This is a genomic window from Novosphingobium sp. YAF33 (genome assembly GCF_052113265.1).
GTDB lineage: Bacteria > Pseudomonadota > Alphaproteobacteria > Sphingomonadales > Sphingomonadaceae > Novosphingobium.
The window spans coordinates 169,922-227,592 of the sequence record NZ_JBFRCW010000003.1 but is presented as its reverse complement, the minus strand read 5'-3'; the positions used below and the strand labels follow the sequence as shown (position 1 = coordinate 227,592).

At 64.9% G+C, this 57,671-nt stretch carries 49 protein-coding genes and 4 tRNA genes (2 of these 53 running past the window's edge); 25 read left to right on the top strand and 28 right to left on the bottom strand.

The features are described 5' to 3' along the window. The 7 genes in view from nuoL to AB4Z00_RS08195 are tightly spaced (at most 10 nt apart) and all read left to right on the top strand, a layout consistent with a single transcriptional unit that may run on beyond the window. A protein-coding gene (nuoL, locus tag AB4Z00_RS08225) for an NADH-quinone oxidoreductase subunit L (RefSeq protein ID WP_431566605.1) crosses the window boundary here: on the top strand, positions 1–1,340 show its 3' portion. 793 nt of this gene lie to the left of the window's left edge; only the last 1,340 of its 2,133 coding nucleotides appear in the window; its start codon lies beyond the left edge, outside the window; the stop codon is at positions 1,338–1,340. 4 nt (positions 1,341–1,344) lie between these two features. Beyond that, the gene (locus tag AB4Z00_RS08220) at positions 1,345–2,877 is read left to right on the top strand and encodes an NADH-quinone oxidoreductase subunit M (RefSeq protein WP_132262580.1); all 1,533 of its coding nucleotides are present in this window, start codon (positions 1,345–1,347) and stop codon (positions 2,875–2,877) included. Further along, on the top strand, positions 2,877–4,340 hold the full coding sequence (gene nuoN / locus AB4Z00_RS08215) for an NADH-quinone oxidoreductase subunit NuoN (RefSeq protein WP_442045587.1): 1,464 nt from the start codon (positions 2,877–2,879) through the stop codon (positions 4,338–4,340). Before AB4Z00_RS08220 ends, nuoN begins: the two co-directional genes overlap by 1 nt. Then, positions 4,337–5,053, top strand: coding sequence for a biotin--[acetyl-CoA-carboxylase] ligase (locus AB4Z00_RS08210; RefSeq protein ID WP_442045586.1), 717 nt, complete (start codon positions 4,337–4,339; stop codon positions 5,051–5,053). The genes nuoN and AB4Z00_RS08210 overlap by 4 nt, the downstream gene beginning before the upstream one ends. 10 nt (positions 5,054–5,063) lie before the next feature. Then, a complete protein-coding gene (locus tag AB4Z00_RS08205; protein ID WP_132262586.1) occupies positions 5,064–5,843 on the top strand; it encodes a type III pantothenate kinase in 780 nt (259 codons plus the stop codon). Beyond that, the gene (locus tag AB4Z00_RS08200) at positions 5,840–7,465 is read left to right on the top strand and encodes a ribonuclease J (RefSeq protein WP_442045585.1); all 1,626 of its coding nucleotides are present in this window, start codon (positions 5,840–5,842) and stop codon (positions 7,463–7,465) included. The genes AB4Z00_RS08205 and AB4Z00_RS08200 overlap by 4 nt, the downstream gene beginning before the upstream one ends. Positions 7,466–7,475: 10 nt before the next feature. After that, positions 7,476–7,766 carry a DUF1467 family protein gene (locus tag AB4Z00_RS08195; protein WP_134093244.1) on the top strand — a complete coding sequence of 97 codons (291 nt, stop codon included), beginning with the start codon at positions 7,476–7,478 and terminating at the stop codon, positions 7,764–7,766. A gap of 59 nt (positions 7,767–7,825) precedes the next feature. Here the strand turns inward: AB4Z00_RS08195 and AB4Z00_RS08190 are convergent, their stop codons facing one another. Beyond that, complete coding sequence (locus AB4Z00_RS08190) at positions 7,826–10,498, bottom strand: ATPase (RefSeq protein WP_442045584.1); 2,673 nt, start codon at positions 10,496–10,498, stop codon at positions 7,826–7,828. Positions 10,499–10,567: 69 nt separating this feature from the next. Between AB4Z00_RS08190 and AB4Z00_RS08185 the strand changes: the two genes are divergently transcribed. The 4 genes from AB4Z00_RS08185 (at position 10,568) to AB4Z00_RS08170 (ending at position 14,507) form a co-directional block, all read left to right on the top strand. Next, complete coding sequence (locus AB4Z00_RS08185; protein ID WP_134092837.1) at positions 10,568–10,870, top strand: Hpt domain-containing protein; 303 nt, start codon at positions 10,568–10,570, stop codon at positions 10,868–10,870. 105 nt (positions 10,871–10,975) lie between these two features. Continuing rightward, the gene (locus AB4Z00_RS08180; protein WP_442045583.1) at positions 10,976–12,142 is read left to right on the top strand and encodes a hypothetical protein; all 1,167 of its coding nucleotides are present in this window, start codon (positions 10,976–10,978) and stop codon (positions 12,140–12,142) included. A gap of 35 nt (positions 12,143–12,177) precedes the next feature. Further along, entirely contained in the window at positions 12,178–13,131 is a 954-nt protein-coding gene (locus AB4Z00_RS08175; RefSeq protein WP_442045582.1) for a hypothetical protein, read from the top strand. Further along, positions 13,131–14,507 (top strand): sensor histidine kinase, encoded by a 1,377-nt coding sequence (locus tag AB4Z00_RS08170; RefSeq protein WP_134092840.1) that lies wholly within the window; start codon positions 13,131–13,133, stop codon positions 14,505–14,507. Before AB4Z00_RS08175 ends, AB4Z00_RS08170 begins: the two co-directional genes overlap by 1 nt. A 44-nt stretch (positions 14,508–14,551) precedes the next feature. Here the strand turns inward: AB4Z00_RS08170 and AB4Z00_RS08165 are convergent, their stop codons facing one another. The 3 genes from AB4Z00_RS08165 to gltX form a co-directional block, all read right to left on the bottom strand. Continuing rightward, positions 14,552–14,773 (bottom strand): hypothetical protein, encoded by a 222-nt coding sequence (locus AB4Z00_RS08165; protein WP_314468875.1) that lies wholly within the window; start codon positions 14,771–14,773, stop codon positions 14,552–14,554. A 481-nt stretch (positions 14,774–15,254) separates the two neighbouring features. Further along, a complete protein-coding gene (locus AB4Z00_RS08160) occupies positions 15,255–16,538 on the bottom strand; it encodes a citrate synthase (RefSeq protein ID WP_134092841.1) in 1,284 nt (427 codons plus the stop codon). Between the two features lie 13 nt (positions 16,539–16,551). Beyond that, positions 16,552–18,006, bottom strand: a complete 1,455-nt coding sequence (gene gltX / locus AB4Z00_RS08155) for a glutamate--tRNA ligase (protein ID WP_442045581.1) — start codon at positions 18,004–18,006, stop codon at positions 16,552–16,554. A 20-nt stretch (positions 18,007–18,026) separates the two neighbouring features. Between gltX and AB4Z00_RS08150 the strand changes: the two genes are divergently transcribed. Then, the gene (locus AB4Z00_RS08150; RefSeq protein ID WP_442045580.1) at positions 18,027–20,249 is read left to right on the top strand and encodes a ComEC/Rec2 family competence protein; all 2,223 of its coding nucleotides are present in this window, start codon (positions 18,027–18,029) and stop codon (positions 20,247–20,249) included. Positions 20,250–20,296: 47 nt separating this feature from the next. Here AB4Z00_RS08150 and lexA read toward each other — a convergent pair whose 3' ends face one another. The 9 genes from lexA to AB4Z00_RS08105 form a co-directional block, all read right to left on the bottom strand. After that, on the bottom strand, positions 20,297–20,995 hold the full coding sequence (gene lexA / locus AB4Z00_RS08145; protein ID WP_442045579.1) for a transcriptional repressor LexA: 699 nt from the start codon (positions 20,993–20,995) through the stop codon (positions 20,297–20,299). A gap of 133 nt (positions 20,996–21,128) precedes the next feature. After that, positions 21,129–22,343, bottom strand: coding sequence for a molybdopterin molybdotransferase MoeA (locus tag AB4Z00_RS08140; protein WP_442045578.1), 1,215 nt, complete (start codon positions 22,341–22,343; stop codon positions 21,129–21,131). Continuing rightward, complete coding sequence (gene moaC, locus AB4Z00_RS08135) at positions 22,340–22,825, bottom strand: cyclic pyranopterin monophosphate synthase MoaC (protein ID WP_442045577.1); 486 nt, start codon at positions 22,823–22,825, stop codon at positions 22,340–22,342. Before moaC ends, AB4Z00_RS08140 begins: the two co-directional genes overlap by 4 nt. Positions 22,826–22,838: 13 nt before the next feature. Continuing rightward, positions 22,839–23,630, bottom strand: coding sequence for an indole-3-glycerol phosphate synthase TrpC (gene trpC / locus AB4Z00_RS08130; RefSeq protein ID WP_442045576.1), 792 nt, complete (start codon positions 23,628–23,630; stop codon positions 22,839–22,841). 26 nt (positions 23,631–23,656) lie between these two features. Then, the gene (trpD, locus tag AB4Z00_RS08125; RefSeq protein WP_132264077.1) at positions 23,657–24,649 is read right to left on the bottom strand and encodes an anthranilate phosphoribosyltransferase; all 993 of its coding nucleotides are present in this window, start codon (positions 24,647–24,649) and stop codon (positions 23,657–23,659) included. 8 nt (positions 24,650–24,657) lie between these two features. Beyond that, positions 24,658–25,254 (bottom strand): anthranilate synthase component II, encoded by a 597-nt coding sequence (locus tag AB4Z00_RS08120; RefSeq protein WP_442045575.1) that lies wholly within the window; start codon positions 25,252–25,254, stop codon positions 24,658–24,660. Next, on the bottom strand, positions 25,251–26,039 hold the full coding sequence (locus AB4Z00_RS08115; protein WP_134092847.1) for a phosphodiester glycosidase family protein: 789 nt from the start codon (positions 26,037–26,039) through the stop codon (positions 25,251–25,253). Before AB4Z00_RS08115 ends, AB4Z00_RS08120 begins: the two co-directional genes overlap by 4 nt. 85 nt (positions 26,040–26,124) lie before the next feature. Further along, positions 26,125–27,636 carry an anthranilate synthase component I family protein gene (locus AB4Z00_RS08110; protein ID WP_134092848.1) on the bottom strand — a complete coding sequence of 504 codons (1,512 nt, stop codon included), beginning with the start codon at positions 27,634–27,636 and terminating at the stop codon, positions 26,125–26,127. Positions 27,637–27,661: 25 nt separating this feature from the next. Continuing rightward, positions 27,662–29,629 carry a SurA N-terminal domain-containing protein gene (locus AB4Z00_RS08105; protein ID WP_442045574.1) on the bottom strand — a complete coding sequence of 656 codons (1,968 nt, stop codon included), beginning with the start codon at positions 29,627–29,629 and terminating at the stop codon, positions 27,662–27,664. A gap of 302 nt (positions 29,630–29,931) precedes the next feature. On the opposite strand from AB4Z00_RS08105, the gene tpiA reads away from it, so the two are divergent. The 3 genes from tpiA (at position 29,932) to AB4Z00_RS08090 (ending at position 33,045) form a co-directional block, all read left to right on the top strand. Continuing rightward, entirely contained in the window at positions 29,932–30,690 is a 759-nt protein-coding gene (gene tpiA, locus AB4Z00_RS08100) for a triose-phosphate isomerase (RefSeq protein WP_132262616.1), read from the top strand. 152 nt (positions 30,691–30,842) lie between these two features. After that, the gene (secG, locus tag AB4Z00_RS08095) at positions 30,843–31,265 is read left to right on the top strand and encodes a preprotein translocase subunit SecG (protein WP_132264079.1); all 423 of its coding nucleotides are present in this window, start codon (positions 30,843–30,845) and stop codon (positions 31,263–31,265) included. Positions 31,266–31,416: 151 nt separating this feature from the next. Then, positions 31,417–33,045 carry a CTP synthase gene (locus AB4Z00_RS08090; RefSeq protein WP_132262618.1) on the top strand — a complete coding sequence of 543 codons (1,629 nt, stop codon included), beginning with the start codon at positions 31,417–31,419 and terminating at the stop codon, positions 33,043–33,045. A 120-nt stretch (positions 33,046–33,165) separates the two neighbouring features. Here AB4Z00_RS08090 and AB4Z00_RS08085 read toward each other — a convergent pair whose 3' ends face one another. After that, positions 33,166–34,101, bottom strand: a complete 936-nt coding sequence (locus AB4Z00_RS08085) for an AEC family transporter (protein WP_442045573.1) — start codon at positions 34,099–34,101, stop codon at positions 33,166–33,168. Positions 34,102–34,263: 162 nt separating this feature from the next. Then, positions 34,264–34,734, bottom strand: coding sequence for an Hsp20 family protein (locus AB4Z00_RS08080; protein ID WP_132262622.1), 471 nt, complete (start codon positions 34,732–34,734; stop codon positions 34,264–34,266). Positions 34,735–34,944: 210 nt separating this feature from the next. Here AB4Z00_RS08080 and grxC point away from each other — a divergent pair, with 210 nt between their 5' ends. From grxC to AB4Z00_RS08060, 4 genes are all read left to right on the top strand, one after another. Further along, positions 34,945–35,208, top strand: coding sequence for a glutaredoxin 3 (gene grxC, locus AB4Z00_RS08075; protein WP_132262623.1), 264 nt, complete (start codon positions 34,945–34,947; stop codon positions 35,206–35,208). Between the two features lie 5 nt (positions 35,209–35,213). Next, the gene (locus tag AB4Z00_RS08070) at positions 35,214–36,041 is read left to right on the top strand and encodes a carbon-nitrogen hydrolase family protein (protein WP_442045572.1); all 828 of its coding nucleotides are present in this window, start codon (positions 35,214–35,216) and stop codon (positions 36,039–36,041) included. Positions 36,042–36,046: 5 nt separating this feature from the next. Further along, entirely contained in the window at positions 36,047–36,556 is a 510-nt protein-coding gene (locus tag AB4Z00_RS08065) for a DUF1178 family protein (protein WP_442045571.1), read from the top strand. Positions 36,557–36,613: 57 nt separating this feature from the next. Next, positions 36,614–36,690, top strand: a tRNA-Arg gene (locus AB4Z00_RS08060). Between the two features lie 67 nt (positions 36,691–36,757). Here the strand turns inward: AB4Z00_RS08060 and ribH are convergent. The 5 genes from ribH to AB4Z00_RS08035 form a co-directional block, all read right to left on the bottom strand. Continuing rightward, on the bottom strand, positions 36,758–37,177 hold the full coding sequence (ribH, locus tag AB4Z00_RS08055; protein ID WP_132262629.1) for a 6,7-dimethyl-8-ribityllumazine synthase: 420 nt from the start codon (positions 37,175–37,177) through the stop codon (positions 36,758–36,760). Between the two features lies 1 nt (position 37,178). Beyond that, entirely contained in the window at positions 37,179–38,486 is a 1,308-nt protein-coding gene (gene ribB, locus AB4Z00_RS08050; protein WP_132262630.1) for a 3,4-dihydroxy-2-butanone-4-phosphate synthase, read from the bottom strand. A 57-nt stretch (positions 38,487–38,543) separates the two neighbouring features. Continuing rightward, entirely contained in the window at positions 38,544–39,347 is an 804-nt protein-coding gene (locus tag AB4Z00_RS08045) for a crotonase/enoyl-CoA hydratase family protein (protein WP_134092852.1), read from the bottom strand. 112 nt (positions 39,348–39,459) lie between these two features. Further along, positions 39,460–40,302: a coniferyl-alcohol dehydrogenase gene (locus tag AB4Z00_RS08040; protein ID WP_442045570.1), complete on the bottom strand. Its 843-nt coding sequence runs from the start codon at positions 40,300–40,302 to the stop codon at positions 39,460–39,462. Between the two features lie 199 nt (positions 40,303–40,501). After that, a complete protein-coding gene (locus tag AB4Z00_RS08035) occupies positions 40,502–41,536 on the bottom strand; it encodes a YihY/virulence factor BrkB family protein (RefSeq protein ID WP_442045569.1) in 1,035 nt (344 codons plus the stop codon). Between the two features lie 152 nt (positions 41,537–41,688). On the opposite strand from AB4Z00_RS08035, the gene AB4Z00_RS08030 reads away from it, so the two are divergent. The 4 genes from AB4Z00_RS08030 (at position 41,689) to AB4Z00_RS08015 (ending at position 48,928) form a co-directional block, all read left to right on the top strand. Continuing rightward, positions 41,689–44,034: an autotransporter assembly complex protein TamA gene (locus tag AB4Z00_RS08030; RefSeq protein WP_442045568.1), complete on the top strand. Its 2,346-nt coding sequence runs from the start codon at positions 41,689–41,691 to the stop codon at positions 44,032–44,034. Continuing rightward, a complete protein-coding gene (locus tag AB4Z00_RS08025; RefSeq protein ID WP_442045567.1) occupies positions 44,034–48,302 on the top strand; it encodes a translocation/assembly module TamB domain-containing protein in 4,269 nt (1,422 codons plus the stop codon). Before AB4Z00_RS08030 ends, AB4Z00_RS08025 begins: the two co-directional genes overlap by 1 nt. Further along, positions 48,302–48,511, top strand: coding sequence for a hypothetical protein (locus AB4Z00_RS08020; protein ID WP_314468913.1), 210 nt, complete (start codon positions 48,302–48,304; stop codon positions 48,509–48,511). Before AB4Z00_RS08025 ends, AB4Z00_RS08020 begins: the two co-directional genes overlap by 1 nt. Positions 48,512–48,586: 75 nt before the next feature. After that, a complete protein-coding gene (locus AB4Z00_RS08015; RefSeq protein WP_132262642.1) occupies positions 48,587–48,928 on the top strand; it encodes a PilZ domain-containing protein in 342 nt (113 codons plus the stop codon). Positions 48,929–49,009: 81 nt separating this feature from the next. Here AB4Z00_RS08015 and AB4Z00_RS08010 read toward each other — a convergent pair. The 8 genes from AB4Z00_RS08010 to AB4Z00_RS07975 form a co-directional block, all read right to left on the bottom strand. Beyond that, positions 49,010–49,085 (bottom strand) — tRNA-Lys (locus tag AB4Z00_RS08010). A gap of 28 nt (positions 49,086–49,113) precedes the next feature. After that, positions 49,114–49,189 (bottom strand) — tRNA-Lys (locus AB4Z00_RS08005). A gap of 25 nt (positions 49,190–49,214) precedes the next feature. Then, positions 49,215–49,290: transfer RNA gene (locus AB4Z00_RS08000), tRNA-Lys, on the bottom strand. Between the two features lie 113 nt (positions 49,291–49,403). Next, on the bottom strand, positions 49,404–50,516 hold the full coding sequence (rodA, locus tag AB4Z00_RS07995; protein ID WP_442045724.1) for a rod shape-determining protein RodA: 1,113 nt from the start codon (positions 50,514–50,516) through the stop codon (positions 49,404–49,406). Then, positions 50,516–52,624 (bottom strand): penicillin-binding protein 2, encoded by a 2,109-nt coding sequence (mrdA, locus tag AB4Z00_RS07990; protein ID WP_132262644.1) that lies wholly within the window; start codon positions 52,622–52,624, stop codon positions 50,516–50,518. Before mrdA ends, rodA begins: the two co-directional genes overlap by 1 nt. After that, positions 52,621–53,169 (bottom strand): rod shape-determining protein MreD, encoded by a 549-nt coding sequence (locus AB4Z00_RS07985; protein ID WP_132262646.1) that lies wholly within the window; start codon positions 53,167–53,169, stop codon positions 52,621–52,623. Before AB4Z00_RS07985 ends, mrdA begins: the two co-directional genes overlap by 4 nt. Further along, positions 53,169–54,056, bottom strand: coding sequence for a rod shape-determining protein MreC (gene mreC / locus AB4Z00_RS07980; RefSeq protein ID WP_132262648.1), 888 nt, complete (start codon positions 54,054–54,056; stop codon positions 53,169–53,171). The genes AB4Z00_RS07985 and mreC overlap by 1 nt, the downstream gene beginning before the upstream one ends. 132 nt (positions 54,057–54,188) lie before the next feature. Then, the gene (locus AB4Z00_RS07975; RefSeq protein ID WP_132262650.1) at positions 54,189–55,235 is read right to left on the bottom strand and encodes a rod shape-determining protein; all 1,047 of its coding nucleotides are present in this window, start codon (positions 55,233–55,235) and stop codon (positions 54,189–54,191) included. A 307-nt stretch (positions 55,236–55,542) separates the two neighbouring features. Between AB4Z00_RS07975 and mutL the strand changes: the two genes are divergently transcribed. Further along, entirely contained in the window at positions 55,543–57,378 is a 1,836-nt protein-coding gene (gene mutL, locus AB4Z00_RS07970; protein WP_442045566.1) for a DNA mismatch repair endonuclease MutL, read from the top strand. Next, positions 57,378–57,671, top strand: the 5' portion of a protein-coding gene (locus AB4Z00_RS07965; protein ID WP_442045565.1) for a hypothetical protein. 198 nt of this gene lie beyond the right edge of the window; only the first 294 of its 492 coding nucleotides appear in the window; its start codon is at positions 57,378–57,380; the stop codon falls past the right edge of the window. Before mutL ends, AB4Z00_RS07965 begins: the two co-directional genes overlap by 1 nt.

The window sequence follows — 57,671 nt, the reverse complement described above, 5'->3', positions numbered from 1 at the left end:
TGGTCACCGCCGGTGTCTTCATGGTCTGCCGCCTGTCGCCGCTGTTCGAAACCAGCGAGACGGCGATGCACTTCATCGCATTCATCGGTGCCTGCACCTGCTTCTTCGCGGCCACCGTCGGCTGCACGCAGTGGGACATCAAGCGCGTCATCGCCTATTCGACCTGCTCGCAGCTCGGCTACATGTTCTTCGCAACCGGTGTTGGCGCTTATGGCGCGGCCATGTTCCACCTGTTCACGCACGCGTTCTTCAAAGCGCTGCTGTTCCTGGGGGCAGGGTCGGTCATCCACTCGATGCACCACGAACAGGACATGCGTTTCTACGGCGCGCTGCGTAAGCACATCCCGATCACCTTCTGGACGATGACCGCGGGTACGCTGGCTATCACCGGCGTCGGTATCGCGGGCTTCGTCGGCTTCGCAGGCTTCTATTCGAAGGATGCGATCCTCGAGGCGGCCTTCGGTTCGGGCACGGCAGTGGGCGGTTTCGCCTTCTGGATGGGTATCGCAGCCGCGCTCATGACGAGCTTCTATTCGTGGCGCCTGGTCTTCCTGACCTTCTTCGGCAAGCCGCGCTGGATCCAGTCGGAGCACATCCAGCACGCCGTTCACGATGCCCACGGCCATGGTCACGACGATCATGCGCATGACGCACACGGTCACGGTTCTGCCGCTGAAGAAGATGCAGGCGAGAGCACGGATCACCATGATGCCCATGCCCATGCCGCACCTGCGCTGGGCGTGAGCGGACCGAACTATGACACGCATGGCGACGGTACGGGTGGCTACCATCCGCACGAGAGCCCGCTGGTGATGCTTGTGCCGCTGATCGTCCTTGCGATCGGCGCCGTGGCTGCGGGCTTCGTCTTCCAGCACGCCTTCGTCTCCGAGGGGACCGGCGAGTTCTGGAAGGGCGCCCTGGTCTTCCACGAGCACCTGATCCACGCCATGCACGGCGTGCCGACCTGGGTGAAGTGGGCACCGTTCACGGTGATGGCGCTGGGCCTGCTGACGGCATGGTACGGCTACATCAAGAACCTCTCGTTCCCCAAGGCAGTCGCCGAACAGCTCGGGCCGGTCTACACCTTCGTGTACCGCAAGTGGATGTTCGACGAGCTTTACAACGCCATCTTCGTCCGTCCGGCTTTCTGGCTCGGCAAGGTGTTCTGGAAGGTCCTGGATATCGGCGTGATCGACAAGTTCGGTCCCGACGGTGCGGCCTGGGTCGTCGCCAGGGGTTCGACTTACGCGCAGAAGGTCCAGTCGGGCTATCTGTACAGCTACGCACTTGTCATGCTGCTGGGCCTCGTCGGCGCCATCAGCTGGGTGATCGCGGGATAAGATGATGAGTGGTTTTCCGATCCTCAGTCTGATGTTGCTGGTGCCGCTCGCGGCGGCACTGGCGTGTCTTTACCTTGATGCCAAATCGGCACGCATGGTGGCGCTTCTTGCCACCCTTGCGAACCTTGCCCTTGGCGTCGTCCTCTGGATGAACTTCGACGTCGGCGGCGCGCAGTGGCAGTTCCAGGAACGGCACGAGCTGTTCTCCGGCTTCTCCTACGCCCTCGGCATCGATGGTATCGCGTTGCTCCTGATCGAGCTTTCCGTCTTCCTCATGCCGATCTGCATCGGCGCGAGCTGGAATTCGATCGAGAAGCGCGTGGGCGAATACATGGCGGCCTTCCTGCTCGTCGAAACGCTGATGATCGGCGTGTTCACGGCCCAGGATATCTTCCTGTTCTACATGTTCTTCGAAGCTGGCCTCATCCCGATGTACCTGATCATCGGCATCTGGGGCGGCGCGGATCGCATCTACGCCTCGTACAAGTTCTTCCTCTATACGCTGCTCGGCTCGGTGCTGATGCTCGTGGCGATGTTGTGGATGGTCCACACCGCCGGCACGACGTTCGTTCCGACGTTGATGACTTACGACTTCGATCCGCAAGCCCAGACCTGGCTCTGGCTCGCCTTCTTCGCCAGCTTCGCGGTGAAGATGCCGATGTGGCCGGTCCACACCTGGCTTCCGGCGGCGCACGTTCAGGCGCCGACCGCAGGCTCGGTGATCCTGGCGGGCGTGCTGCTGAAGATGGGCGGCTACGGCTTCATCCGCTTCTCGCTGCCGATGTTCCCTGAAGCCTCGGCCTACTTCGCGCCGCTGGTCTGGGGCCTGTCGATGGCCGCCGTCGTCATCACCTCGCTCATCGCGCTGGTGCAGGACGACATGAAGAAGCTGATCGCCTATTCGTCGGTCGCGCATATGGCGATCGTGACCATCGGTCTCTTCGCCTTCAATCCGCAGGGGCTCGAAGGCTCGATGCTGGTCATGCTCAGCCACGGCCTCGTCTCGGGTGCCTTGTTCCTCTGCGTCGGCATCATCTACGACCGTCTGCACACCCGTGAGATCGCCCGTTACGGCGGCCTTGCCATCAACATGCCGCGTTACGCGCTGTTCTTCCTGCTCTTCACGATGGCCTCGATCGGCCTTCCGGGCACCAGCGGTTTCGTCGGCGAATTCCTGAGCCTCGGCGGTATCTACCAGGTTTCGAGCTGGACGGCGCTGATCTGCACCACCGGTATCATCCTGGGCGCTGCCTACATGCTCTACCTCTATCGCCGTGTCGTCTTTGGCGACCAGAAGAATGCCGATGCCGCCGCCATGGCCGATCTCGACTTGCGTGAATACCTGATGGTGATCCCGCTCGGTCTCGCGGTGCTGTGGATGGGCGTCTACCCCGAGAGCTTCATCGCTCCGATGCGCGCAGACATTGCCGCGCTCGACGCCCGGCTCGCTCGCGCAAAGCCGGAAGGAGACGCCAAGTTGGCCATGGGCAAGGAAAAGCCTGCGCACGAAGAAGCCGCGCATGAGGGGGCACACTGATGGACTGGTCACAGTCGCTGCGCCTGATCGCGCCGGAAGAAACGCTGAGCATCGCAAGCCTCGTCTTGCTCCTGATGGCCGCCTGGGGCGGTGACAAGGCCGCAAAGCTGATCTCCGTTCTCGCCGTGGCGGCGCTCGTCGCCGCCGGTGTCCTCGTTGCCCCCGCGCTTTGCGGCGGCCACATGGGCGCCGACACTTCGGCCTTCTTCGGCCAGTTCCGTGCCGACGCTTTCGCATCTTACGCCAAGATCCTGATCTACCTCTCGGCCGCCGTGTCGCTGGTAGTGGCCCCGGCCTACTTCGACCGCTTCAAGGCAATGCGGGCCGAGTATCCGGTGCTGGTCCTGCTCGCCTCGCTGGGCATGGGCATGATGGTGTCGGCCACCGACCTGCTGACGCTCTACATCGGCCTCGAGATGAACTCGCTCGCGGCTTATGTGCTGGCGGCCTTCCTGCGCACCGACGGCCGCTCGGCAGAAGCGGGCCTCAAGTACTTCGTGCTGGGCGCGCTCGCTTCGGGTATCATGCTCTTCGGCATGAGCCTGACCTACGGTTTCGCCGGAACCACCTCGTTCGCCGGTATCAGCGCCTCGATGGCGCAGGGCCTCTCGAACGGCGCGCTGTTCGGCATCGTCTTCGTCTTTGCAGGTCTTGCCTTCAAGATCAGCGCCGTGCCGTTCCACATGTGGACGCCCGACGTCTATGAAGGCGCACCGACTCCGGTGACCACGCTCTTCGCCACGGCCCCGAAGGTCGCCGCAATGGGCCTGACCATGCGCGTTGCCATCGAAGCCTTCGGCGACCAGGCAGCCGCCTGGCAGCAGATCGTGGTCTTCGCGGCGCTTGCCTCGATCGTCGTCGGTGCTCTTGGCGCCATCGGCCAGTCGAACATCAAGCGACTGATGGCCTATTCCTCGATCAACAACGTCGGCTTCATGCTCGTCGGTCTTGCCGTGGCAACCCAGCAGGGCGTTTCGGCCATGCTGTTCTACCTCGCGATCTACGTCGCGATGTCGGTAGGCGGCTTCGTTGTTATCCTGATGCTCAAGGATGCCGACGGCAACCCCGTTGAGGATCTCGGCAAGATGGCCGGTCTGTCGCGCACCCGTCCGGGCCTGGCCCTGGCGCTGGCGATGGTCATGTTCAGCCTCGCCGGTATCCCGCCGATGTTCGGCTTCTGGGGCAAGTTCCTGGTCTTCAAGGCCGCTGTCGACGGTGGCATGATTGCTCTGGCGGCCATCGGCTTTGCGGCTTCCGTCATTGGCGCCTTCTACTATCTGAAGGTCGTCAAGGTCGTCTATTTCGACGAACCGGCCGATGTGGTGAAGGGCGAGAGCGATGTCTGGCACAAGCTGGTCCTCGTGCTGGCCTGCATCTTCATCTCGCCGCTGGGCTATCTGGCCAGCAAGTGGCTGGGCGGGCTGGCTGACACGGCCGCAGCGGCCCTGTTCTCCGGCCTTTGATAGAGGTCGTAGAAGAGACCGCATCGACCAACGCGGACCTCGTCCGGCGCCTGGGCGCCGGCGAGGGCCTGGCGGAAGGTTTCTGGCTGCGTGCGGTGCGACAGAGCGCCGGACGCGGCCGCCGCGGCCGGGAGTGGTCCTCGCCCGAAGGCAATCTCTACGCCAGCACCGTCGTCGCGCTGAGAGCCGACGACCCCTGGGTTCACACCCTGGCTTTCGTCGCGGCGCTTTCGGTGCACGACCTCATGCTCTCGCAGCTTGGAGCTGGCGCGGATTGCCAGCTCAAGTGGCCGAACGACGTGCTGGTCGGCGGCGCCAAGATCTGCGGCATCCTGCTGGAGCGCAGGGGCGATCATGTGATCGTCGGGATCGGCGTCAACGTCGTCACGGCGCCGGAACTTGCCGACCGCGCGACAACGTCGGTCCGCAAGGCAAACCCTGATAATCACAGCGACGCACATACCGTTCTTGGCGATCTGGCAGACCGCTTCGCGGCGCGTCTTGCGCAGTGGCGTATGGAAGGGCTGGCCTCGACGCTGGCCGACTGGACGCGTCATGCTCATCCTCCGGGAACGCCGCTTTTGGTGACGCTGGACGAGGAAGGGCTGCTGCCAGGTGCCTTTGCCGGGCTTGACCCGGACGGAGCATTGCGCTTGCGTCTGGCCGACGGGTCCCTACGTGTCGTTCACGCCGGTGACGTTTCGCTCGCCTGAAGGAAATTCCATGCTGCTTGCCATCGATGCCGGCAACACCAATGTCGTCTTCGCGCTGTTCGAGGGACGCACTTTGCGCGGGCGCTGGCGCATTGCCACGGACCCCCGCCGCACGGGTGATGAATATGCGGTATGGCTCATGCAGCTACTCTCGATCCGCGGCGTAGCGGCGGAAGAGATCAAGAGCATCATCATCTCGACCGTGGTCCCGCGCGCGCTGCACAATCTCGAGATACTCTGCCGGCACTATTTCGATGTCGAACCGCTGGTGGCGGGCGTCGGCAAGGCGGACTACGCGATCGACATCGACGTCGATCAGCCCAAGTCGCTCGGTGCCGACCGTGCGGTCAACGCCATTGCCGCGCATGAACGACACGGGGGCGATCTCATCGTCGTCGATTTCGGCACTGCCACCACCTTCGACGTGGTAGATTACAACGGCGCCTACAAGGGCGGTATCATTTCGCCGGGCATCAACCTGTCGCTAGACGCGCTGGTGGGCAATACGGCCAAGCTGCCGCGCATCGCCATTGCCGTTCCCACGACGAAGAGCGTGATCGGTCGTAATACCGAGGACCAGATGCTGATCGGCGTGTTCTGGGGCTATGTGGCGATGATGGAGGGCCTGATCGCCCGCATGCGCAACGAGATTGGTCGCCCCGCCAAGGTCATCGCGACCGGCGGGCTGGCCGTACTGTTCGACGAGGCTTCCGATATTTTCGACGCGGTCGATCCCGACCTGACGCTCGAAGGCCTCGCCATTCTTGCCGAAAGGGCATCCAAGAAGTGATTCCAGGTAACGAACTGCTGTTTTGCGCGCTCGGTGGCTCGGGCGAGATTGGCATGAACGTCAATCTCTACGGCTGCCAGGGCAAATGGCTTATGGTCGACCTGGGGATGACATTCGGCATGAACGAATATCCCGGCGTGGACCTGGTTTTCGCGGACCTCGATTTCATCGAGGGGGAGCGCGAAAACCTGCTGGGGATCGTGCTCACTCACGCGCATGAGGATCACATCGGCGCGGTTCCGTATTTTGCCGAGGAACTGAACGTTCCGATCTACGCCACGCCCTTCACCGCGCGCCTGGTGGCGGCGAAGCTGGAGGAAGCGGGCATTCTTGACCGGGTCGAACTGATCGTCATCGATCACCTCGACCAGTTCCAGCTCGGACCGTTCGGTATCCGCTATGTGCCGCTTGCGCACTCGATTGCCGAAGGCAACGCGTTGCTGATCGACACGCCGTTCGGCCGCATCTTCCACACCGGTGACTGGAAGCTGGACGACGAGCCCCAGGTGGGCACGCCCGCGACCCAGGCCGAACTGACCGAAATCGGCGAGAACGGCGTGCTGGCGCTCGTCTGCGATTCGACCAACGTCTTCAATCCCGAGGCGTCCGGTTCCGAAGGCGAGGTCTATCGCGGCCTGCTGGAGGAAGTGAAGCGGCACCGCGGCCGCCGGGTTCTGGTGACCACCTTTGCTTCGAACGTGGCCCGTCTTCAGACGCTGGGCGAGGTGGCCCGCAAGACCAACCGCAAGCTCTGCGTTGCGGGTCGCTCGCTGGACCGGATCATCGAGACCGGGCAGGCCAGTGGCTATCTCAAGAAGCTGCCCGAGCTGGTCGATGTCGAAACCGCGATGGATCTGCCGCGCGGCGAAGTGCTGATCGTCGCAACGGGCGGGCAGGGCGAGCCGCGCGCGGCGCTTTCACGGATTTCCGAGGGCAATCATCCGATCAAGCTTGAGAAGGGCGATGTCGTCCTGTTCTCCAGCCGCCAGATTCCTGGAAACGAGATCCCGATCGGACGGATCCAGAACCGGCTCTCGGACGCTGGCATCGTCATCGTCACGGACCGTCAGAGCATGATCCACGTTTCGGGCCATCCCGGGCGGCCCGAACTGGTGGCGCTCTATGGTTGGCTCAAGCCCGAGATCCTGCTTCCGGTCCATGGCGAAATCCGCCACATGCGCGAACAGGCGCGGCTCGGCGTGGAAAGCGGCATTCCGCACGCGGTGTTCCAGAAGAACGGCGATCTCGTGCGCCTGGCGCCCGGTCGTCCGGGCAAGTTCGGCGAGGTCCATTCCGGGCGGCTGATCCTTGACGGCGATATCATCGCGCCCGCCGATGGCGACGCCATGGTCATGCGGCGCCGGATCGCCTTCAACGGTGTGGTTTCGGTCGCCGCGGATCGCCGCGGCAACGTTCAGGTCGCGGCGATCGGGCTCCCGCTCGACGAGGACTACGCCAAGTTCATCGACGAGGCGCAGCGCGATGTCGCCAATGCCCTGGGCAAGGCGAAGAAATCGGACCGCGAAGTTCGGGTCGAGGCGGCCCGCCTGGCCGCCCGCCGCGCAGCTACGCGCTGGTCGGGCAAGAAGCCGCAAGTGCAGGTCATGCTGCTGGAGGATTGAGGCGATGGCGATGCAATGGACTTCGATGGTGGCGATCTACGGCCTGTTCTGGGTCCTGAGCGCCTTTCTCGTCATGCCTTTCGGTCTTCGTACGCCCAACGAAGTGGAAGGTTTTCGCGTCGAAAAGGGCCATGCGGACAGCGCCCCGGTCAATTTCCGGCCGCGCCTGATCGCGAGGCGCGCCACGCTGCTCGCGGTCGTGCTTTTCGGGCTCTACTACGTGAATTATGCCCAGCAGTGGATCACGGTTGGCGATCTCAACTTCTTCGGGAAGCCGCCGGTTCAGGACCTCGGATACTGAGGGTCACAAAAAAGCCCGCCTGATGAAGGCGGTCTTTTTCATGTCGCATTGCCGAGCGATCAACTGCGCAGACGTTCGATTCCCTGAGCCAGTGCGACATAGAGCTTGCCCATGTCCGACGAGAGCAGGGTGACGCCCAGCGCATTGCCGTCGCGGGTCGAGAGGACCTGTCGCAGGATCGATTCGAAGTCGTGGATGTAGCGGCTGACGTGCTCGCGGAAGGCATCTTCGCGTTCGAACAGCTGCTGGATCGACTTGATTTCCCCGGCATCGAGCAGCGAAACAGCACGGCGCGTGAAGATCCCGCGATCGCCGCGGAGATAGGAGGCCCAGGCGGTGTCGGAAACATCGCTCGATAGCGCCGAGGCAATGTCGATGGCGTTGGAATTCAGGGACTCGGTGATCAGCGCCACGCGGCGGGCGAAATCGTTGTCGACCTGCTCCTCGGCCTGCTCGCGCGCCTGGGTGACGCGGCTTTCGAGATTGCCGACGAGGTCTTCGACCTTGGAGAGCTGTTCGCGAAGCTGGATGGTCGCTTCGCGGGCGGCGCCGGAAGCGTGGGCCACGGCCTGATCGAGTTGCCCGGTTACTTCCGCGACGCGCGTGCGCATGGAGCGATCGATGGCCTGGGCGCTTTCCGTCCCGAGGTTTTCCGCCACCTGGGCGATGCGCGCGGCGCTGCCGGTCTCGATCGCGCCGACGGAGTCCTCGATCGACTTGCCAAGCGCAGCAAGGGCGTCCTGCAGTTCGGTCTGGGCCCGGCCGGCAGCGGTTTGCGTTGCCGTGTCGATATCGGTGATGGACGTGTGCAGGACGCGCAGCAGGTCGGCGTGTGCGGCGCCGTGCTCCGAGAGATCCGAATGCATGGCGGAAAGCTCGTCCGCGAAATCCTTGAGGTTGGTGCCGGACTGCTCGACGCCGCCTGCGAGTTCCTCGCCGCTTCTGGCCGATTGGCGCAGAGCCTCCAGAACGCTGGCAATACCGGCATGAAGGCGGTTGAGGCGCTCCTCGGAGACGACCAGCGCCTCGGGAAGATCGTTATGGGCAAAGCGTGCGCTGCCCTGGATCAGCTCCAGCAGCCGTACGCTCGTCTCGGTGAGCTTTTCGACTTCGCCATCGGTCGCCGAGAGTGTCGCGCGGGCGGCCGTGAGGCGCTCGGTCAATTGCGCCAGGCTGCCGCGCAGACGGGTTTCGAGGGCTTCGCTGCTGCCGACGATGGCGCCGAAACGGGCTTCATATTCGCCAAGTTCGCCGCTTACGGCCACGGCGCGTTCGCTCAGAGCCGATGCCTGCAGGCGCTGATTTTCAAGGCGTTCGGCGATGGCATGGTCGAGATTGCCAAGCATCTGGTCGATGCGCGCAATAGCGTGGCGTTCCTGTTCGGCCTGGCGGGCCTGACGCTCACCGAGTTCGCTCGCAAGCCGTTCGCGGCGGGCCGAAATCTCGCGATCGAGGTTTTCGGCATCGTTGCCGATCGCCTCCAGGCTGCCCCGCAGCGCGGACAGAGCCGTGTCCTGAGCCCGGGTGATGCCGCGCGCCACTTCGCCCTGTTCCTCGTGCAGGTCGTCGAGCGCCTGCCGCCAGGCTTCTGCCGCGCGGCCTTCGCCATCGCGCAAGGCGCGCGAGACGACGTCGCTTTCCTCACGCAAGGCCACGAGCCGGGCGCGAAGCGAAGTGAGGCTTTCTTCCTCATGACGGTCGAGCTGTCCGCGGGTCTGCGCGATTTCTTCCTCGAGCGCTTCGGCCCGGGTTCGAATGGATTCGAGTGCAGCGACTTCGTGGCCGTCGAGCTCGCTGCGGAAGGCCGTCCCGCGTTCGGAAAGCAGGTCGAAGCGCCGGTCGGCCAGGGCGGCGACCTGTTCGCCGCGTGCATGGATTTCGGTCAGCGCCGCTTCCACGGATTCCCGCAGCCGGGCAACCTGCCGTTCGCTGGCGGAGCCGAACTCGTTCAGGCGATTGAAGCCGTTGATCATGTCTTCCAGCTGGACATGGGCGGCGCGGCCGGCGTTGCCGATATTGTTAGTGACGTCCTTGGCCGAACTGGCGATGACGGGGAGCTGGTTGCGCAGCTTCTCCATGTTGTCGAGAGCGGCCTGGCTGACCCCGCTGATCGATTCCACGCGCGAGCCGTTCTCGCGGATCAGGCCCTGCAAGCGCTCAGCGTTTGCGGAAAGCCGCTCGGTGGCAATGCGCCCCAGCGATTCCAGATCGCGCGACTGGGCTGCGATGAATTCCCGCGCCAGGCTGAGTTCGCGGTTGACCGTAGTCAGGCGCGTTTCAAGCTGCGCGGACTCGTTCGACAGGGCCCGGGCGACATTGCCGAAACGCCTGCTTTCGCGCGAGCTGTGGCGCAGGACCAACAGCCAGACCATGCCGACCAGCAAGAGCGGCACCGCCCACTGCACGACAAGGGCGGGGACGGTGTCGAGGCTCAGGGTCTCGAAATGCGGGGAGAGGGCGTAGAGAAAGAACGCCGTCCAGCCCAGGGTCGCGGCGCCGGCCAGCGAAGGGGCCAGCCAATCGCGCGAGGGGGCGGCAAGGGCCGGTTCATCGGTGGCGACCCAGGCGTTGCGCCAGGCATCTTCTGAAATCGCTTCTGCGGGTTCCGGCGGCGAAACGCCCACTGCCAAGGTTTCGTTCATGCGGTCTTCCGAGTTTCCGTCCGCAGTGCGGGCCGAATTGTCTTCGCTGCCATTCGCGCCGAGCGCGACGATCCTGTTTTCCCCAGCCATGGGATCAGGATACCACGCGGGAGGCACCTATAAAGCCCACTTTAACCCTTTGGGCATTAAGCTGGGGAAATGGCTTATGAAGCAGGTGCCCTCGAAGCGACCCTCGCCGCGGCAGCGGGCGGGGATCCCGCGCTTTTCGCGGAGTTGCGCGCGTCCTATCTGGAAAGCGTGGCGCGGCAGGCGGATCTGCTGTCCCGCTCCCGTTGCGATGGCAATTGGCACCTTGCGGCCATGCGCCTGAAGGGGCTGGCGGCCAGCTTCCATTCGGCCCAGCTCCTGGCACTGGCGGAGCAGGCGCTGGACGGCGCTCCCGGCGAACCCGGAGTTATACGGCGCCTCGATGCCTATCTTGCCGAGTTTTCCGCCAGCTGATGCAAGCGTCGCGCTTGGCACCGGGCTGCCCTTTGCCTAAGTGGCTAAGGGTCGCTGGAGGTTAACACACTGCGTATCGCATTGCTCGCCATGATGGAGCCTGCCGTGGCGGGTCAGTCCCTGCCGCGCGCCTTCCTGCGCGTGGGCGGCGCGACCCTGGCGCAGCATCAGCTCGGGCTCGCCCTTGCGCTCGATTGCCAGCGGGTGATCTGCCTCGCGAAGGGGCCCTCGCCGGAGATGATCGCCCTTCAGCACATGGCGGAGAACGCCGGCCTGCAATTCCATATCGCCACCGGCGCGAGGCAGCTTGCCGGGCTGGTGACGGCGAATGACGAACTGGTCGTGATCGGGGAAGGGCTCTTCGTCGAGCCCGCCGGCGTCGTGCCGCTGCTTGAGGGCAGGGCGCCAGCCGTGCTTGTCCAGCCGGTCGAAGGCGGGCTGGCCGCCGGGTTCGAGCGCATCGACATCAACCGGGCGAGCGCTGGATTGATGCGAATCCCGGGGCATCTGGTGGAAAACCTTCAGGAGCTTCCGGGCGATTGCGATGTGCATTCCGCGCTGACACGGATCGCGCTGCAAGCGGGCGTACCGATGCGCGAAGTTCCCGTGGCCGTGCGCAGCGGCGTCGATTGGCGGCTGATTCGCGATGAAGCCGAAGCTCACGCGGTAGAGCTGGAATGGTTGCGCGGGCGTTTCGCCGATGGCGACAGCGTCTCGCCGGGCCGGGCCGTCGCCCGTTACGGCGTGCTGACGTTCGGATCCTCGCTGCTCCATGCGGGCAATGCCAGCAACATGTTGAGCCTCGGCGTGCTCGTGGCGGTGGCGCTGGCAGGCGGCCTTGCTTGGTTCGGTTTCGTGACGATCGCCTTCCTCTCGCTGGTGGCAGCCGCGTTGCTGGTAGAGGCGAGCCGGCTTCTGCGCTCGGTAGAGCGGCAGGCGCTGGGGCAATTGCCGCCCGCGATCCCGCGCGCCGATGTGCTGCGCTGGCTGGTCGACACGCTTTTCGGGCTGTCGCTGCTGGCCGCCATTCCGCGGCTAGGGGGCGAATCGCTCATTTCGTGGATGTTCCCACCGGCCATGCTGATGATGCTTCTGGCCCTGATTCCCCGGTTCGTGACCGGCAAGGTGGCGTCGCTGGCGACAGACCGTGCCACATTGGGACTTGTGCTGGCTTTTGCCGCAGGATTCGGGCAAGTTGAGCCGTTGGTGGAAGTTCTGGCGATCACGCTCGTTGTGGTCGGCATGGCTCTTCCGCTACGTGGGAAGGACTAACCGGGGCTTAACCAGATACAGGGTATACGGGACGGATGATCGACAACGCTGTTCATCCGGCCGACGACCAGACCGCGGAGGCTTTGCTCCGTGCGGACCTGGCGCGCGGCGATGCCATGGCCGACAGCGTGCTGCCGATACTGCAGTACTTGCTCGCGGCCGAGGACAGTGCGCTTTTCAGCGACGAAATTCTTGCGCGCGTGCGCGGCGTGCTGGCAGATCTGGCGCGCCAGATCGTCGAGCCGCTTCACCTGGGCGGTGCGGATTCCGGCTCGCTTGTCGAAGACGTCGAAGACATGGCACGCCTCTTCATGGCGGATCCGCTGCTTTTGTCCCACGTCCACGCCATGGCCCTGGAATGGCAGATGACCGAGCGGTTGCAGACGCGCCTGGCGCTGGATCCTGTCGTTCCCCCGCTCGTCCAGGCAATGCTGGCCTCTGCCGAAGGTGCCACGCACGCCTTGGCCGTGACCTGGCTCGCGTCGCAGGCGCGTTGGTGCCAGGCGCAGCGGCGCATGAGCCTGCCCTTGTCCGAACTGCCGGGAGATCTGCTTCACCGCCTGATCCTCGCCGTGCGCAGCGCGATGGCGGCGCGGCCCATCATGGGCGAACGCCTCGTGCTGGTGGAAGCCGCTATCCGCCGCAGCTATGACGAAGGTGCCACCCGTCTGGGCCTGGCCTCGCGTTTGCTGACCGGGCTTGGGGGCGCCTTCCATATCGCCCTTTCCGTGAGTCACGCGGGCGCGGCGCTGTTCTTCACGGCAATTGCGGCGGGCTCCGGCCTGCGGCGTGAGGCGGCGGTGCTCGCGACCCATGAGGCGCAACTGGCCAGGCTGGCGCTGGCCCTGCGGGCAGCCGGGCTGAAGGCGGCGGACATCGAAAAGCAGTTCCTTGCCATTCATCCCGAAGCGATGCTGCCCGAGGGCTTCGAGAGGCTGGGCGCGGACGTGGCGGCTTCGATCCTGGCCAGCGGACGGCAGGGCGGCTGATGCTGATGGAAGGTACCATTCTTGCCCGCGCAGTCAGCGACGCGCAGGACAGGCTGCTCGAAGCGGACGAGCCGCTGGCGGGACTTCAGGAGCGCTGCGGCGGCGAACTGCCCGGCACCATCGCCATTCCCGAATTGCTCGAACTGGTCCGCAAGGCCCGGCGTTACGGCTTCCGCCTTGCGCGCGCCGTCACCGCCCATGATGGCGGGGACGTGATCACGGCCTGGGTCGAAGTGGAACCGCAAGGTCTGAACGAAGGATGTCAGATCGTCGTCCGCAACTGGCAGGCCGCTCCCGCGCCCGTCGAGGATGCGGCTTCGGTGGAGCGGCGGCGCACGATGATCGACCGGCACCTTGCCGAGTTGAGCGCCCAGCTCGATGCCGATCAGCGCGTACTCACGGTCCTGTCGGACAGCCCGGAACTGGCCGGGGTCGCGGCGGCGATGGAGGCCGGTTTCGGCGGCCACTGGACCGAGTTCCTGCCGCCCGAGAAAGTGACTCACAAGCAGCCGCTGCACTGGCGCCTGCTCGACGGATCGCGCGTGGTCGTTTCGGGATCGCGCCGGTCGTGGCGGGTTTCGCTCGTTCCGCACATGCGGCCCGGTTTCGATCCGGCGGGCTTCGAGCTTCTGCTGGTGTCGGACACGCCCGGCACTTCGGCCGCAGCCGTTCGCGAACCGATGGAGCCGATGCTTCGCCGCAGCCTCGTCGGACACGATCTGGCGCCGGTGCTGCGTCAGCCGATCTCGCGGATCATCGCCAATGCCGAGACGATTCGCACGCGGCTCGCCGGACCGCTGCCGGACGCCTACGCGGAGTATGCGGGCGAAATCGCCGGCGCTGGCAAACTGCTTTTGGGATTGCTGGAAGATCTCGCCGATCTCGAAGTGGTCGAGACGGAAGGCTTCAGCACGGCGCCGGACCGGGTAGACCTATCGGAGCTGGCCCGGCAGGCCGCCGGCATCCTGAATGTCCGCGCTCAGGAAAAAGGCATCGTCATAGAGGCGCCGCATGGCTCGGAAGTCTTGCCGGCGGTGGCGGAATATCGCCGCGTCCTGCAGGTTCTGCTGAACCTCATCGGCAATGCCATTCGCTACTCGCCGGAGCGCTCGCACATCTGGATCCGCCTCGAAGCGCTGGGCGATCGCGCCCGGATCATCGTGGCGGACCAGGGACCGGGGCTGTCGCAAGAGCAGCAGGGCAAGATCTTCGACAAGTTCGAACGGCTCGGTCGCAGCGGAGACGGCGGTTCCGGCCTCGGCCTCTACATTTCGCGCAGCCTGGCGCGGGCCATGGGCGGCGATCTGCTGGTGGACAGCGCACCAGGGCAGGGCGCGCGCTTCATTCTCGAAGTGCCCGCCGACCTTCCGGGCTGATCAACGGCGCCTGTTCACAGGCGTCTCCTTCACAGGCGCTCCCTTCACAAGCGGTGATCGTTGGCATCCTTGCCGCGACGCGCCAGCCACAGCAGGATGACGCCCACCGCCGCCATGACCGCGCCGCGCACGGCCCAGGAGCGATCATCCAGCATCATGCTGTCGCTCGGCCACGAGATGATCCCCGTCCCTTGGCCGACCCAGAGCAGGCCGACGGCGATGCCGAACAGTCCTATGACAAAGGCAAGAAGCCTGAGGAATGACATTACAATTCCTCCTGTTTTATCTTGTGAAAAGGCCGGGTTTGCGCGGCTATCTTAGGGCGTGAAACGGGAAAGCTCCGGTAACCGCGGTCACGTTCCTGGTGCCCGGCAAGTCGGTGGACCGGCATCGATCCGAGCTTCGGCCGGGGGCGAGCAGGCGTTTGACCCATGCCTTCGGCTTCTACAGCCCCGGTTCGTGGATCTCGAGCCGGGAAAACCCCCGCCAAGCTCAGGAAAAACATGGAATCCGGCCGGAAAGCACTGAGGATCATCTGCTAACGCCCCCGTAGCCAATGCTTTGTTGCTGCCCTGAAAGCTATCGCTTGGCCTCTCTCATATCAAGCACTTGTACATAGCGGGCCTTAACCAGGTGCCGCGCCGGCAGGCTGCCTGAATGCGCGCGCACAAAAAGAAAGGCCCCCGCTTGCGCGAGGGCCTTCCTGTTATCGGTGCATTGCCTTGGTCGCTCTTGCGAGCAACGGGCTCAGCGCTGGCCGATCGGCACGAAATCGCGCTGCGTCGGGCCGGTGTAGAGTTGACGCGGGCGGCCGATCTTCTGGCCGGGATCGGAGATCATTTCGTTCCATTGCGCCACCCAGCCCACGGTGCGGGCGAGGGCGAAGAGCGCCGTGAACATCGTGGTCGGGAAGCCGATGGCCGAGAGAATGATGCCCGAGTAGAAGTCGACGTTCGGGAACAGCTTCTTCTCGACGAAGTACGGATCGTTGAGCGCGATTTCTTCGAGGCGCAGGGCAGTCTCGAAGAGCGGGTCGGTGACCTTCAGCGCGTCGAACACCTCGCGAACGGTCTTCTGCATGACCGTGGCGCGGGGATCGTAGTTCTTGTAGACGCGGTGACCGAAGCCCATCAGGCGGAACGGATCGTTCTTGTCCTTCGCACGCTCGATGTAGTGCGGGATCTTGTCCGGCGTGCCGATTTCCTTGAGCATGTTGAGCGCGGCTTCGTTCGCGCCGCCATGCGCAGGACCCCAGAGGCAGGCGATACCGGCCGCGATGCATGCGAACGGGTTGGCGCCCGACGAACCGGCAAGGCGCACGGTCGAGGTCGAGGCGTTCTGCTCGTGGTCGGCGTGCAGGATGAAGATGCGGTCCATGGCCTTTTCGACGGCCGGGATCACTTCATACTCTTCCGCAGGCACGCCGAAGGTCATGCGCAGGAAGTTGCCGGTGTAGCTCAGCTTGTTGTCAGGATAGACGAAGGGCTGGCCGACCGAATACTTGTAGGCCGCTGCCGCAATGGTCGGCATCTTGGCGATCAGGCGGTGCGAGCTGATCTTGCGGTGCTCGGGGTCCGAGATGTCGGTCGAGTCGTGATAGAACGCCGAGAGCGCGCCGACGACGCCGCACATGATCGCCATCGGGTGGGCGTCACGGCGGAAGCCGCGGTAGAAGTTCGCCAGCTGCTCGTGGAGCATCGTGTGGCGCGTGATGGTGTTTTCGAAGGTTGCCAGCTCGTCGGCGCTCGGCAGTTCGCCATTGAGCAGCAAATAGCTGGTTTCCATGAACGACGAATTTTCAGCCAGCTGGCCGATCGGGTAGCCGCGATGGAGCAGCACGCCTTCGTCGCCGTCGATATAGGTCAGCGCGCTTTCGCAGCTGGCCGTCGACGTGAAGCCGGGATCGTACGTGAACTTGCCCGTCTGGGCGTAGAGCTTGCGGATATCGATGACATCCGGGCCGACACTGCCCTTCAGTACGGGGTAGTCGAATTCCGTGCCACCAGCATTCAGTTTGACCTGATCACCCACCAGTTCTTACTCCTTATATGTGCGACCCGGTCGCGGCGTCCGCCTGCGCGCCAATGCGTGCGAGGCTTTCGTCCCGGCCGAGCAGAACCAATACGTCGAAAATACCCGGAGAGGTCGTTTGACCAGTCAGGGCCGCCCGCAAGGGTTGCGCGAGCTTGCCGAGGCCCAATCCCAGATCCTCGGCCATTGCCTTCAGGTTGGCTTCCAGTGCCTCCAGGAGCCATTCGGGCTCGCTGGAAAGACGCTCGTGAATGGCGGCAAGGCGCCCCCGCGCCTCGTCCGTCAACAGCGCCTGCGCCTTCTCGCTGAACGCGAGCGGACGCTTGGCAAACAGGAAGGCCGCGCCTTCTGCAAGTTCGTTGAGGTCCTTTGCACGGACCTTCAGTACCGGCATCGCCTGCGCAAGCAGGGCAAGGTCGGTGTGTTCGTAGCCGGCCTGGACCAGGCGCGGCAGGACCAGTTCCGCCAGGCGGGCGTCATTCGCCTCACGCAAGTAGTGGCCATTGAGATTCTGGAGCTTCGCGAGATCGAAGCGCGAGGGCGACTTGCCGACGTCGGCCATGTCGAACCACTTCACGGCCTGTTCGCGGCCGATGAATTCTTCATCGCCGTGGCCCCAGCCAAGACGCAGCAGATAGTTGAACAGCGCTTCCGGCAGGACGCCCATCTCGTCGCGATAGGCATCGACGCCAAGAGCGCCGTGACGCTTGGAAAGCTTGGCGCCGTCCGAACCGTGGATCAGCGGCACATGGCCGTAGACCGGCACTTCCCAGCCCATGCCGTGGATGATCACGAGCTGGCGGAAGGCGTTGTTGAGGTGGTCGTCACCGCGCAGGACATGGGTAACGCCCATGTCGTTGTCGTCCACGACGACGGCCAGCATGTAGGTCGGCGTACCGTCGGAGCGCAGGATGACGAAATCGTCGATTTCCTCGTTCCGAACGGTGACTTCGCCCTGGACCAGATCGGTGATCGTCGTCTCGCCGTCACGCGGCGCCTTGACGCGCACGACGTAGGACTTGTCGGCGGGCCAGGTCGAGGGATCGGCATCGCGCCATTCGCTGTCGATGCGGAACGGGCGGCGTTCTTCCTGTGCCTTCTGGCGGCGTTCGGCGAGTTCCTCGGTCGTGAGGTAGCAGCGATAGGCGTGGCCGTTAGCCAACAGATCGGCGGCCACTTCAGCATGGCGGTCCGAACGGGCGAACTGGAACACCGCCGGTTCGTCGCCATCGAGGCCGAGCCAGGTCAGTCCGTCGAAGATCGCCTCGATCGCCGGCTCGGTCGAGCGCGCGCGGTCGGTGTCCTCGATGCGAAGCAGATACTTGCCGCCGTGGTGACGGGCGAAGAGCCAGTTGAAGAGTGCGGTACGAGCGCCTCCGATATGGAGATAACCCGTGGGCGAGGGGGCAAAGCGCGTGACGACGGCCTTGCTTGCCACCGCTCCGCTCGATGCACTGCCGCTTGCCATTCTAATAACCTTCCTGTCCTATGCTCGTCATGGCCAGCCACGCCGCCACGACGGTTGATTTCGAGCGTCCGGTTTTAGCCGGAGGCGCTGCATTGCAGCATCGCCCATGGATCAGCAAGAGCCACTTGTCGAGCGGTTTGGCGGGTGTCGAGTGTTTTCTTTCGAACTGCAGTTTCACCAGAGCGCCGTGGCTGGCCGTGGCCTTTGGAACTGGCGCAATTGCTTGGTTTTTCCTGTCGTCTGCAGCGACATGGGTAGCCCTTTGCGTAGTATGCGTCGCGATTGCATTATTCGCATTGAACTGGCACGTGGGCTCGGCTCGGTTCCCTTATATCAGACAGGCGATCCTTTCGCTATCGCTGGTCGTCCTGGCAGGGTGCCTATCGATCTGGACCCGGTCGGAAATCGTCGGGCAACCGGCCATAGAGCGGACCATGGCGGGCATCTTCACGGCCCGGGTGCTGTCGCTCGAAGAGCAGCCGGCGCTGCAGCGAGATCGGCTGACACTGGCGTTGCGAGAGCCACGAAGCGGGCGGTCCATCAAAGTCCGGGTCAACCTGCCGACCGCGCTGCGGGAACAGCCGCTGAGCACCGGTGCGGTCATTAGGTTCCGCGGCCGGCTTACCCCTCCGGCATCACCCATGTTCCCTGGTGGATACGATTTTGCGCGCGGGGCCTGGTTTTCGGGCCTGGCAGCCACGGGCTCGATTACATCGCCGGTCGAAGTGATATCGCTCGGGCGTGGAGGCGATTGGCTCGCCGACCAGCGTGCCGCGTTGTCCCGTCATATAACGATGCGTCTCGCAGGGTCGCCGGGCGGTATCGCGGCAGCGCTGACGACCGGAGACATGGGCGCGATCGGCCAGGATGATGCCCAGGCCATGCGCGATGCGGGCCTGGYCCACCTTCTGTCGATCAGCGGACTTCACGTGAGTGCCGTGATCGGCTGCGTCTATTTCGTCGTATTGCGCCTTCTGGCCCTTTTCCCGGCACTGGCCCTGAGGGTCCGCCTGCCGATACTGGCCGCAACATGCGGCGCGGCCGCGGGGCTGGGTTACACGCTGTTGAGCGGCTCGCAGGTTCCTACCATGCGCGCTTTCCTGGGCGCTCTGCTCGTTCTCGCTGCCATGGCATGGGGCCGTGAAGCGCTGTCCATGCGCTTGCTGGCGGTGGCGGCTGTCATCGTGCTGCTCATCTGGCCCGAGTCGGTCGTCGGTCCCAGCTTCCAGATGAGCTTCGCGGCGGTGATGGTTTTGGTGGCACTCGGCAATGCAGAGCCGCTGAAGCGCTGGTTGGCACCCCGGGAAGAGGCCTGGCCTTTCAAGGTCATGCGCCACCTCACGATGATCCTGATCACCGGCATTGTGATCGAATTGGCGTTGATGCCCATCGCCCTGTTCCATTTCCATCGTGCCGGCCTCTATGGTTCTGTCGCCAATGTGATCGCGATCCCTTTGACGACGCTGGTCATCATGCCTTTCGTCGCCCTGGCGCTCCTGCTCGATGTGGTTGGGCTTGGAGGTCCGGTGTGGTGGCTGGCGAACCACGCTATCGACGCCCTGCTGGCCATCGCCCGCTTCATAGCCGCGGAACCGGGAGCCGTTCGGGTGATGCCCACGATGAGTGGGTGGCATTTTGCGTTGTTTGTTGCTGGAGGGCTCTGGCTGGGCCTTTGGGACAGTCGCATCCGGCTATGGGGGATTTTGCCTATAGCTGCCGGTTTCTTCGGCTTGATGCTCATTCCGGTTCCGGACATGATGGTTTCGGGCGATGGCCGCCATGTGGGCTGGATCGATCCCGAGAGCCATCGGCTCGTGATGCTCCGCGCCGGTTCCGGGAACTACGCCCTGGACAACCTCATGGAAGTTGCCGGGACGCGAGAGGTCCCGGTCAATGCGCAGACGGCGCCCGGAACGCGATGCAACGCGGACTTCTGCGCCGTCGAGCTACGTCACGGCCAGGGGGCTCGGCATGTGTTGATCGCGCGGGGGAGGGCCATCGTCCCCGAGATGCAACTGGCCGAGGCGTGCAGGTGGGCCGACGTGGTGATTGCCGAGCGCCGCCTGCCGAGGACCTGCCGGCCGAAGTGGCTCAAAGTTGATCGCCAGATGCTGGATCGAACGGGCGGGCTGACTATCGATCTTGCAAGCCGCAGTGTGACGACCGTGGCGGAGGGGCAAGGAAACCATGGCTGGTGGAAACCCGCTACGCCGGCCATGATCGAACGCAAGGGATGGTATTAGCGACCGCTGGCCTGAGGAGGGCGAACAGGGCGCCCTCCTGAAACGGATCAATGATAGCGGCGCAGCAGACCTGCCAGCTTGCCCTGGACTTCTACTTCGTCAGGTCCGTAGATCTGCGGTTCGTAAGCGGCGTTCGCGGGATCGAGGCGCACCATGCCATCTTCCCGGCGCAGATACTTGAGCGTCGCTTCCTCGCCCCGGACAAGGGCGACGACGATCTCGCCATCCCTGGCCGTGGTGGTCCGCTTTACGAGTGCGAAATCTCCGTCGAGAATGCCGGCATCGACCATCGAGTCGCCCGAGACTTCCAGCGCATAGTGATCGCCTGCACCGAGCAGGGCCGCAGGCACCGGCAGCGAGGACTGGCCTTCCAGGGCCTCGATCGGCACGCCCGCGGCAATACGACCATGAAGGGGGATTTCGATCACATCGTTGGCGGGCCTGGCGACCGCCGCCGGACGGGACGGTGCGGCGTTGCCGCCACGCGCCGCCGATACCGCAGCCGCGGTCTTGGCCGGCTTGCTCGTGGCGTCTTCGGGCTGGCGGAGCACTTCGAGAGCGCGGGCACGGTTGGGAAGGCGGCGGATGAAGCCACGTTCCTCCAGCGCGGAAATCAACCGATGGACGCCCGACTTCGACTTGAGATCGAGCGCTTCCTTCATTTCCTCGAAGCTGGGGGAAATGCCGCTTTCTTCAAGCCGGACCTGGATGAACCGGAGCAATTCGTGCTGCTTGCGCGTCAACATCTGCTTAGCCTCATGTGTTCTGTGGCACTTGGCCTGAATCGCCCGACGAACCGGCCCCGGCTGACTTGATGTGTCGTTCAGGGAACTTGTCTGCGAACAATGAGGGAACAATTATGCAACGAATAGGGTATCGTCAAGCAATACCGCCATTTTGGAGCAAGAACACCTGAACGGGATCACCGCGATCAGCGGCGAGGGCATGCGCCGACCGGTCGATCAGGACATTGCTGGCGGCAAGCGAGGACAAGGCGCCGCTATCCTGTAGCGAGAGGGCATGGACCGCCTCACCATCCCAGGATCCCCGCAGGAATTCGCGGCGCGCACCCCCCGTCCTCAAAGGTGCCGAAAGCCGGGTGGCAATCGCGCGGGGTAAGGGCTGCGCGGCGCCCAGAAACGCGCGCAATACGGGGAGAACGAAGAAATATGCGGTCACCAGGCTGGACACGGGATTGCCGGGAAGCCCGATCACCAGTTGACGACGCCCTGCCGTCTGCCGTGTCGCGACCATGAGCGGCTTGCCGGGTTTGATCGCGACGCGCCAGAAGTCGATTTCGGCGCCCCATTTTTCCAGTGCCGGCCGGAGAAGGTCGTGATCGCCCACTGACGCTCCCCCGCTCGTCACGATCACGTCGGCATCGGCGGCCGCGTCGAAGGCGGCGACCAGAGCGTCCAGATCGTCGGGGATTGGTCCATTTCGATTTGCATCGACGGGAACGCTACGCGCTAGAGCGGTCAGCATGGCGCCGTTGCTGGCGGGTATCTGATGGGCTGCGCAGCATTCGGGATCGCCGGACAATTCATCGCCGCTATCGATCACGGTGAGCCGGGGGCGGCGGCGGACGGCGAGATGTCGGTGGCCCGCCGAAATGGCAAGACCGGCCTGTGCCGGCCCGATCAGTGCCCCGGCGGCCAGCAGCGGCGCTCCATCGGCGAAATCCATGCCGCGGAAGCGGACGTGCTTGTGGCCTGGTGAGGGCGCCTCTCCCGTGAGGGCGAGGCGATCGCCCTCACGGTCGACATCCTCCTGCAGGATCACGGCCCGCGCATTGTCGGGCAACAGGGCGCCGGTGGATATCCGCACGGCTTGGCCCGGATCGACGGCTGCACCGAAGGGCCGTCCTGCCGCGCTTTCACCGATCAACTGCCAGGGTCCGGACAGGTCCCCTTCGCTTACGGCATAACCGTCCATGGCGGAGATGTCGGCGGCGGGCTGGACCCGGCGTGCCAGCAAGGGGGCCGCGAGATAGCGACCCAGCGCACCGTCGATGTCGACGTGCTCGACGGGCCGCGGCTCGACCAGCGCAAGCAGACGGGCCTGTGCCTCTTCCAGAGCGATCGGCGGGATCATCGCGGCGATGTCTCAAACCGCCAGTCGCCCGATTTGCCGCCACGCTTTTCGATCAGGCGAATGTCACCGATGACCATGCCCTTGTCGAGCGCCTTGGCCATGTCGTAAATTGTAAGCAGAGCCACGGAAACCGCTGTAATGGCTTCCATTTCCACCCCGGTCTTGCCGCTCAGCGATGCAGTGCCCACGGCCAGCACGGCGCTGTCCTCGAACGTGAAATCCAGGTTTACGGCGTCGAGCGTGAGGGGGTGGCACATCGGGATGAGGTCCGCCGTCTTCTTGGCGGCCATGATCCCCGCGATGCGCGCCGTTCCCAGCACGTCGCCTTTCGGTGCATTGCCGGCGCGGATCGCTTCCAGGGCCGAGGCGCTCATCGTGATCCGTCCGGACGCCACGGCGACCCTGCGGGTCGCGGCCTTGGCGCCAACGTCGACCATGCGGGCCGAGCCTTCCGCATCGATGTGAGTAAGGGACTTGCTCAAGCGCGGGCTATCCTCAATCTGCGAAGAGGAGCTGGCGGGTTGCCGCTTGGACATCCGCCTGACGCATCAGGCTCTCGCCAACGAGGAAAGTACGGGCGCCGCAAGCCGACAGCCGTTCCAGATCGGCGTGAGTGTTGATGCCGCTTTCGCTCACGAGCAGGGTGCCGGCGGGCGCCAGCGGGGCGAGGCGTTCCGTCGTCGAAATATCGGTCGCGAACCGCTTGAGATCGCGGTTGTTCACGCCAATGAGGCGCGACTTGAGGCGGCTCGCCCGCTCCATCTCGTCTTCGTTGTGGACTTCGACCAGGCAGTCCATCCCGCGCTCACGCGCCGCAGCCTCGATTTCGGCCATAAGCACGTCGTCCAGCGCGGCGACGATGATCAGGATCGCGTCGGCGCCGATCGAGCGCGCCTCTGCGACCTGCCAGGGATCGATCATGAAATCCTTGCGGATCACCGGAAGCGAGCAGGCGGCCCGGGCCTCGACGAGGAAATCTTCATGGCCCTGGAAGTAGGGCGCGTCGGTCAGCACCGAGAGGCAGGCCGCACCGCCGCGCTCATAAGCGATGGCATGTTCGGTGGGGCGAAAATCAGGCCGGATCAAACCCTTGGAAGGCGAAGCTTTCTTGATCTCCGCGATCAAGGCGAATTCGGTCTCCGCCTTCCGGCGCAGGGCCGCCTCGAAGCCGCGAGGTGCGCTCTGTTCGCGGGACCGGGCGTCCAGGTCATCCAGCGTCGCGAAACCCTTGCGCGTTTGCACTTCAATGCGCTTGGTGTCGCAGATCTCGGTAAGCTTGTCGGACATCGGTACCCTCGAAAACACGCAGCGCCTCAAGCCCGAAGCGCGGAAATCCAGCAATTGAGCAGGGCGTTGGCCAAGCCCTTGTCGATAGCCTCGGCAGCCTCTTCCACGCCTTCCCGCCAGGTCTCGACCTCACCGGCAACGATGAGGGCGCCCGCGGCATTGAGCAGGACGGCGTCGCGATAGGCGCCATGCTCGCCGAGCAGCAGTCGCCGCAGGGCATCGGCATTATGCGCCGCATCGCCGCCGCGTATCGCCCCGACAGGAGAGATGGGCAGCCCTACATCCTCAGGGGAGACGCGGCGCATCGAAAGCTCGCCGTCCTTGATCTCGGCGACTTCGTTGCCGCCGGCGAGGCTGAGTTCGTCCAGGCCCTCGTCGCCGGAAATGACGAAAGAATGCGTGCTGCCCAGGTGCATCAATGCCTCGGCATAGATCGGCACATAGGCTGGTCGCGCAATGCCGACGAGCTGGCGCGTGACGTTTGCAGGGTTTGCCAGCGGCCCCATCAGGTTGAAGATCGTACGGCGGCCGATGGCCTTGCGGATCGGCATGATCCGCCCCATCGCCGGGTGATGCCGGGCAGCGAAGAGGAAGCAGATGCCGAGGTCGCCGAGCGTTTCCTCAGCCGTTTCCGCGGCGCGATCGAGATTGAGCCCCAGCGCTTCGAGCGTATCGGCTGCGCCGGCCTTGGAACTGGCGGCGCGGTTGCCGTGCTTGGCGACGGGCACGCCGCAGGCGGCAACCACCAGCGATACCGCGGTCGAGACATTGAGCGTGTGATGGCCGTCACCGCCCGTGCCGCAGACGTCGATGGCGTTGGCGGGCGCCGAGATCGGGATCATGCGCGCGCGCATCGCCCGGGCGGCACCGGCGATTTCGCCTGAAGTCTCGCCCCGTTCGGTGAGGGCGATGAGGAAGCGGACGATCGAATCGTCATCGACCTTGCCGTCGAGGATCAGCCCGAAAGCGTGCTCGGCTTCGGCTTCCTCGATGGGATGGAGCGGGTCGGGCAAGGTCATCTGCAAGGTCACGCTGCGATCCGTGCGGGCAGCCGGGCGTCGATCCCGCAGAGCCTCAGGTAATTGGCCAGCATCGCATGGCCATGCTGGGTGGCGATGCTTTCCGGATGGAACTGCACGCCATGGATAGGCAGATCGGCATGGCGGAAGCCCATGACATGGCCATCGTCCGAGCGGGCGTTGACCTTGAGCGCTTCAGGAATGTCCTCGACGATCAGCGAGTGATAGCGGGTCGCCGTGAAAGGTGAGGGAATGCCTGCGAAAACGCCGGTATCGTCATGAGTCACCGGCGAGGTCTTGCCGTGCATCAGCCCGCCGCGAACCACTTTGCCGCCGAAGTACTGGCCGATTGACTGGTGGCCCAGACAGACACCGAGCAGGGGCTTGCCGGCATCGGCAGCGGCGCCCACGAGGTCGAGGCTGATGCCTGCCTCGTTAGGCGTGCAGGGGCCAGGCGACAGCAGGAAACCCTGGGCGCCGCTGTCGATGGCCTGCGCGGCGGAGAGCGCGTCGTTACGGACGACTTCGACTTCGGCGCCAAGTTCCATCACGTAATGGACGAGGTTCCAGGTGAAGCTGTCGTAGTTGTCGATGACGAGGATCATTTAACGCCTTTCGTCGCTTTCTCGACGACGATCAAGGGGCCGAGCGGAGGTCCGCCGTCCACGCGCCCGTGCTCGGGGTCCCAGAGCGAGGATACGCTGCCGTCGAGAAACAGCGCATTGGGGCAATCGAGTTTGTCGCGGAACAGCCGGGCGAGCTTGCCGAAGGACACCGGCTCGTCCGAAATCACGAAATGCGCGCGGCCTTTCCGGTCGACGCCCACGGCATTGCGCAGCTTCCTCGATTCGCCGTCCGCGTCGATCTTGGGGTGAAGCTTGCCGCCGATCACCAGCATCGGTCCGGACTGCGTGCCGAAGTCGGGCCGGTTGGAGACGCTCTTGGCGAAATCGTCCGTGGCTCGGATCGCCCATTGTCCTTTCGCGTCGCCATAAAACACGCCGTTGGGCTGGAGGTGGAAATTACCCCAGCCCGCGTTGGTGTTGAGCTTGTGGCCCCGCTCGCCTTCCTCGACGAAATAACCGATGGGCTGTCCCTTGTCGTCGAACATGCCGCCGTTCATCGCGAAGGCCACCGCGTGCCGGCCGGAGGGGCGGCTAGCCGCCAGTTCCGACAGGCTGCGATAGGGCGCAGCGCCCTTGGGGCCGAGCACCATGTGGATCGAATGGCGCGCAGGATCGGCCAGGCAATGCGTGAAGCTTGCGCCTTCGAACGTCGCGCCTTCACAGGACGGAGGCGGTGGGGAAACCTTGGGCTCGGGGGCGGCGTCGGATGAGCAGGCGGCGACGAGGAGCGCGAAGGCGGCAATGCTGCCGGCGCGCGTCACCATCGGCAGGCTGCTGCCCCGGACTTGAGGCCGAAGTTCCGGAGACCCAGGTTCCGAAGCCCCGGGATCGGGAAGGCCTTTACGCCGCTCACTGCCCGAAGCCCGGTTCACCGGCGACGCGAACCGCTTCGCGGGCCGCGGCAAAGAGCGCGCCGGACTTGGCCTCGCACTCGCGCTGCTCGTAGGCGGGGACGCTGTCGGCTACGATGCCGGCGCCGGCCTGAACGTGAAGGATGCCGTCTTTCAGCACGCCGGTGCGCAGCACGATGCAGGAATCGACCGAACCGTCCGGGGCAAAATAGCCGACGCCGCCGGCATAGGCGCCGCGCGTTTCCGGCTCCAGCTCGGCGATGACCTCGCAGGCGCGAACCTTGGGCGCCCCGGAAACGGTGCCTGCCGGGAAGCCTGCGAAGACGGCGTCGATGGCATCGTGCCTGGCCGTGTCGAGCTTGCCCACCACGTTCGAGACGATGTGCATGACGTGGCTGTAGCGTTCGATCGTGTAGCTGTCGGTCACTTCGACGGTGCCGGCAGCCGCCACGCGGCCGACGTCGTTGCGGCCGAGGTCGAGCAGCATGAGGTGCTCGGCCCGTTCCTTGGGATCGGCAAGCAGGCTGACTTCGTTGGCCTTGTCTTCCGAGGCCGTCTTGCCGCGCGGACGGGTGCCCGCGATGGGACGGATCGTCACTTCGCCCTCGCGGACGCGGACGAGGATTTCCGGGCTCGAGCCGATCAGCGCGAAGCCGGGCATGTCGAGGAAATAGAGGAAGGGCGACGGGTTCACGCGGCGCAGCGAGCGGTAGAGCGCCAGCGGAGGCAGGGTGAATTCGCAGGTGAAACGCTGCGCCAGCACGACCTGGAAGATGTCGCCCGCCTCGATGTAGTCCTTGGCCTTGAGAACCATGGCTTCGTAGTCGGACGCGGACATGACCGGGGTCTGGACGGGCTCGGGAAGATCGCTCGCGCTGGGCAGGACCGGGGCGGGCGCGGCCAGCTTGCGCAAGGCTTCGTCGATGCGCTCGGCGGCCAGTTCGACCAGGCGCTCCGGCGTGCCGGCTTCCGGCCAGAGCGGGGCGACGCAGAAGAGTTCGTCGCTCAGGCGGTCGAACACCAGTATCAGCGAAGGGCGCACGAACAGCATGTCGGGCAAGGCGAGCGCGCTTTGCGGCGCGCGCGGCAGCTTTTCGACAAGGCCGATGGTCTCGTAGCCGAAATAGCCGACAAGGCAGGCGAGGGCGGGCGGAAGCGCGGCAGGAACGTCGAAGCGGCAGCTTTCGACCAGCGCACGCAGTTCCACCAGCGTCTCGCCGGCCAGCGGCGCGAAAGCCTCGCGGTCGTTCTGCCAGTCGCGGTTGATCTCGCAGCCCTGGCCTTCGGCGCGGAACACCAGGTCGGGATCGAGGCCGATCAGGCTGTAGCGCCCGCGCGTCTCGCCGCCTTCGACCGATTCGAGCAGAAAGTCGCCGCGGCCTTCCTCGAAGAGCTTGAGCGCGACGGCGACCGGGGTTTCGGTATCGGCCACGAGCTTGCGCCAGAGCAGTGCCGGCTTGCCCTTGGAGAGCTGCGCCAATGCCGCAAGGCGATCCGATTCGCGTTCCATGACCCCGGTCTTCATCTGATTGGCCTTATTCGGCGCTGGCGGTGCCGGCGAGCTGGTCGCGCACGGCCTTGATGGCCTTGTCGTGCTTGGTCACGCCCACTTCCTTGCGGATCGCCTTGCCGAGCGCGTCGGTATAGGCCTGGCCCATCTGGCCGCCCAGCTCTCGCTGGGTGCCTTCGACGAGCTGGGGCGATTCGACCTTGCCGGGCACGACGTCCTTGAGGACGACGACGAACCAGCCGCGATCCTGTCCGGCCGACTGCACCTTCACGGTGCCCTTGGCCATGTGGAACATCAGCGAGACCGGCGGCGGCACCTGGCGGCCCGAGCGCAGCGCTGCAGTCAGCGTGGCGCGCGACATCGAGACCTGCTCGACGGGCAATTGCTTGCCTGCAGCGGCAACGGCCTGTTCGACGGTCTTGCCCTGGCGGATCTGCGTCTGGATCTGGAGCGCGGCGGCCTTGGCAGCAGCCCCGCCCTTGTCGAGCGCCCAGGCGGCCTTCACGTCGCCGACGATCTCCTTGTAGGGAGCCGGCGCGGAAGGCGTGATGTCGGTGACGTCGTAGACGATGAAGTTGCGCTCGGCCGCGACCTGGTTGCCGTCCTTGCCAACTTGCGCGGTCTGCGGCTTTTCCTGGTCCATGCCGAAGGCGGTCTTCAGCACCGGCTGCAGCAGGGCAGGCGCGGTCTCACCGGGCTTGCCGTAGATCTGGCCGTTTGCGGTGACCGGTGCCGTCGTCTCGACAGAGGCGCCAAGCGACTTGGCGACTTCGACGAGGCTGGCGCCATTGGCGAATTCGTCCTCGATCTTGGCGAGCAGGTCGGTGAAAGCGGCCTGCTTCTTTTCGGTGCTCAGCTTGGCGGCGATCTCGTCCTTGACGGCGGTGAGGGGGCGCTCAGGCTTCTTCTGCTCGTCCTCGACGCGGATCAGGTGCCAGCCGAGAGCGCTTTTCTGCGGCGCCGTGAGCTTGCCGACAGGGGCTGCAAACACGGCGTCGGCAACGGCCGGCGAGAACTGGCTGGAGAGCTGGTCCTTGCTGAAGAATTCAAGCTTGGCGGCGGAAAGTCCCTTTTCCTGGGCAGCGGCTTCGAGCGTCTTGCCGCCCGCGACTTCGGCGGCGACGGCCTTGGCCGCGGCTTCGGTCGGAACGATCAGCTGGGTGATCTTGCGATTGTCCTGCGCGGCGTAGATCGACTTGTCCGCCTGGTAGCGCTTGGCGATATCCGCGTCCGTGGGAGCGGGGATCGCCTTGACCGCGTCCTCGCCGAAGGTGGCATAGCGGATCACGCGGCGTTCGGGACGGATGAAGGCGTTGGTGTGGCTCTTGTAGAAGGCCTGGAGATCGGCGTCGTTCGGCTCTTTCGCAGGGAAGAACAGCTGCGAGGGAAGGGCGACGACCGAACCGGCGCGGTTCTCGTCGAGCAGGGCCGCATAGCGCTTGGCCGCGAACGTCGACATCGAGGTGCCGAACTGGGCGGGGAGCATGAGCTGCTGCGCGATCAGGCCCTGTGCGATGTCTTCGCGAAGCGACTTTTCCGAAAGACCCTGCTGGCCGAGAAGCTGGCGGAAGGTTGCCTGGTCGAACTTGCCGTCCACGCCCTGGAAGGCGGGAATTCGGGCGATCTCGCTGTCGATCAGGCGGTCACCGGCGACGACGCCGATCTTCTTGCCGAAGAACGCGGTCGCGGTGCGATCGATCAGTTCGTCGAGGACCTGCTCCAGGCCGCCCTGGGCGATGAGGACCTTCATGGTCATCGTCGGATCCTGGGCCTGCACCCGCGAAAGCGCGGACTTGGCGGCCAGGCCCAGTTCGTTCTCCTCGACCTCGTCCTTGCCGACAGTGGCGACGGACTTGCCCGCGGTGATCCCGGTGGAATCGCCCAGGCCGGTCAGGTCGCCGCCGACGAAGGCCAGCGTGATGAGCACCAGCACCGCCAGGGCAATGCCGGCACCGATCTTGGACTTCAGGAGGTTTCGGAAGAGTGAGAGCATGTACCGTGCCGATCAGCGTGTAAATTGGGTTCAATCGGAGCGCGATGGCCTTGCCACCGCGCGAAACGGGGCAGGCTTTAGGGTGGCTTGTGTCATCCTGCAATGGCGACGTTCGATAAGGCGCTCGCGACTCGGGAAATCGTGGCTTCCATCCGCGGTTGCGACTGAACCGGGAATGCACGGATTTTGACAAGTGAGCCCTCCGTGCACTAGCAGCGCCCCGAAAGCGCGGCTTGTGATTCCCGCTCCCAGCGGGCCTTCCGGGCACTCTGCGCGCTCTGAAATCAAGGTTTCCCAATAACATGGCTGGTCTGCCTTACATCGTCGGTAACTGGAAAATGAACGGCACGCGTGCGATGCTCAATGAGGCGCGCGCGATCGACCGGGCTGCCGCACGCTTTCCGAAGGTGCAGGTGGCGGTCGCACCGCCGGCGACGCTGCTCTACCGCGTCCGCGATGCCGTCGAACTGATCGGTGTCGGCGGGCAGGATTGCCGCGCGGAAGACAGCGGTGCCTTCACCGGCGATATCTCTGCCCCCATGCTCAAGGATGCAGGCGCGGACTTCACGATCGTCGGCCACTCGGAGCGCCGCACGCTTCACGGTGAGCGCGATGGCGACGTGAAGGCCAAGGCCGAGGCGGCGCTCGCCGCGGGCCTCGCGGTGATTCTCTGCGTAGGCGAAACCGAAGCCCAGCGCGATGCAGGCGATGCCGAATCCGTGGTCGCCGCGCAGATCGAGGGCTCGGCTCCGGCCATTGACGGCCTGCCCGAGAAGCTCTCGCTGGCCTACGAGCCGGTCTGGGCGATCGGCACCGGACGCGTGCCCTCGATCGAGGACGTGGCCGCCATGCACGCGGCGATCCGCGCCAAGCTCGTTGCCATCTACGGTGAGGGCGGGGCGGACGTGCGCATTCTCTACGGCGGCTCGGTAAAGGCGGAGAACGCCGGCGAACTGCTCTCCGTGCCCGACGTGGGCGGAGCGCTGGTCGGCGGTGCCAGCCTGAGCGCCGAGAGCTTCCTGGCGATCGTCGGTGCCGCAGCCTCGCTGGGCAACGACTGACTTTCCGATTTCGGCCGGATCGCGCGCTTTGTGGCGACGGTTCGGCTGATGACTTGCACAGAAGGCCGCGAGCGCCTATCTGCGCGGCTTGAGACGAGGGCACGGCTTCCGCTGGAAGCGTCCCCACAGAAGACTGAGAAAAACGCAAGATGCTGTTCACCTTCCTGACCGTTGTCCAGGCGATTGTCGCGCTCCTGCTCGTCGGGATCATCCTGATGCAGAAGTCGGAAGGCGGCGGTCTCGGTGTCGGCGGCGGTAGCCCTTCGGGCATCATGTCGGCGCGCGGTGCGGCCAACTTCATGACCCGTGCAACCGGCATTCTTGCGGCGATCTTCGTGATCCTTTCGATCGTGCTGGCGGCACTGGCGGTCAATGAGACCACTGGCCGCGACATCGATACTTCGCTTCAGCGCGAGACGGCTCCGGCCGCGCCCGCGCAGCCGGCCGATCCGCTCGCCGGCGCAGCTGCCCCGGCTGCCGCTCCGGCAAACGGCGCCAGCCCTGCTCCTGCCGGGACTGCGCCTGCTGGAACCGCACCGGCCAATGATCCGCTTTCGGGTGCTGCCGGCCAGTAAAACGGTCCGATCAGCAGGGTTCACCCCGGCGCATCATCGTAACAGGAATGCCGTCTGGCTCTGGCAGGCGGCATTTCATTCGTTTTGAACTGTGGATTCAGGCACAGCGCTCTTGCGCTCGTGCCCCCATGCAATTTAAGGGCCGACTCCCATGGCGCGGCATATTTTTATCACCGGCGGCGTGGTCTCCTCGCTCGGCAAAGGTCTCATGGCGGCGAGCCTCGCGGCTCTCTTGCAGGCACGCGGTTATCGCGTCCGCATCCGCAAGTTCGATCCCTATCTGAACGTCGATCCGGGCACGATGAGCCCGTATCAGCACGGCGAAGTCTACGTCACCGACGATGGCGCGGAGACGGACCTCGATCTGGGCCACTACGAACGCTACACCGGCGTTTCGGCGCGCCAGGCCGACAACATCACCTCGGGTCGTATCTACCAGGACATCATCGCCAAGGAGCGCCGCGGCGACTACTTGGGCGCCACCGTCCAGGTGATCCCGCACGTCACCGACGCGATCAAGGACTTCGCGATGACGGAGACCGAGGATCTCGACTTCGTTCTCTGCGAGATCGGCGGCACCGTCGGCGATATCGAGGGCCTGCCCTTCGTCGAGGCGCTGCGCCAGCTGCGCAACGAACTGGGCCGCGAGCAGACCTGCTTCGTCCATGTGACGCTGGTGCCCTATATCGCGGCGGCCGGCGAGCTGAAGACCAAGCCGACGCAGCACTCCGTGCGCGAGCTGACCGGCCTCGGCATCCAGCCCGACATCCTGCTGTGCCGCTGCGACCGGGAACTGCCCGAGAGCGAGCGCCGCAAGATCGCGCTGTTCTGCAACGTCCGTCCGCAGGCGGTGATCCCCGCGCTCGACGCGCCGAACATCTACGCGGTACCGCTCCAGTACCACCACGAGGGTCTCGACGCCGAAGTGCTCCATCACTTCGGCATGGCGTCGGAAGCGCCGGATCTGTCGCGCTGGAACGACATTACCGACCGCTTCGAGCACCCCGAGGGTGAAGTGACCATCGGTGTCGTTGGCAAGTACGTAGGTCTGCAGGATGCCTACAAGTCGCTGAACGAAGCGCTCGTTCACGGCGGCATGGCCAACCGCGTGAAGGTCAACGTCAACTGGATCGATGCGGAAATCTTCGAGAAGGAAGATTCGGAGATCGCCGCGGCGCTCGAACCGATGCACGGCATCCTGGTACCGGGCGGCTTCGGCGAGCGCGGCACCGAGGGCAAGATCGCATCGGTGCGCTTCGCCCGCGAGCGCGAAGTTCCCTTCTTCGGCATCTGCCTCGGCATGCAGATGGCCTGCATCGAAGGCGCCCGCTCCGCGGGTGTCGAGAAGGCCAACTCGACCGAGTTCGGACCGACCGAAGATCCCGTCGTCGGCATCATCACTGAGTGGATGGGCAAGGACGGCCTGGAAAAGCGCGCAGAAGGCGGCGACCTTGGCGGCACGATGCGCCTTGGCGCATACAAGGCCGAGCTTTCGCCCAACAGTCACGTTGCCTCGATCTACAACGCCACCGAGATTTCGGAGCGCCATCGTCACCGTTACGAGGTCAATGCCCAGTATCGCGAGACGCTGGAAGGCGATGGCCTGATCTTCTCCGGCATGTCGCCCGACGGCCTGCTGCCCGAGATCGTCGAGCGGCCGGACCACCCGTTCTTCGTGGGCGTGCAGTTCCATCCGGAATACAAGTCCCGCCCGTTCGAGCCGCATCCGCTGTTCGCAGGCTTCATCGCCGCGGCCTTGCGCCAGGCGCGACTGGTCTGATTTTCGGACAGGGTTGAAATTAAAGAGGCGGTCTCGCAGGAGGCCGCCTCTTTTCGTTTGCGCGGGTTCTCGCTCGGACCGGCGGTGGCTGCTCCGGCCTCCTGCCTCCTGCCTCCTGCGTCAGGCGAGCACCGAGAGCAGCACGGTGATCGTGCCGACCGACAGCACGGTGGAAACGAGAATGACCTTGGCCGTCAGCGCGCCTTCGCGGCGATGGAACTCCGCGAGCATGAACGGCCCCGTGCCGGTCGGCAGGGCCGCCAGGAGCACGGCGGCGTCGCGAAGCGGCTTGGTGAGCGGGAACACCCAGAGAGCCAGAACCAGCGTCAGGGCCGGATAGAAGAACAGCTTGAGCGCCACGAGAAGGGCGGTCTTTCCGGTTCCCCCGGCTTCCGTTTCGCGCGGTTCCGCCAGGAACATGCCGAGGCAAACGAGCGCGCAGGGGCTGGCGGCCGATCCCAGCAGCTTGAGAAAGGCGTCGAGGGGCGCTGCGACGCCGACGCCGCTGGCCATTACCGCCGCGCCCAGCAGCGGGGCCAGGACCAGGGGATTGCGAAACAGGGCCTGGAGGACGCGCAGGAGGATCGTCAGAGGGCGGCCGCCCGACTGGTTGCCGAACTCGATCAGCACGATGGCGACGGCGAACAGTACGCAGACGGTGTTGATCGTGGCGATCAGGGTCAGCGCCTGCGATCCGGGGCCAAGGGTCGCCAACAGAAGGGGGAAGCCGAGGAAGGCCGTGTTCGAGTAGGCGCCATTCAGGCCGTGGATCGCGGCGTTGCCGATCGGCGCTCCGGTCAGCCGGCTGACGGCCACCGTCGCGGCGAAGAAGAAAAACGTGCTCAGCCCGAAAACGGCAAGGAAGCCCGGCTGCCAGATGTCCGCCAGTTGCGCCTTGGCGACAATGTCGAACAGGAGCGCCGGGAGCGCGAGATAGACCACGAAACGGTTCAGTTCGGTCGTCGACTGGGGGCTGAAGATGCCCACCCGCCGCGCCAGCCAGCCCACGAAAGTCAGCGCGAAGATCGGCAGGACGATCAACAGGATAGAGATCATGGAGCGCGGCAGCCTTCAACTCAGCAAAGTCTGCGGCTTAAGTGCTGGGTCGGTGCTGTCCATCGCTCTTTTTCCCGGAAGCGATGCGAGGGTTGCAATCGGACGTCAAAAAGGGCGGCCCGGATATCCCAGGCCGCCCCGATCTGCAAATTATCGAACTGTTCAGGCGGCGGCGGAATCGTCGCCTGCACTGCCGTCCACCACGGTCAGCGTATGGCCGCCGATGGCGATCTTCTTGGGCTTCATCGCTTCCGGCACTTCGCGCAGGAGGTCGATGACCAGCAGACCGTCGGCAAGGTCCGCGCCGTCGACGCGAACGTAGTCGGCCAGCTCGAACCGGCGCTCGAAACCGCGCTGGGCGATGCCGACATGCAGCATTTCGCTGTCCGCCGCTTCATCGGGCTTGTGGCCCTTGACGACCAGCAGATTGGCCTGTGCGGTGATATCGATGTCCGCCGGCTTGAAACCCGCGACGGCCAAGGTGATGCGATAGGCATCCGGGCCGCGGCGTTCGATGTTGAAGGGGGGGTACTTGTCGCCCGGGTTCGCGCGGCCCTGGTTTTCGATCATGTCGAACAGGCGGTCGAAGCCGACCATGGTACGGCGATAGGGCGAGAAATCGATACGGTTCATGACAAAAATCCTCCAATGAGCAATCTTCGTTTCGTCGGGGCCCGGACCTCCCGGCGCCCCGTTTTCAAGCCATGCCCTTGGCGGGCCATGACTTGAATTCCTAGATATGGTAGCCGCCCCCTGTTTCAAGGCCCCGTCCGGCGGCCTTCGGAACGTGGGCTTGCCCAGGTGCAGCGGCCCGGTCGCCAAGAGACGAAAAGGAAGAATTCGATGAGCCAGCCGAAGGTGGAAATCTATACCAAGTGGGGCTGCCCCTACTGCGTCATGGCCAAGTCGCTGCTGGACGATAAGGGCGTTCCCTATGAGGAATACGATATTACGATGGGCGGGCCCAAGCGCGACGAAATGCTCGAACGCGTGCCGGGTGCCCGAACCGTTCCGCAAGTGCTGGTGGACGGCAAGCCTTATGGCGGGTTCGACGATATCGACGCCTTAAACCGGGCGGGCAAGCTCGACCCCGTCCTCGGTCTCTGACCGCCATGGGCCGCGCTGCGCTGTTCCAGATGACTTCGGGCATCGATCCCGAGGCCAACGCCGCCGCCATCGTTTCCGCCATTCGCGAGGCGAAGGCGGGGGGTGCGGCGATGCTGTTCACGCCCGAGATGTCCGGCCTGCTCGATCGCAAGCGGGAGAGGGCGGCGGCGAACATCGTCGGCGAGGCCGATGATCTCGTTCTGGCCGCGGCGCGCGAGGCGGCTGCGCGCGAAGGGATCTGGGTTCATCTCGGCTCCCTGGCCGTGCGTCCTGACCGCGATACGCCGGAACGGCGGTATGCCAATCGCGCCTTCGTGATCGACGACAGCGGCGAAGTCCGCGCGCGGTACGACAAGATCCACATGTTCGACGTGGATCTTGCGACCGGCGAATCCTGGCGCGAATCGAACGCCTATGCGCCCGGCGAGCGGGTAGTGACGGTGGAAACGCCGCTGGGCCGGCTTGGTCTGGCGATCTGCTACGATGTGCGCTTCCCCGCATTGTTCGAAGCGCTTGGCCGTGAACGCTGCGACCTCGTGGCGATACCTGCGGCCTTCACGGTGCCGACGGGCCGCGCCCACTGGCATCTCATGCAGCGCGCCCGCGCCGTGGAAGCCAGCGCTTTCGTGCTGAGCGCCGCGCAAGTCGGCCATCATGAGGACGGCCGCGAGACTTATGGCCATTCGTTGGCGATCGATCCCTGGGGAGACGTTCTGCTGGACCTTGGCGGTGACATGGCCGGCCKGGGTTTCGTCGATATCGATCCCGCGCGGATCGCGGAAGTCCGCGGACAGCTGCCGAGCCTTGCCAACCGCCGCGAGATCGCCAAATAGGCCGCATGCCCATCGTCTTTGATCTCGAATGCCGTTCCGCGCACCACCGTTTCGAGGGCTGGTTCAAATCCTCGGAAGATTTTGCGCGCCAGCAGGAGCATGGGCTGGTCGCCTGTCCTCATTGCGGCTCGGCCGAAGTGGGCAAGGCCGTCCAGGCGCCGCACCTTGGCCGGAAGGGCAATCAGCGGGCCGAGCCGGCGCGGGCGCCTGCTTCGACCGCGGCCGTGCCGGCGCCACCTGCGGGCAGAGCCTCGGTGCCTCAGGCGCTGGAATTGCCGCCTCAGGCCGTCGAGGCCCTGCACAAGCTGGCGATCATGCAGGCCGAGGCCTTGAAATCGAGCCGTTTTGTCGGTGACAGCTTCGTCGAGGACGCCCGCGCCATGCATTATGGCGAGCGCGACAGCGAATCGATCCATGGCCGTGCGAGCGTGGAGCAGGCCAAGGAACTCATGGAGGAAGGCATCGCCGTTGCCGCCCTGCCGTTCCCGGTGCTGCCGCCCGAACAGGCCAATTGAATCGCCCCATTCAACAGATTGCCAAGTTCGGCACTGCAAGCTAGGACGCGCTCGAGTGCGCCCGTAGCTCAGCCGGATAGAGCACCAGATTCCTAATCTGGGGGCCATGGGTTCGAATCCCGTCGGGCGCACCAACAAAAAATGCCCGCGTTTATCGCGGGCATTTTTATTTTCGGCTGACGGAATTTCACATCCGAAAGATCAGGCGAACTTTTCCTTGAGGTCGTAGAGCGCCACGGCGGCCTTGGCCGCTTCGCCGCCCTTGTCCTTCTGGCCCGGTTCGGCGCGGACGAGTGCCTGTTCCTCGTTCTCGACGGTCAGGATGCCGTTGCCGATCGGAATGCCGTCCATCGTCAGCGCCATGATACCGCGTGCGGATTCGCCGGCGACGATTTCGAAGTGATACGTCTCGCCGCGAATGACGACGCCGATCGCGACATAGCCGTCATAGTCACCGGTGGCATCTGCCAGCGAGATGGCGGCCGGGATTTCCAGCGCGCCGGGCACGGTGATGACTTCGGCCTGGTGGCCGGCGGCCTTCAGGGCGGCCTTGGCGCCGGCGATCAGCTTGTCGTTCAGGTGGTCGTAGAAGCGGGCTTCGACGATGAGAAAGCGGGCCATGTCAGTTCGCTCCTTCGGAGGCGGGGATGGGGCGTTCGCCGGCGATGTTCAGGCCGTAGCCTTCCAATGCGACGAGCGAGTGATGGGTATTGGTCAGCAGGATCATGTCGTGGATGCCGAGTTCGGCCAGGATCTGGGCGCCTACTCCATAATCGCGCAGTTCCTCAAGGTCCGGGTTTTCACCGGCGCGGAACTGATGCTTGATATCCATGACGCGCGAGATCGCACCGGTCATCTGGCGATTGATGACGACGATCACCCCGGAGCCCTCTTCGGCGATCATTTCCATCGAGCGGTGCAGCAGGGCGCCGCGGTCGCTGGAATCCTCGCCCAGCACGTCCACGAACATCGACAGCGTGTGCATCCGCACGAGCGTAGGCTTGGCGGGGTCGATACGCCCCTTGATCAGCGCCATGGTCTCTTCGCCGGTGGCCTTGTTGAAGTAGCTGCGAGCCAGCCACTGGCCGCCGTAGCGGCTTTGGAACGTGATCTCGTTCTTCTTCTCGACCATGCGATCGTGCTTGCGGCGATAGGCGATGAGATCGCGGATCGTGCCGATCTTCAGGTCATGAATGCGCGCGAAACCGATGAGGTCGTCCATGCGCGCCATGGTGCCGTCATCCTTCATGATCTCGCAGATCACGCCCGAAGGATTGAGGCCGGCAAGGCGGGAGATGTCGACTGCGGCCTCGGTGTGGCCGGTGCGGACGAGCACGCCGCCGTCGCGGGCACGCAGCGGGAAGACGTGGCCGGGGGTGACGATATCGGCCTTGGTCTTGGTGCCGTCGATCGCGACTGAAATGGTGCGCGCGCGGTCGCCTGCCGAAATGCCCGTGGTCACGCCTTCGCGCGCTTCGATGGAGATCGTGAATGCCGTCTCGTGACGCGTGCCGTTGTGCTGGCTCATCAGGTCTAGGCCGAGTTCCTCGACGCGCTGGCTGGTGAGCGTCAGGCAGATCAATCCGCGGCCATGGGTCGCCATGAAATTGATCGCCTGCGGTGTGGCCATCTGCGCCGGGATCACAAGGTCACCCTCGTTCTCGCGGTCCTCGTCGTCGACCAGGATGAACATGCGGCCATTGCGCGCTTCGTCGATGATTTCCTCGATCGGCACGAGGACCGGACGGTCGTCGTTCGAAAGGAGGAAGCGTTCGAGCTTGGTCAGCGTGTCGGCAGTGGGATTCCAGTCAGGCTCGGTGCAATCACGCAGGGTATTGGCGTGAAGCCCGGCGGCGCGGGCGAGGCCGGCCCTGCTCATGCCACCCTCGTTCACGAGCCTGCGGACCTGTTCGATCACATTACCAGCCATTGGAAATCCATTCTCACATTTCAATGTGATTTCCATATGAACCGATCACATCGAAATTCAAGACCCTTTGAACACCGGCTTGCGCTTTTCCAGGAACGCTTCGACCGCTTCGGCGTGATCGTCCGTCGCGTGGGCGGCGGACTGCATGGCGGCGGCCATTTCCAGCAGCGTCGCCAGATCGCTGCGACGACCTTCCCACAGCAGGCGCTTGGTCATGCGCACCGCGTGAGGCGGATTGGCGGCGATACGCCGGGCGAGGGCGCGCGCTTCGTCCATGAGGAGATGGTCGGGCACCACTTTGGAGACCAGCCCACAAGCGAGGGCCTCGGCAGCGTCGATCATGTCGCCGGTGAGCGCCATTTCCGCGGCTTTCGACCATCCGACCACGCGGGGAAGCAGCCAGGAACCACCATCGCCTGCGATCAGGCCGATTTTCACGAAACTTTCGGCAAAGCGCGCGCTCTCCCCGGCGATGCGAAGGTCGCACATACAGGTAAGATCGCAGCCCGCGCCGGCCGCTGCGCCGTTGACGGCGGCGATCACCGGCACTTCCAGCTTGGAAAAGGCGAGGGGCAGGCGTTGAATTCCGCGCTTGTAGTTGAGGCGGGTGCGGATCGGCACGCCGCCGTTGACGTTGCCGCCCGGCTTCATCTCATTGATGTTGCCGCCTGAGGAAAAGCCCTTCCCGGCGCCGGTCAGGATCGCCACCCGGGCGGCCGGATCGCTGTCCAGCCTTTCCAGCGCCGCGAGCAGGCCTTCGATCACTTCGGGATCCGAAATGGGATTGCGCATGTCCGGCCGGTTCAGCGTGAGCGTGACGATCCCTTCGCCGTCGATGTCGTAAAGTACCGCTTCTTCCATGCGCTCTATCCTTCTCCGTTTGCGCATGCCTTAGCAGGTTGACGCATAGGGAAAAGGGGCCGGACGCCGCGACGTCCCGCCCCTTTTTCGGTAATGCCCAAACGGGTCCGCGTCAGGCGGGCTGCTTGCTCATCATCCTGGAGATGTCCACCTGACCGGTGACCAGGCCGCCCATGAACCCGCCGTCCACGGGCATGACGATGCCGTTGACGACGCCCGCAAGCTTCGAATTGACTAGCACGAGGGGACCGGCCTGTTCTTCGGGCGTGGTGTAGCGGCCCAGCGGCTCTGCGGCGGCGTCCACCACATCCTTGCCCGAGGTGGCATGGAAGGTCGCCATCATCGGCGTCTGCGTGGGCGAGGGAAGCGAGCAGTTGATGCGGATGCCCTTCTTGATGAGCTGGGCGCCCATGAACTGGGTCCAGACGATCACCGCTTCCTTCGAGAAGGCGTAACCTTCGGCCACCTGGTCGAGATTGGCGTCGCACCAGGCGAGACCCGCATCGAAGCCCTGCGTGGCCAGAAGCTGCATGTGCACGGGGATGCGGCGGCTCCAGCCGAGGCCACCGGTCGACGCGATCGAGACGATGGCCCCGCCTTCGCCCATCAGCGGCACGACTTTATCGGTAAGATGGCGGGTGCCGAGGAAATTGACTTTCATCACGTCGAGCGCGGGAAAACCGCCGCCGCCCGGAAGGCCCGCGCAGTTGAACAAGGCGTCGACTTTGCCGCCGACGCCGTTCACCGCCGCTTCGATCGTCGCGGGATCGCGCAAGTCGATCTGCGTGAACGAGGCCATGGGAACGGCGCTTTGCTTGAAGTCGAACCCGTGCACTTCGGCGCCGAGATCCACCAGCATCCGTGCCGTCGCTTCGCCCATGCCCGAGAAGCAGCCGCTGACGATCACGCGCTTGCCCTGGTATCCGAGAACGTCTTGCCCTTGAACCTTGGTCATCTCGCTGTCCTTCCTCTCCTGCGGGCCACTGCTGCGGACGGAGTCCGGGTGACGAAGCCTTGCGCTTCTTGCCGCGCGATATCGGGCTGTAGCTAGTCCGAGAAAGGCGCCGTCATCAACTGCCTGAAGGGCTGATCGCCGGCACGATGACGCACCGGCGATGGGACATGACGGGCGGCCGGAAGGGAAGGTGACTCGATTAGTCGACCTGGCCGCGAACCTGCTCGGCCTTGCGGCGCTTGTGACGATCGAGTTCGGAGGCAGAAGGGACGCGGTTGTCGATTACGTCTGCCAGCACAGCCCCGCGCTCGCCGGCGGGCAGGGAGGGCCCCGTGGTGGTATCGCAGTAAGTCTGCCGCTCGATCTCGGCATTCACGAGTGCGCCAAGCAATACGCCGTAAGCGGACAGGTAGAGCCACATGAGGAAGACGACGATGGCCGACAGCGAACCGTACGTCGCGTTGTAGTCGCTGATATAGGCCACATAGAGGGAGAACCCGAACGAGACGGCGATCCATAGCAGAGTTGCCAGCAGGGAGCCGGGCGCCAGCCAGCGCCACTTCGCCGGGCTGCGGTCCGGACCATAGCGCATGATCAGCGCGAAGCCGCCGCTGCCCAGCGCCACGGCGGCGACCCAGGTGAGCCACTTGAACAGGATGGCCGTGGCGTCGCCCAGGAAAACGCTGGTCTGGGTCTGCAGCCAGGCAAACACACCGCCCGACAGCACGCCGGTCAAGGCGATGAGCACGGCGGAAACCGTGAGGCCCACGGCCCGCAGTGTTAGCGAGACGGTACCACGGGTCTCGCGCTCCTCATTGATGATGTTGAGCGCGCTGATCATCCCGTTGGCCGCACGCATGCCGCCGAATATCGCGAAGAAGAGCGCGATCAGCAGGGCAAACCCGGTCACCCCGCGACTGGTGGTGACGATCTGCACGAGCTGCTGCTCCAGCATGCGCGCCACTTCCGGCGGAACCACCTCGACGATGCTCTGCATCTGGGCATGCACCGTCTCCACGTTGCCGAACAGGCCGTAGATCATCACCGTCGCACCGATCAGCGGCGTCAATGCCAGGAAGCAGTAGAATGCCAGCCCCGCGGAAAGCAGGCCAAGCTCATGGAAGCCGCTCATCACGTAGACGCGCTTGAGGATCTTCCACCAGGCCCTGCCCGGAATCTGCCAGGGGGCATTTGCGTCGGTTCCGAGCGGTTTCGGCGCGGACTGTGTCGACATCTCGTCCTTGACGGTTGACGTCGATGTTCCTTCGTCAGATTTCATTGCTTACCCACTTGCGGCAGGGAACTTTCGCTGTTGCAATGCGATAGGGTATTCCACGAGGGGGCCTGTTGCCCATTCTCGACAGGGGGTGTTACATCGCGCTGCTCATGCCTTGGCTAATCGATCAAAAGCCGGCTTGTTCCCTTTCGCTGCGCGACGGTGCGGGACTTGCCACGATTTCCGTTCTTCTGGCGCTGTCGGTCGCTCCGGCACGCGCGCAGGACGAGGGGGGGCGCCCATCCGCCCAGACCACGTCGCGTACGGAGGCCCAGTCCTCTGCCGGGTCCTCTGCCGAGACGGCCTCGGTGCCGGACGACGATCAGGTGCAGGCCGGCAAGCTCGTCATCCCGCATCCGCCGGCCAATGTCGCCTTGCCCGAGGTGAAGCCGGTCATCCCCGATGACGAATTCAACCAGGCGATCCCGAAGCTCGATTCGCAGGACGATCCCGAACTCGACAAGCCGCTTGAATCGATCGAAGCCTTCGAGCGTCGCATGGCGTCCGACCAGACCGATGCCAAGCCGCAGGAAGGCCAGGCCGCGCCTTTGGGTGACCCCGCGCTTTCGGATGGCGATGTCAACGAGGAAATCGGCGATGCTCCGGTCCGCGATGCGGAACTGAACGCACCGCTGCCGCCGATCGACCAGTTCGAAGTGACGCCGGTCCAGTTCGCCGAGAAGAAGGACGACAACAAGGAAGTCGAGGTTGCCTACCAGACCCGGATCGACGGTCTGGACGATGCGGACGGCGATACCGAGACCGACATGCGCAGCGAATTCCGCTCGCATTCGGCGCTCAAGAAGGGCGATGGCAAGGCTGCGAACCTGGCCATGGTCAATGCGCGCCTGACCGAAGACGCCACGCTGATGCAGACGGTGCTCTCCTCCGAGGGCTGGTACTCCCCGATTGTCACCACCCGTGTCGAGCGGACGCCGGACGGCACGGACGGTCCGCCGCTGGTCGCCGTGCTCAAAGTGGTGCCCGGCAAGCGCTATTCCTTCTCGGACATCGTCGTGAAGGCCGATCCCACCGTGCCCAGCGACCTCATCGCCAAGAACTTGTCGCTCAAGGTGGGCGAACCGATCGTCGCCGAGCGGGTGCAGGGCGCCGAGGCGCAAGTCGCACTGGCCTTGCCTGAGAACGGCTATGCCTTCGCCAAAGTGGGCGACCGCGACATCCTGCTCGACCAGGATACCGCCGAGGGTGTCTATACCCTGCCGGTGGATGTCGGGCCGCGGGGCCGCTTCGGCGGCTTCACGACGGCCGGAAAGCAGGCTTTCGATGCCGAGCACATTGGCGTGCTCGCCCGCTTCAAGCGCGGCGAACTTTACGACAGCCGCAAGGTGGACGACTTGCGCAAGGCCCTGGTGGCGACGAGCCTGTTCTCGACCGTCTCGGTGGAGCCGCGCAAGACCGGCGACGCCGCGCCTGACGATACCGAATATGTCACGCTCCACGTCCAGCAGACGGCCGGGCCGCCGCGCACGATTGCAGGCTCGGTAGGCTATGCCACGGGCGAGGGCGTCACTGCCCAGGCGACCTGGACTCACCGCAACATGTTCCCCCCGGAAGGCGCGCTGATCGGCAAGGTCATCGCCGGTACGCGGCAGCAGGGCGCCGGCGTCACCTTCCGTCGCTCCAACGCGGGCAAGCGCGACCGGACCTTCGAACTCGTGGCTGAGGCGTTTCATAACGATTACGACGCGTACAGCGCCTACACCGGCCGCATTGCCGCCCGTGTCGCGCGGGATTCGACGCCGATCTGGCAAAAGAAGTATACTTATGCCTTCGGTGTCGAGTTCCTGGCCACGGCGGAAACCGACTACAACCCCGCCACGGGCGACCGCGACCGCAAGCTGTATTATGTGGCGGGCGTCAATGGCCAGATCGGCCTCGATCAGACCGACAGCCTGCTCGATCCGACCAAGGGCTATCGCCTGACCACGCTGATCCAGCCCGAAGCCACCGTTCGCAACGGCTTCGATCCTTACGTTCGTGCGCGTGTCGATGCTTCGGCCTATTATCCGGTGATGGACAGCCTGGTGCTGGCCGGGCGCGTACGCTTCGGCACCATCCAGGGGGCCGGCCTGTTCGACATCGCGCCGTCCCGCCGTCTTTATGCGGGCGGCGGCGGTTCGGTGCGCGGCTATGCCTATCAGGCGCTGGGCGAACAGGCGCCGGACGGTACGGCCGTGGGCGGCCGCAGCCTTAACGAAGGCTCGGTCGAGGCGCGCTATCGCTTCGGCAATTACGGCGTCGTCGCATTCGTGGACGCCGGTCAGGCCTATCGCGAGACGATGCCGCAATTCAACAACTTGCGCTACGGCGTGGGCATCGGCGGCCGCTTCTACACCAATTTCGGTCCGGTGCGTCTCGACGTCGCCACGCCGATCAACCGCCAGCCCGGTGAGTCTCGCTTCAATCTCTATGTTTCGATCGGACAGGCATTCTGATGTCGGACAATGACACCATGATCCCGGCCGACGAACCGGAAAACACGGCAGAGACCGGCACGCCAGAGGCTTCTCCCAGGCCTTCGCTATGGCGGCGGGTGCGAATTCGCGCCCTGAAGACGGTCGTCGGCCTCGTCCTCGGCACGGTCGTGCTGGTCGCGGCGGTCATCTTCGGTATCGACACCGGCCCGGGCCACCGCTTCGTGGCCGAGCAGATCGCCGGACTGCAGTTCGAGAACGGCATGCGGATCAAGGTCGGCCGCATCGAGGGTTCGCTATACCGGCGAATGACTTTGCACGACCTTTCGGTGAGCGACCCGCAAGGCGAGTTCCTGTTCTCGCCGGAAATCGACGTCGATTGGCGGCCCTTCGCCTATCTCAGCAATCACGTCGACGTGCGCAGCGCCACCGCGCAGCGCATGGTTCTGCGCCGGGCGCCGAAATTCCAACCCACCCCGCCAAGCAACGCGCCGCTCTTGCCTGATATCGACATCGATATCGGGCAGCTGCGCATCGACCGGTTCATTGCCGAACCGCGCGTTTCCGGCAATCGCCGCATCGTCACCATCGACGGCAAGGCCCACATTTCAGACGGCCGCGCGCAAGTCACGGCGAAGGGCGGCACGATCGCCATCGAGGGCAAGCAGGGCGGAGACCGCTTCAACCTGATGCTCGACGCGGTACCGGCGAAAAACCGGTTGGCCATCGATGTCGATCTGGATGCGCCGACCGGCGGTGTCATCGCCGCGCTGGGCGGCCTCAAGCAGCCGCTTCGCCTGAAGCTGGGCGGCAAGGGCGACTGGAAAGCCTGGAACGGCAAGCTGGACGCCGATCTCGGCGGCGGCGACCTGGCCAATCTCGATCTTACCGCGCGCGACGGCACCTTCACGATCAAGGGCCCGACCCGCGTGGCCCGGCTCGTAACCGGACCGACCGCCAGCCTGCTGGGACCGATCACCAATCTCGACATAACCGCCGCGCTCGACCAGCGGCGGGCGAAAGTGACCGGGCGCGTCTGGAGCGATGCGTTCACGCTGGCGCCGAACGGCATCGTCGATCTTTCGTCCAACAGTTTCGAAGACCTCAAGCTCGATTTCGCCCTGTTGAAGCCGGCGGCCATCGCGCCCAACCTCAGCGGTGCGGGACTGACCGCTTCGCTGGCACTGGACGGTGCCTTCACGACGCCCAAGGTCGCCTATCGCATCAATGCCGCGCGCGTGGTGATGAACGACATGGGCCTCGAACGCCTTACCGCCAGCGGCGCGGCGCGGGTCGATGCGGACAAGATCCTCATTCCCGTCTCCGCGCGCGTGCAGCGGATCACCGGCCTCGACACCGTGGCCGGCGGGCAGCTTGCCAATGTCAGGATGGACGGAGACCTCGCCATCGATGGCGCCCGTGTCCTTTCCGACAATATGCGGCTGCGCTCGGATCGCATCGATGCGGGGCTGATCCTCGTCGCGGATGTCAGCAAGGGCTTCTATACCGGCGCGATCGACGGAAAGATCGACAATTACCGGCTCGATAGCGTCGGCATCTTCAACATCCGCACCAATATGGACCTCAAGAGCGAGGGCAGCGGCTTTGCGCTGGATGGCACCGTGCGGGCCCGGTCCACCAAATTGCTGAACGACAGTCTGCAGACGTATCTGGGCGGCAATTTCGCGGCCTCGTCGCGGGTCCACTATGGACCGGACGGCGTCGTGCGGTTCTCCTCGCTGCAGTTGAATGCCCCTGAGTTGAAGGTCAGCGGCGGGCAGGGGAGCTGGTCGCCCAATGGCCGTATTTCCCTTGCGGCGCGCGGCAGTTCCAGTCGCTACGGCGCCATCGGCGTGCGCGTGACTGGCACCATCGCCAACCCCGACGCTCATGTCACGGCTGAGCGGCCGGGCCTCGGCATCGGTCTGGCGAACCTCGATGCCCGCATCACCGGCATTCGCGGCGGCTACCGCTTCGACATGACCGGCGATACCGACTACGGGCCGCTCAAGGCGGACGTATCGCTCGGCATGGGCTCGCAGCTGTCAGTCGACATCAACAGCGCAGATCTGTCCGGTGTCGCCTTCGCCGGCCGGATGGTTCAAACCAAGGCCGGGCCTTTCGCAGGCCAGTTGACCGCGACCGGCAACGGCATCGGCGGTGCCTTGCAGCTTGATGCCGAGGGCAAGTACCAGGCCGTCGATTTCAACTTGCGCGCCAAGGACGCGGTCTTCCCCGGACCGGCAAACCTCACGATCGGTTCGGCCATCGTCGACGGCCGCGCGGTGCTCTACGACAAGCCCAGCGTCGTCGCGGACGCACAATTGGCAGGTACTTCGTTCGGTGCCGTGGACATCGCCGCCGCGCGCGTCCTGGTCGATTACCGCGATGGACGCGGCAAGGCCAAGGGCCTGGTCGAAGGCGTGAGCGGCGTGCCGTTCCGTGTCGCCCTCAATGCCGATCTCACGCCGGAACTCTGGCGTGTGGCCTTGCAGGGGCGTGTGCGCGGGCTCCAGCTCAACACGCAGTCCCCGGCGCGGATCGTTCCCAAGGACGGCGGCTACGAGCTTCTGCCCACCACCATTGCCTTCGGATCGGGTACGGCCAAGATCGCCGGCACTTACGGCGCCGGCATGAAGATCCAGAGCCGGCTCGAAAATGTCGACGTCGCACTCGTGAACGCCTTCGTTCCCGGCTACGGCCTGGGCGGCAAGGCCAGCGGCAGCTTCGATTTCGAGCAGGCCAGTTCCACGGCCTTCCCGCGCGCCGATGCCCGCATGAGCCTGGTGAACTTCACCCGCACCAGTTCCAGCACGGTGAGCCAGCCGGTCGACATCAATTTCGTCGGCAAGCTGCTGCCCGATGGCGGCGAGGCGCGCGCGGTGTTCCGGAAGCAGGGCAGCGTGATCGGCCGCCTGGTCGCCAGCTTGCGCCCGCTGCCTCCGGGCGAGGGCGCCTGGACCACGCGTCTGCTGCAGGCGCCGCTGGGTGGCGGCATCCGCTATAACGGACCGGCCGACACGCTGTTTTCCTTCGCCGGGCAGCCGGGGCAGACCCTCACCGGATCGGTCGGGCTGGCGGCGGACTTCTCCTGCCGCGTTTCGGACCCGTGCATAACCGGTCTCGTCAAGGGCAAGGACCTGACCTATGAGTATCAGGCCTTCGGCACCCGCCTCACCAACATGACGCTGGACGGCAAATTCAGCGGCAACTCGTTCGAACTGACCTCGCTGAACGCCAATGCAGGTAGCGGTACGGTGAGCGCCAACGGCCGCCTCAGCCTCGCTTCGGACGCGGGCTATCCGATGGATCTCAACGTGAAGCTGAACGGCGCGCGGCTAGCCCGCAGCGATTCGCTTTCGGCCAGCGCCACCGGCACTCTCAACCTGACCAAGCGCGCAGGCGAAACGGCACTGCTGACGGGCGACTTGCGCCTGCCGGAAACGCGCTACGAGATCGTCCGCCAGGGCGCGGTCGACGTGCCGCATCTCACCGGCGTGCGCTTCAAGCCCCGCTCCGGGCCGACGCGCGTCTCCGGCGACGAGCAGGCGGCGCAGATCAGCAGCGCCTTTTCCTCCGTCAGGCTGGACTTGCGTCTGCGGGCTCCGGAAAAGCTTTATGTCTCGGGAATGGGCCTGGAATCCGAATGGAGCGCCGATTTCCGCCTGAGTGGCACGAGTTCCGCGCCCAGCATGGCCGGTGAGGTCAAGCTGGTGCGGGGCACCCTGGGCTTCGCCGGCAAGTCCTTCGAACTGTCCGACGGCCTGATCTCGTTCAACGGCGGCCAGACGATCGATCCCACCGTGGCCATCACGGCCACTGAATCGATCGAGGATGTGGAAGTCACGGTCACCGTCAGCGGCCGGGCCTACAATCCGCAGATCGAGTTCAGCTCGGTTCCGGCGCTGCCGCAGGACGAAGTGCTCTCGCGCATCCTCTTCGGCAGTTCCATCGAGAACCTGTCGGCGATCCAGGCGGTGCAACTGGCATCGTCGCTCAACTCGCTGCGGGCCACCGGCGGCGGCATCAACCCGCTCGGCAAGCTGCGTTCGGCCGCAGGCATCGACCGCCTGCGCATCCTGAGCCCCGATGAGGCCAGTGGACGCGGTACTGCGCTTGCGGCAGGCCAGTACCTGACGGACGATATCTACGTCGAACTGATTACCGACGCGCGCGGCTTCACCGCCACCCAGCTCGAGGTCAGCGTGACGAAGTGGCTGTCGGTACTGAGCCAAGCCGGCGGTTCGGGCGTGAACAGCCTCAACATCCGCATCAAGAAGGATTACTGATGCGGCGGGGTGTGATCGCAGTGGCAGGTCTGGCGATGCTCGCCGCCTGCCACAAGGAGCCGAGCTTCGAGGAACGCTACGACGCTGCCAGCGAGAAAGTCAGCCAGCGTGCCAAGGAGATCGATGCCCAGATCTCCGCCTCGGCAACGTCGCAGGCCGGCGGTCTTCAGGCAGGCACGCAAGCGTCAGGCAATCCAGAAGCCCGCTAGAAACCACTCGGGAGGCAACCTGCGGTTTACCTGTGGCTGCTAGGGGTCCTCCCTTGGCTGCCAACAGGAGTGACAATGCAGGTAAGGGACGATTGCGGGAGGCTCAATCCGCGCCATCACGTCCTGCTTGAGGCACGTTGCCGCAAGTCCAGCTGGCACGTCTTCGGCGTGGAGTTGGCCGACATCTCAGAAGGCGGCTGCTGCATCGTGGGGAATGACGGCGATTTCGTCGTCACCCAGCGCGTCGCACTGCGCATGGCCAATCTCAAGGCGATCGAGGCGGAAGTGCGCTGGGTGCGCGATGGCCGGGTGGGCCTGGAGTTCCTGGCGCCGGTTCGCCGGCAATCCATCGAGGATCTCGCGCGGCTTTACGGCATCCCGGTAACGCGCCGGGCGGCATCGACAACCCAGGCGTGACGACACCACGCGGGTGTGTGACGCTGCTGTAGGGGTATCCGCTACGACCGGGCTGTCGCTTTGAAAGGTGGGAGGAGGCGGTGGTGGACGCACTTGGGCTCGAACCAAGGACCCGCTGATTAAGAGTCAGCTGCTCTACCAACTGAGCTATGCGTCCACACGCGTTGCCGCGTAAGGTACGGAAATGGTGGACGCACTTGGGCTCGAACCAAGGACCCGCTGATTAAGAGTCAGCTGCTCTACCAACTGAGCTATGCGTCCACGCGTTTCCGCGTAAGGACAGGAATGGTGGACGCACTTGGGCTCGAACCAAGGACCCGCTGATTAAGAGTCAGCTGCTCTACCAACTGAGCTATGCGTCCACACTGCCCTGACCTGGGCTGCCGTTGCGGGAAGTCTTGGTGGACCTCCCCGGCGGCGGAGAGGCTCCTATAGCGTCTGTTTTGAGGATGGGAAGCGGAAAATTCGACTTATTTTACGAGATTGATCCGGGACGCCGATTCCACCGGTTCACAGCCATCAACGTGCCGAGGCAGATCATGTTGGTGAGCATCGAGGTGCCGCCATGGCTCATGAAGGGCAGGGGAATCCCCACCACCGGGGCCAGGCCCATGACCATCATCAGGTTGATGGCGACGTAGAAGAAGATCGTCGCCGCCATGCCGGCTGCCAGCAGGCTGGAGAACCGATCAGGCGCGCGCCTGGCGACGCGCAGGCCCCACGACAACACGACTGCAAAAACGAAGAGCACGAAGAGACCGCCGAGCATGCCCCATTCCTCGGCCATCGTCGCGAAGACGAAGTCGGTATGCGATTCGGGCAGGTATTGCAGGTGGCTCTGCGATCCGTTGCCGAATCCCTTGCCGAAGAACCCGCCGGATCCGATCGCGATCTTGGACTGGGTGATGTGATAGCCCGTTCCCAGCGGATCGCTCTCGGGGTCGAGGAACACCAGTACGCGGTTGCGCTGATAGTCGTGCAGCAGGGTGAAGAAGGCGATCGGCGCGGCGATGGCGCCGGTCATGCCCGCGCCGATGAACCAGGACAGCGGCAGGCCGGCCAGGAACATCGTCACCGCGCCGCCGAAGCAGATCGCCAGGGCCGTGCCGAGATCGGGTTGGATCATCACGAAGAGCGCGGGAATGCCGATCAGGACGCCTGCCGGTACGAGACCGCGCCAACTGGCGGTCATGGCATGGGGCAAGGTCTCGTAGAAACGCGCCAGGACGAGGACGATGGCCGRTTTCATCAGTTCGGACGGCTGAAGCGTCATGAACCCCAGGTTGAGCCAGCGCTGGCTACCGCCACCAACGGCGCCGATGGCCTCGACAAGCACGAGCAGCACGACGATTGCGCCGTAGACCGGATAGGCCGCCATGCGGAAGAAATCGCGGCTGAACCGGGAGATGACGATCGCCATGCCCAGGAAGATCACGAATCGCATGACATGGCTGAGCGCATAAGGCTGCAGGCTGCCGCCCGCCGCCGAATAGAGAACTGCCGCCCCCAGCGAGACCAGCCCGGCCAGCGGGATCAGCATGTGCCACGGCTGCCGGGCGATGGCGTCGGGAACGATCGATCGCGTGATCATTGCGGATTCCCTCCGGAATTGCCCGGGGCAGGGGTTGGCGAAGGCGTGGCCGCAGGCGCCGGGGCCGCGGGCTGATCGGCCGCATCGGGCTCAGGCGCCGGAGAAGCGGCATCGCGCACGATCGGCTGTGCCGGATCCTGCGGAGCGTCATCGCCCTGGAGCTTGCGGTTTTCCTCCTCGGCCGAAACGGCGGGAGCACCGACGCCATATTGCGCGGAGTAAGTGCGATAGCGTGCCTCGAGCCGCTCCTTGGGCGTGCCGCCCCACTTCTTCTCCAACTCGGTCAGGACATCCATGCCCTTCTGCTTGTCGAAGACGTACGTCAGCACGTCGCGCGCGATGGGATAGGCGGATCCGGAACCGCCGCCGTGCTCCACCACGACCGAGCAGGCAAAGCGCGGATTGTCGAACGGTGCGAAGCAGATGAAGTGGCCGTGGTCGCGATGCTTCCAGAGGCCGCCTTTGCCGCTGCCGACGTTGAGGCCGACGACTTGCGCCGTACCCGTCTTGCCGGCGAGCTTGATATCCGGGAACGGCAGGCGCGCGTGAGGCGCGGAGCCCGGGCCATTGGCAACATCGGACATGGCCTGCCGCACATAGGCAAGGTGATCGTCGGGAATGCCTAGCGAAGGCGCGACTTCCTGCTCGTGCCCGTGAACCAGGCGCGGCATGATGATCCTGCCGCTGGCCAGACGGGAAGCCTGGATCACCTGTTGCAGCGGATTGACCAGGAAGTAGCCCTGACCGATCGTGGCGTTGACCGTATCGAAGGTCTGCCATTCCTTGCCGTATTTCTTCAGCTTCCAGGCCGGGTTCGGCACCGTGCCGTAGGACTGGCCCGAGACCGGCAGCGGGAAGTCATGGCCAAGGCCAAGCCGGCCGGCCATCGCCGCGATCGGGTCCATGCCGATTCGCTGGGCGAAGTGATAGAAGTAAACGTCGCAGCTCTGGTAGATGCCCTTGGCCATGTTGACCTGGCCGTGACCGCGGTGGTTCCAGCAGTGGAACACGCGGTTGCCGACGCGCAGGCCGCCGCCGCAGAACACCGATTCGTTAGGGTCCAGCCCGGCTTCCATGAAGGACAGCGCGACCATCGGCTTGACGGTCGAGCCCGGCGGATAGAGCCCGCGCAGCACTTTGTTGCGCAGCGGCACATGGTCGTCGTCCGACAGCATCTTCCATTCGAGACGGCCGATACCATCGGAAAAGCTGTTGGGGTCGAAGCTGGGCATCGAGCACATCGCAAGGATGTCGCCGGTCTGGCAGTCCATCACCACGACGGCGGCCGATTCGGGGCCGATTCGCCGGGAGGCGTAGTCCTGAATGTCGGCGTCGATGGTGAGCTTCAGCGTCTTGCCGGGAACGTCCTCGCGCGTGTCGAGATCGCGCACGATCCGGCCCGAAGCGGTGACTTCGACGCGGCGAGCGCCGGGTTTGCCGCGCAGGTCCTTCTCGTAGAACTTCTCGAGCGCGTCCTTGCCCACTTTGTAGCCCGGCGTGATCAGAACCGGGTCGCGGTCCTTTTCATATTCTTCCGCCGAGGCGGGGCCGACATAGCCGATCAGGTGCCCAACCGAAGGACCCTGCGGGTAGAACCGCGAGAAACCGCGCTGGGTGACGACGCCCGGAAGGTCGGGCAGGCGCACGCTGACAGCCGCGAACGTATCCCAGTCAAGACCGCTGGCGACTTCGACCGGCGCGAATCGCCGGGCGCGTTCCAGCTTGTCCTCCAGGTCCTGCATCGCGATCGGCGTCAGGTTGAGCAGTTTGCCCAGGGTCTGGATCGTGTGCGGCGCGTCCTGAACGCGTTCCGGGATGAGGTCGACACGGAAGTCCGCGCGGTTCGAAGCCAGCGGCGTGCCGTGGCGATCGAGAATCCAGCCGCGGCGGGGTGGTATCAGCGACAGGTTGACGCGGTTACTCTCTGCCTGAAGCTCGTATTTCGCGTTCTGGGCAATCGCCAGATAGCCGAGGCGAGCCGCCAGCAGCACGCCGACGCCGCCCTGGATCGATCCCAGAACGATGCTGCGCCGGTCGAAACTGTTTCGAAGCGTGCCCGCGCTGACGTGGCGTTGCGGAAAGAAGCGCTTGAAGCTGATCTTCATCGCAGGAGCACGATCGGCGCGAGCCGGATCCGATCGAACATGGCAACGACTCGACCGACGAGCGGATAGGAAAGCACGGAGATAACGACCTGCGGCACGATGACACGAATGGGAGACGACGCGCCCGCGATGTTCGCGAAGGCGAGGCAGAGGAATATATAGGCGACGATCAGGCCCATGGCCATGAGCCATTCGGTCACGAAATTGCGCCAGGGAAGGCGCAGTTCCACGATCTCGAGAACGATCGCGGTGACCGACCAGAGCAGGACCGCGCAGCCGAAGGGCTGGCCGGAGAACAGATCGTCGAACAGGCCGAGCGGCAGACCGGCCCAGATCGGCAGAAGGCCGGGGCGCAATTGCCGCCAGCCGAGATAGATCAAAAAGCCGAGCGGCGGCATGACCGGCGCCGAGGCGATCAGGAACCAGCCCGGCACCACCGAACCCAGCATGATCGTCAGCCAGGGGAATCCCCTGGCGAGAATCCGCGAAGGCGCATGGTTGATGCGCTGCCGGGAGGTGGAGCGGGAGGCGCTGCGCTGGAACATCAGCGTTTCTTGACCGTACCGTCATTTGCCGGGGGAGGGGGCGCGGGGGGCGCCCAGCTCTTTTCGACCATCACGTAATCGGTGTCCGAGGGATTGCTCAAGACGCGGGCGATGGCGCCGTCGCGTATCAGGTCGGTTACGATCGCCATGGGTGTGCCGGGGCGGTAAAGGCCGCCCGAGCCCGAGGTTACCAGCACATCGCCCTTCTTGAGCGGGTTGATGCCCAGGTTGATGAGGCGGATGCGCAAGGTGCCGTCGCCATTGCCTTGCGCGAAGGCGGGTACGCCGTCGGCTGCGCGGCGGACCGGCACGACGCTTTCGCTGTCGGTAACCAACAGGACTCGCGCGCTCGACGAGCCGACTTCCAGCACGCGGCCGACGAGGCCCATCTGTGAGCGCACCGGCATGCCGGAAGTCACATTGCGGTCGCGCCCCGCGCCGAGCGTGGCGTAGCGGCGCGAACTGGCGCTGGTGGAGGCCGTGAGCCGGGCATAAGTGACCGCGCCGCCGTCCTGCTCGGACAGCCCCATCAGGTCCTTCAGCCGCTTGTTCTCCGCCATCGCCGCCTTTGCTTCCACAAGGCGCACTTTGGCTTCACCGAGTTCACGCTCGACGCGCGCGTGTTCGCTTCCGGAATGGAAGAATCCGGAGAGATTGGCCCAGGCATCGCGTCCGAGATCGCGTCCACCGGCGGAGACTTGCGCGGCCGGTTCGGTCGCGTCGTCCGCCAATCCGCGGAGGGTGGAGAAGAATTCCGGATTGACGAGCGAGATCACGACGAGCGCCAGTCCGACCACGGCGCCAAGCACGCCTGCGGTGTAACTGAGGAACGTGGTGTATTGCGCCCGACGCGAATAGCTGGAGCGCCTGTTTACGGGCGGCGCCATGCGCCATGCACTCCTTCGTAGGGGCGGCGCCGTCCTTGGACTGCCGCGCGGCCGTCAATAATGCCGACGACGAGGCCGCCGGGAATCGAACGGAGCGGCGGTGCCATGGGCACCGGCCGCTCCGCGCGAAATTCAGGCGGACATCAGCACGCCGCGATAGACCGGATCTTCCATCGCGCGGCCGGTGCCGAGCGCGACGCAGGAAAGCGGGTCTTCGGCGACGCTGACCGGAAGGCCGGTTTCTTCGCGCAAGTAATCGTCCAGGCCCTGGATCAGCGCGCCGCCGCCGGTGAGCACGATGCCCTGGTCGACGATATCGGCCGCCAGTTCGGGCGCGGTATTCTCAAGCGCGATGCGAACGCCCTCGACGATGGCGCCGATCGGTTCTGCCAGCGCTTCGGCAACGTTCGCCTGGGAGATGGTGATCTCCTTCGGCACGCCGTTCACGAGGTCGCGGCCCTTGATGTGGATCGTTTCGCCGATGCCGTCTGCGGGCATGACGGCGATGCCGTAGTCCTTCTTGATGCGCTCTGCCGTGGCATCTCCAATCAGGAGATTGTGATGGCGACGCACGTAGGAAACGATCGATTCGTCCATCTTGTCACCGCCGACGCGCACCGAAGTGGTGTAGGCGAGGCCGCGCAGCGAGAGCACGGCGACTTCGGTGGTGCCACCGCCGATGTCGACGACCATCGAGCCGACCGGCTCGGTGACGGGCATGTCGGCGCCGATCGCAGCGGCCATCGGTTCGAGGATCAGGTAGACCTGGCTGGCGCCGGCGTTCGAAGCGGCATCGCGAATCGCGCGGCGTTCCACCGAAGTCGAGCCCGAGGGCACGCAGATCACGATTTCCGGGTAGCGGAACAGGTTCTTCTTGCCGTGCACCTTGCGGATGAAGTGCTTGATCATCTCTTCCGCGATCTCGATGTCGGCGATGACGCCGTCGCGAAGCGGGCGGATGGCTTCGATGTTGTCGGGCGTCTTGCCCATCATCATCTTGGCGTCGTCACCGACGGCCTTGACCTTCTTCACGCCGTTGAGCGTCTCGATGGCCACCACCGAGGGCTCGTTCAGCACGATTCCGCGGTCCTGAACGTAGACGAGCGTGTTGGCGGTCCCAAGGTCGATCGCCATGTTCTGTGAGCCGAGTTTGAAGAATCGCGAGAAGGGCGAGGCCATCAGTAATCCGTTGTCTTTCCCGGCGCTTGTCACAGGGAATCCCCATGGAGCGAAGGGCAGGTTGGCATGGAAGGGGACCCCTTAGCCCATCGATTCGCGAAACGCCAAAAATTTGTGTCGATTTCATGGGGGAATCGTCAGAAGCCCGTCTCGAATTCCATGCGGTTCACCGCTAGTGTTTGGATCGCTTCGAGATCGCGGTGCCATGGACGCCCCGCGTCCGGGCCGGCCCGTCGGTRGCCTGGGCTCGTACCTGGATGACGCGAAGCCCAAGGCCTGAGCAAGGCCGCTTGCGAAAGAGTGCCCGATGCCCACGATCCGCCGTCTTCCCGAACATCTCGTCAACCGCATAGCGGCCGGCGAAGTGGTGGAAAGGCCCGCGTCCGCGCTGAAGGAGTTGGTGGAGAACGCGATCGACGCCGGCTCCACCCAGATCACCGTGCGCTTGTCCGCCGGCGGCCTGGACCTCATCGAAGTGACTGATGACGGCTGCGGCATGGTCCCGGACCAGATCGCCCTGGCGCTGGAACGCCACGCCACTTCCAAGTTGCCGGACGAGCATATCGAGCTGGTGGCGACGCTGGGCTTTCGGGGAGAGGCGCTGCCGTCGATCGGATCCGTCGCGCGGCTGACCATAGAAAGCCGCCCGCACGAAGCGGAAGAGGGCTGGAAGCGCGTCGTCGATCACGGGATCGTGACGGTGGACAGCCCCGCCGCGCTGCCGCCGGGAACGCGGATACGGGTGGAGGATCTCTTCGGCAAAGTCCCGGCCCGGCGCAAGTTCCTGCGTTCGGCGCGCTCGGAATATGCGGCTTGCCAGGATGTGGTGCGCCGTCTGGCCATGGCCCGGCCGGACATCGGCTTCGTCCTGGAGCATGACGGCCGCCGGGCGATTGCCGTGCAGCCGCGCGAAGAGCTGGCTTCTCGCGTGGCCCGGCTCGTGGCACGCGAACTGGCGGACGACGGCGTGCTGATCGATGCCGAGCGCGGGTCGGCACGGCTCACCGGCGTCGCCGGTCTTCCCACCTACAATCGCGGTGTCGCCGATCATCAATACCTGTTCGTCAATGGCCGGCCGGTGAAGGATCGCCTGCTGGTGGGAGCCGTGCGCGGCGCCTATTCCGACATGCTGGCGCGGGATCGCCATGCCGTGCTGGCGCTGTTCCTCGACATTCCGCCAGAGGAAGTGGACGTCAACGTCCATCCGGCCAAGACGGAAGTGCGGTTTCGCGATCCTGCGTTCATCCGCGGTTTTCTGGTCGGCGCCTTGCGCCATGCTCTCGAATCGTCCGGTCAGCGGAGCGCGCAACCGGCCTCCGCGGCGGCCATGGGCATGTGGCAGGTGGAGCCGGTTGCCGCTCCTGCACCTTCGCTCGGTTCGCTGTTTGCCCGGGAGTACGCTCCCTCTTCCTCGTCGTCGCCCTCCCGTTCGGAGTTTCGACCGGCAGCGGATCGGGTTTCCGAAACCGGGGCCGCATGGCGCTCATACGAGGAGCAGGTCATTGCGCAGCCTTCCGGGCGCGCCGAGGCTGCGTCCGAGGCTGCCGATGAGGCGTTGAAGTATCCGCTCGGCGTGGCCCGCGGCCAGGTCGCGGAGACTTACATCGTGGCGGAGGCGGCCGATGGCCTGGTCATCGTCGATCAGCATGCCGCGCATGAGCGGCTCGTGCTGGAGCGGCTCAAGGCGGCCGGCGCGGAAGATGCGATGTCTCGCTCCCAGGCGCTGCTGCTTCCCGAAGTCGTAGAGCTGGAAGAGGCCGCCTGCGATGCGCTGGAAGAAAAGATCGCCGACCTGGCGCAATTCGGCCTCGCGCTCGAACGGTTCGGTCCGGGTGCCATGCTGGTGCGCGCGGTGCCGTCCGTACTGGGCAAATCCGATGTCCACGCGCTCGTGCGCGACGTGGCCGACGATCTTGCGAAAAACGGAGACGCCCTGCTTCTGGGTGAGAAGCTGGAACTGGTGCTGGCGACAATGGCCTGCCACGGCTCGGTCCGGGCCGGTCGCTCGCTCTCGGTCGCGGAAATGAATGCCCTGCTGCGGGAAATGGAGCGCACGCCGCGCTCGGGCCAATGCAACCATGGACGCCCGACGTGGGTTAAACTGGCTCATCAGGATATCGAAAAACTGTTCGGGCGAAAATGATGCGAAAACCGATCCTTGCGCTGACTCCTTTCGTTCTGCTCTCAGCTTGCGGACAGGAAGATCCGCAGCGCGAGGCGGTAGAGAACGCGCACGACGTGGCCATGGTCGAGCGGATGAGCAAGGAGCCGTTCAAGCCGATCATTCCCCATGCCATCACCGAGATCGACGTCGCCCGTTATGGGCTGGACAAGCCGGGATGCTCCTTCCGCAAGCCGGGCGAAAAGGACCCGATCTTCATAGCCAATGCCGACGAGGGATTCCTGCGCGTCGCCGGGGACCTCAAGCGCTATGCC

Coding starts and splice junctions, on each gene's coding strand:
- trpD (WP_132264077.1), bottom strand. CDS start 24,649: ATGACCTTGCCCGACCCGCTCCATCCCATCGAGGAAGCCGAAGCCGAG.
- nuoN (WP_442045587.1), top strand. CDS start 2,877: ATGGACTGGTCACAGTCGCTGCGCCTGATCGCGCCGGAAGAAACGCTG.
- AB4Z00_RS08175 (WP_442045582.1), top strand. CDS start 12,178: ATGATCGACAACGCTGTTCATCCGGCCGACGACCAGACCGCGGAGGCT.
- AB4Z00_RS08190 (WP_442045584.1), bottom strand. CDS start 10,498: ATGGCTGGGGAAAACAGGATCGTCGCGCTCGGCGCGAATGGCAGCGAA.
- AB4Z00_RS08170 (WP_134092840.1), top strand. CDS start 13,131: ATGCTGATGGAAGGTACCATTCTTGCCCGCGCAGTCAGCGACGCGCAG.
- AB4Z00_RS08220 (WP_132262580.1), top strand. CDS start 1,345: ATGAGTGGTTTTCCGATCCTCAGTCTGATGTTGCTGGTGCCGCTCGCG.
- AB4Z00_RS08195 (WP_134093244.1), top strand. CDS start 7,476: ATGCAATGGACTTCGATGGTGGCGATCTACGGCCTGTTCTGGGTCCTG.
- AB4Z00_RS08120 (WP_442045575.1), bottom strand. CDS start 25,254: ATGATCCTCGTCATCGACAACTACGACAGCTTCACCTGGAACCTCGTC.
- ribB (WP_132262630.1), bottom strand. CDS start 38,486: ATGGCTGGTAATGTGATCGAACAGGTCCGCAGGCTCGTGAACGAGGGT.
- AB4Z00_RS08030 (WP_442045568.1), top strand. CDS start 41,689: ATGCCTTGGCTAATCGATCAAAAGCCGGCTTGTTCCCTTTCGCTGCGC.
- AB4Z00_RS08165 (WP_314468875.1), bottom strand. CDS start 14,773: ATGTCATTCCTCAGGCTTCTTGCCTTTGTCATAGGACTGTTCGGCATC.
- tpiA (WP_132262616.1), top strand. CDS start 29,932: ATGGCTGGTCTGCCTTACATCGTCGGTAACTGGAAAATGAACGGCACG.
- AB4Z00_RS08185 (WP_134092837.1), top strand. CDS start 10,568: ATGGCTTATGAAGCAGGTGCCCTCGAAGCGACCCTCGCCGCGGCAGCG.
- AB4Z00_RS08035 (WP_442045569.1), bottom strand. CDS start 41,536: ATGTCGACACAGTCCGCGCCGAAACCGCTCGGAACCGACGCAAATGCC.
- AB4Z00_RS08205 (WP_132262586.1), top strand. CDS start 5,064: ATGCTGCTTGCCATCGATGCCGGCAACACCAATGTCGTCTTCGCGCTG.
- lexA (WP_442045579.1), bottom strand. CDS start 20,995: ATGTTGACGCGCAAGCAGCACGAATTGCTCCGGTTCATCCAGGTCCGG.
- AB4Z00_RS08045 (WP_134092852.1), bottom strand. CDS start 39,347: ATGGAAGAAGCGGTACTTTACGACATCGACGGCGAAGGGATCGTCACG.
- mutL (WP_442045566.1), top strand. CDS start 55,543: ATGCCCACGATCCGCCGTCTTCCCGAACATCTCGTCAACCGCATAGCG.
- AB4Z00_RS08140 (WP_442045578.1), bottom strand. CDS start 22,343: ATGATCCCGCCGATCGCTCTGGAAGAGGCACAGGCCCGTCTGCTTGCG.
- AB4Z00_RS08085 (WP_442045573.1), bottom strand. CDS start 34,101: ATGATCTCTATCCTGTTGATCGTCCTGCCGATCTTCGCGCTGACTTTC.
- ribH (WP_132262629.1), bottom strand. CDS start 37,177: ATGGCCCGCTTTCTCATCGTCGAAGCCCGCTTCTACGACCACCTGAAC.
- trpC (WP_442045576.1), bottom strand. CDS start 23,630: ATGTCCGACAAGCTTACCGAGATCTGCGACACCAAGCGCATTGAAGTG.
- AB4Z00_RS07975 (WP_132262650.1), bottom strand. CDS start 55,235: ATGGCCTCGCCCTTCTCGCGATTCTTCAAACTCGGCTCACAGAACATG.
- AB4Z00_RS08080 (WP_132262622.1), bottom strand. CDS start 34,734: ATGAACCGTATCGATTTCTCGCCCTATCGCCGTACCATGGTCGGCTTC.
- AB4Z00_RS08115 (WP_134092847.1), bottom strand. CDS start 26,039: ATGGTGACGCGCGCCGGCAGCATTGCCGCCTTCGCGCTCCTCGTCGCC.
- AB4Z00_RS08015 (WP_132262642.1), top strand. CDS start 48,587: ATGCAGGTAAGGGACGATTGCGGGAGGCTCAATCCGCGCCATCACGTC.
- mreC (WP_132262648.1), bottom strand. CDS start 54,056: ATGGCGCCGCCCGTAAACAGGCGCTCCAGCTATTCGCGTCGGGCGCAA.
- AB4Z00_RS08040 (WP_442045570.1), bottom strand. CDS start 40,302: ATGACCAAGGTTCAAGGGCAAGACGTTCTCGGATACCAGGGCAAGCGC.
- AB4Z00_RS08020 (WP_314468913.1), top strand. CDS start 48,302: ATGCGGCGGGGTGTGATCGCAGTGGCAGGTCTGGCGATGCTCGCCGCC.
- AB4Z00_RS08090 (WP_132262618.1), top strand. CDS start 31,417: ATGGCGCGGCATATTTTTATCACCGGCGGCGTGGTCTCCTCGCTCGGC.
- AB4Z00_RS08025 (WP_442045567.1), top strand. CDS start 44,034: ATGTCGGACAATGACACCATGATCCCGGCCGACGAACCGGAAAACACG.
- AB4Z00_RS08110 (WP_134092848.1), bottom strand. CDS start 27,636: ATGGAACGCGAATCGGATCGCCTTGCGGCATTGGCGCAGCTCTCCAAG.
- mrdA (WP_132262644.1), bottom strand. CDS start 52,624: ATGAAGATCAGCTTCAAGCGCTTCTTTCCGCAACGCCACGTCAGCGCG.
- AB4Z00_RS08065 (WP_442045571.1), top strand. CDS start 36,047: ATGCCCATCGTCTTTGATCTCGAATGCCGTTCCGCGCACCACCGTTTC.
- AB4Z00_RS08105 (WP_442045574.1), bottom strand. CDS start 29,629: ATGCTCTCACTCTTCCGAAACCTCCTGAAGTCCAAGATCGGTGCCGGC.
- gltX (WP_442045581.1), bottom strand. CDS start 18,006: ATGGCAAGCGGCAGTGCATCGAGCGGAGCGGTGGCAAGCAAGGCCGTC.
- grxC (WP_132262623.1), top strand. CDS start 34,945: ATGAGCCAGCCGAAGGTGGAAATCTATACCAAGTGGGGCTGCCCCTAC.
- AB4Z00_RS07985 (WP_132262646.1), bottom strand. CDS start 53,169: ATGTTCCAGCGCAGCGCCTCCCGCTCCACCTCCCGGCAGCGCATCAAC.